The sequence below is a fragment of the Sphingobium sp. 22B genome (genome assembly GCF_001580035.1).
Lineage (GTDB): Bacteria > Pseudomonadota > Alphaproteobacteria > Sphingomonadales > Sphingomonadaceae > Sphingobium > Sphingobium fuliginis.
The window spans coordinates 1-56,606 of record NZ_LTAB01000016.1 but is presented as its reverse complement, the minus strand read 5'-3'; the positions used below and the strand labels follow the sequence as shown (position 1 = coordinate 56,606).

Below are 56,606 nucleotides of genomic sequence, written 5' to 3'. Positions count from 1 at the left end.
GTCGAACACATAGCAGGCGCCCTGCCAAAGGCTGTCCTTTTCGGGCATTTCCTCCAGATAGCGCAGGATGCCGCCGCGCAGATGATAGACCTCCTCAAAACCGCGGGCCCTGACCAGCGCGGTCGATTTCTCGCATCTTATGCCGCCGGTGCAGAACATGGCGATGCGCGGCGTGCGGCCCTCCTCGCGCAGCTTTTCGGCAAAATCGTCGAACCAGGCCGGGAAATCGCGGAAGGAGCGGGTGCCGGGATCGATCGCCCCTTCGAAGCTGCCCACCGACACTTCATAAGCGTTGCGCGTATCGATCACGACCGTGTCCGGATCGGCTATCAGGGCGTTCCATTCCACCGGATCGAGATGCGTGCCCGCCTGATGCGCCGGGTCGAGATCGCCCGCGCCCAGCGTCACGATCTCCGCCTTCACCTTCACCTTCATCCGGGCGAAGGGCGGACTCTCGCCATGGGCATATTTGACGTCGAGATCGGCGCAGCCCGGATATGCCCGGATATGCGAGACCAGCGCTGCAATCGCCCTCTCGCTCCCCGCGACCGTGCCGTTGATCCCCTCCCCGGCGACGATCAGCGTGCCGCAGGTGCCAAGATCGGCGCAGAGCAGGCGCAAATCGCGGGCAATCGCCTCCGGATCGGCGAAGGTCGCGAAACGGTAAAGCGCGGCAATGGTGAAAGCGGATTCCATGGCAGCGCCCATAGCCGCTTCGCTGCCCTCTTGAAAGCGGCGGGGCAAGGGGGCATAGGCAGGCCATGGTTCCCCTTTCGTTCGCGGGTCATGATTTTCTGGCGTTGGCGGAGGCTGCGCTGTTCTGGCCGGCGCGCTCCGCCCTGCTGGTGGCCGACCTGCATTTCGAAAAGGCAAGCTGGTTCGCCCGATCCGGGCAGTTCCTGCCGCCCCATGACAGCCTGGCGACGCTGGACATGATCGAGATGCTGGTGGAACGGACGGGCGCGCGGGCCGTCTGGTCGCTGGGCGACAGTTTTCACGATGCCGATGGCGCGGCCCGGCTCGATCCGGCGGCGCGGGCAAGACTGGCCGTGTTGACGGACAGGCTCGACTGGGTCTGGATCACCGGCAATCACGATGCCGGCATGGCGCGGACGCCCGGCGGCACGCGTCGCACGGACATGCAGGTGGACGGCATCTGGCTGCGGCATGAGGCGGACCCTGCCGACCCCCGGCCGGAAATATCAGGGCATTTCCACCCCAAGCTCCGCCTGTCCGTGCGCGGACGCCATGTGTCGCGGCGCTGCTTCGTCGGATCGCGGACCAAATTGATTCTGCCTGCCCTTGGCGCCCTGACGGGCGGCCTCGATGCCGGTCATGGCGAGATTCGCCGGGTGATGGGATCGGGTGCGGCCGCCCTGGTGCCGGTCGCCGGCCGGCTGCTGCGTTTTCCCATTGCTTAGGCGGACGTAACGGAAACCGGAATTTAAGCTGTCTCCTTTAGGTGACAGTGCATGAGAATCCGGTCACCATGGGGGATCAAAGCCTCTGAAAAGCAGGCATATCTTGCCTTCATCCTGCTGTGGCAGCATAGTTCGACAATAATTCGACGCGACGCAAAGCCGCGCGGATAAGGAGAGGGAGCATCATCATGAAGAAGAGCCTTTGGCTGATTTCTGTCGGTGCCGTTGCATTGGGCAGCAGCGTTCCGGTCGCATGGGCGCAGGACGGCGGAACCGCGGTCGATCCGGAAAGCGTCAACATCATCGTCACCGCCACCCGGCGCGCCAGCCCGCTGTCGGACGTGCCGATCGCCGTGTCCGCCGTGACGGCGCAGGCGATGCAGAATAGCGGCGCGACGGATATTCGCGCGCTCAACCAGCTCGCCCCTTCGCTGCTGCTGTCCTCCACGGGGACAGAGGCCAATGCCTCTGCCCGCATCCGCGGTATCGGCACGGTGGGCGACAATCCGGGGCTGGAAAGCTCGGTCGCGGTGTTCATCGACGGCGTCTATCGCTCGCGCACCGGCGCCGGCCTCAACGAACTGGGTGAGATCGAGCGGGTCGAGGTGCTGCGCGGTCCCCAGGGCACGCTGTTCGGGCGCAACGCCTCCGCCGGCCTCATCAACATCATCAGCAAGGCGCCGGAGTTCAAGCTCGCGGGCAAGGCGGAGATCACTTACGGCAATTATGATTATTGGCGCCTTGCCGGCCGCATCACCGGGCCGATCAGCGATCAGCTGGCGCTGAGCCTGGATGGCGTCTGGTCCAGGCGCGACGGCTTCTACGATCTGGTGAACGCCAGCGGCGCCAAGGTCGGGGAAACCAATGACCGCGACCGCTATTTCCTGCGCGGGCAGGCGTTGTTCGAGCCGAACGACGCGCTCTCCATCCGCCTCATCGGGGATTATACCCATCGCGACGAAAGCTGCTGCGGCGCCGCCTATATGGAGACGCGGGAACGCCGTCCGGTCGCCGGCGGGGGCTACAGCACGGCGCCCTTCAACCGGATCGCCGCCATTCTGGCGGGACAGGGCAGCGTCTTTGCCGCCGATCCCTATGACCGCGACCTCACCATCACGGCGGGCCGGAATTATGTGAGCAAGCTCAAGGATTGGGGCGTTTCAGGCGAGGTCAATTATGATCTGGGCGGCGCCAAGCTGACCAGCATAACCGCCTATCGCGATTACAAGAGCCAGGACTATGGCGATTACGACTATAGCGGGGCCGACCTGCTCTACCGCGATCCCAACACCTATCGCCAGTTCAGGACCTTCACCCAGGAACTCAGGGCGCAGGGATCGGCCTTCAACGATGTGCTCGACTGGCTGGTCGGCGGCTATTATGCGCATGAGAAGCTGACGCTGGAGGATAATATCGTCTTCGGCGCGGACTATGGCCGCTTTGCCGCCTGCCGCCTGATGGCGGGGGCAGGCGTCAACAGCAATTTGACGGCGGCGCAGCTTGCCGCTTGCGGCAGCGGGCTTGCGACGCAGGCGCTGATCGCCGGCACGCAGGCGCAGCTCAACGGCGGTCTCGTCCTTGCCGGCGTTCCAGCCTTGCAGGCCGGGGCGATTTCGACCGGCCTGGGCAATGGTCTCCGCGCGCTGGCGGCGATCCCGTCGGGCACCGGCGACATTGCCTCGCTCTACCATCAGAAGAGCGAGAATTGGGCGTTGTTCACCCATAATATCATCCATATCGCAAAGCAGCTCGATCTGACGCTGGGTCTTCGCTACACCCATGAGAGCAAACGTTTCTCGGCGGACCTCAACAATAACAACGCCACCTGCGCGGCCTTGCAGGCCTCCAGCCTGCCCGCCATCGCGACCAATGCGCAGCTCGGCAGCGCGGCGGCCCTGGCGGGCGGCATCCTGACCCTGGGCTGTCTCGGCAACGGATCGACCGGGCTGAACGCGCTCGACCTCAATGACAGGATCAGCGATGGGGAGTTTTCCGGCACCGCCGTCCTGTCATGGAAGCCGATCGACGAACTGCTGGTCTATGGCAGCTATTCGAAGGGCTATAAGGCGGGCGGCTACAATCTCGACCGCTTCCAGCTCGGATCGACGGGCCTGAACGCGGTGCCGGCCGTGTTCGCGCCGCGCACCAATGCCGACGTCACCAGCCTGCGCTTCGCCGCTGAAAAGGTCGATGCGTTCGAAGTGGGCCTGAAATATACCCAGCCCAAATGGAGCGCGAACATCGCCGCCTTCCGGCAGGAGTTCAAGAATTTCCAGTTGAACACCTTCAACGGCACCAGCTTCGTCGTCCAGAACATCAATGGCTGCGACGGCGCGCTGACGGCGGCGCGGACCTGCGCAGGCGGCGATGTGGGACCCGGCCTGATCAGCCAGGGCGTGGAACTGGAACTGTCGGCAACCCCGGTGCGGAACGTGCGCGTCGCGGGGGGCTTCACCTATGCCCGCGCCAAATTCGCCAACCGCCTGGTCGGCAGCGGCGACGGAACGGTGCCGCTCGATCCGGCGCTGTTCCTGCTGCCGGGTTCGATCAACTCCCAGGCGCCGGAAGTCGTGACAACGGTCAGCGCGTCGTGGACGCCTTCGCTCGGCTCCAACGGCCTGTCGGCGCTTTTCTATATCGACGGGCGCATGAGCAGCGACTTCAACACCGGTTCGGACCTGTTCCCCGAAAAGCGGCAGGACGGCTATGCGGTGTTCAATGCCCGTGTCGGCATTCGCGGGCCGCAGCAGCGTTGGGCGGTTGAATTCTGGGGCCAGAACATCTTCAACCAGGACTATAGCCAGGTCGCCTTCAGCAGCCCGCTACAGTCGAGCAGCCCGTCCACTTCGACCACCGGCCAGTTCGCCCTGGGCGCACCGATGGCGAACCAGTTGATCTCCGCCTATCTGGGCGATCCCCGCACCTACGGCGTCACCCTTCGCGGGAGTTTCTGATCATGCCCCTGCCGCTCCCCGGTGCCGGGCGAGCGGCAGGGCGCTCCCCGAACAGGGCCGTGCCGACGCGGATGTGCGTAGCGCCCAGCATGATCGCGGTTTCATAATCCCCCGACATGCCCATGGAGAGCTGTTCCATCCCCTCCTCCCGCGCCATCTTGGCGAGCAGCGCGAAGAAGGGCGCGGGTTCGATGTCGGCCGGCGGCACGCACATCAGGCCCAGCAGCGGAATATCCGCGTCCCGGGCCGATCGGATCAACGCGGGCACGTCGGCAATCGGACAACCGCCCTTTTGCGCTTCCGCACCGATATTGACCTGCACGAAGCAGGGCACCCGCCTGTCCGCCGCGTCCATGGCCTTGGCCAGCGCCGTCAGCATCGACGGCCGGTCGAGCGAATGGATGACATCGAACAGGGCGACCGCGTCGGCCGCCTTGTTCGACTGGAGCTGACCGACGAGGTGCAGTTGAAGGCCCTCATGCTCCTCCCGCAGGGCAGGCCACTTGCTTTCCGCTTCCTGCACGCGATTTTCCCCGAAGACCCCCTGGCCTGCCGCGATCAACGGGCGGATGGCGTCCGCCGCCTGCGTCTTCGACACGGCGATCAGGGTGATGTCGTCGGCGGTGCGGCCGGTAAGGCGGGCGGCGCGGCCCATGGTGTTGCGTATCTCGGCCAATCGGTTCGCGGCCAGCCGGTCTGCGGCTTCGATGCTGTCGGTCGTCATGGCGGCTGCTATAGGCGATGGCCATGCAACGCCGCCACCGCAAAAAATTGCCGACGATCTGGTTGATGACCGACGAACGCATCGGGGAGCCTGCCCTGCTGGCTGCTGTCGCCCGTCTGCCCAAGGGGAAGGCGGGAGTCATATTCCGGCACTATCGCACGGCCGCGGCGGAGCGGCACGCCCTGTTCGATCGGATCGCCCGGATTGCCCGAAGGCGGCGGCTGGTGCTGATGCTGGGCGGCACGGCGGCGCAGGCGCAGGCCTGGCGTGCCGATGGCTGGCACGGACGTGACCGGCGGCGGGCAGGAAAGGCGCTGCTCCACAGCAGGCCGGTGCATGATGGGCGGGAGATGGCGGAAGCCGTGCGCTGGGGGGCAAATATCGTCCTGCTCTCGCCACTCTTCCCGACGCGCTCGCATCCCGGTTCACCCCTATTGGGGCGAGCGGGCTTCGCCGCCCTGGCCCGGCTTGCCCCGATGCCGGTAATCGCCCTGGGCGGGGTGAACGCGGCGCATCGGCATATGCTGAAGGCAATCGGCGCTTCCGGCTGGGCCGCCATCGACGGCCTGTCGGGCCGGTGACGGCGGTAAGGGCGGGCCATCCAAAGGCCGCACCTTATTCTCGCGAGCCGCTTGTCTCCTGCGGATTCCTCCGCAGGAGCATGCCGCGCCGATGGCAGTTCATGACCGATATCCGCCAGCGCTCAGATCAACCGATCCGCCTCCAATGCCGCCGCCAGGGAATCGCGGCCGCGCGGCATGCGGGCGTGAAGCCGCGCATCGGCTTCCGCCAACCGCTCGACGCCAGCGGTCAGTTGCTCCTCCGATAAGGTGAAGGGCAGGCGGAGGAAGCGCTCGAATGCCCCGCTCACGCCGAAGCGCGGCCCAGGCGCGACACGCACGCCATGACTCTCGGCAATGGCGGCCAGCGCCGTCGCCTCGCCGCGCGGCAGTTCCGCCCAGAGCGACAGGCCGCCGGCAGGGGATTCGGCACGCCAGTGCGGCAGGTGTCGTTCGATCAGCCCCAGCAGATGATCGCGACGCCCCCGCAGGATCGCCGCCCGCGGGCCAAGCCCTTCGTCGCTATCGATCAGATGCGCGACGGCAAGCTGCTCCACTACCGGGCTCGCCATGTCCATCGTCGTGCGCAGCCGTCCCAGCGCCGCGACGGTCTGCGGATCGGCGCGAATCCAGCCGACGCGTAGCCCACCCCAGAAGATCTTGCTGGCCGAACCCAGGGTGATGACCTGCCGCCCGGAAGGATCATGCACCGCGACCGGCGGCGGCGGCATATTGTCTAGTCCCATCGCCGCCATGGTCTCGTCGATGATCAGCGGCATATGGCTGCGCGTCGCTGCGGCCACCAGCGCGCGGCGGGTGCCCGGGTCCATGCTGCGCCCCGTCGGATTGTGGAAATCCGCGATGATATAGGCGAAGCGCGGACTGGTCTGGCGGAAGGCCGCTTCCATCGCGTCGATGTCCCATCCCTGCGCGGGCAGGCCGACAGGCACCGGCACGACATGGGCGCGCTGCAAGGCCTGGATCGCATTGTGATAGGTGGGATGGTCGATCACCGCCCGGTCGCCCGGTCCCGCCAGCCAGTGCAGCAACAGCGAAAATCCCTGCTGCGCGCCGTTGGTGACGATGATCTGGTCCGGACTGGTGGGACATCCCCGCCGCTCATAATAGGCGGCGATCGCCCGGCGCAGCGGCGGCAGGCCCAAAGGATCGTACCCCAGCTCGCCCAGAAAGGCGGGCAGGGCCTCCACCGCGACCTGATAGGCGCGGCCCACGCCCGGCGCGGCCGGCAATGCGGCATGGGTCCAGTTCAGGATATTGCCGCCGTCGATCATGTCGATTTCCGGCAGGGCCTGTTCCATCCGGCCGGGCGGCAGGCGGGTGACGCTGCCCGATCCCTGCCGGCTTTCCAGAAAGCCTTCGTCGCGCAGCCGGTCGAAGGCGGCGGCGATGGTCGTGCGGCTGAGGCCCAGCGCGGCGGCCAGTTCCCGTTCCCCGGGCAGGCGGACGTTCAGGCCGACGCGCCCATCCAGCACCAGCATCCGCAGCGCCTGCGCCAATTGGCGATAGGCGGGCTCCGCGCTGTCTTCGGCGCGCCAGGCGCCCAGCAGGCGAAGCAGGGAAGGCGGCCGCAACAGGGAAGTGGACATGACCATAGGTTCCAATCCGGAAAGGGAGGAGGCCACTTACCCAATAATGGCCATTTTGTAAAAGGCCATTTCGGGTGATTTCAACCGCCATGATGATGCACCGCCGCCTTTTCCAGCTTTTCTGGGGCCTTGGCCTTTACGGCTTCTCCATGGCCCTGATGCTGCGCGCCGATCTGGGGCTCGATCCTTGGGACGTGCTGCATCAGGGATTGGCGCCGCGCCTGGGTCTGAGTTTCGGCATGACGGTCAATCTGGTCGGGGCGATCGTGCTGTTGCTCTGGTGGCCGCTGCGTCAGCGGCCCGGTATCGGCACGGTCTGCAACATTGCGGTGATCGGCACGGCGGTGGACCTCAGCCTGATGATCCTGCCCACGCCGGAGGGTTATGCCATGCGCTTCGCCTGGTTGGCGGCGGGGATCGTCCTCAACGGCATTGCGGGCGGCGCCTATATCGGCGCGGGATTGGGCCCGGGCCCGCGCGACGGGTTGATGACGGGCTTCTGCCGCCGGACCGGATTGCCGGTCAAATGGGTCCGCACCGGTATCGAGATCGGCGTGCTGGCGGTCGGCTGGCTGCTGGGCGGCACGGTGGGCCTCGGCACCCTGCTCTATGCGGCGACGATCGGCTGGATCGTGCACCATGCCTTGCCCTTCTTCACCATTGTCCCGCGCGAACGCCCCGCGCTTGGCTGATCCGGTTGCCCCCTGACCGGCCGGCATGGAGTCCGCCGGCCGGTCCTTTTATTTCGCGCGGGTATCGACTGTAGCGATCCACGCCATATCTAGGCGCCTCACGATCATGAGGAGAGCCTGGTGGCGACCGACCTGTACGACCTGACCGTTCCCGTCTTCATCCGCGGGCTGCGCAACCTTTCCGCCATTCTGGAGAAGGGCGCCGCCCATGCGGAAGAAAGGGGCATCGATCCACTGACGCTGACGCAGGCGCGCCTGATCGGGGACATGGCTCCGCTCACCGGACAGGTGCAATATGCCAGCGACAGCGCCAAGGGGGCGGTGACACGCATCGGTGGGCTCGATCCGGTTGCCATGCCCGATACGGAGCAGAGCTTTGCCGACCTGCAAGAACGGATCGGCAAGACCATCGCCTTCCTGGAATCCGTGCCTCGCGAGCGGATCGACGGGCGGGAGGATGCGGAAGTGATCCTCAAGGGCCCTCGCGGCGAATTCCGCTTTACCGGACGCAGCCATGCGCTGGGCTTTGCGCTGCCCAATTTCTATTTCCATGTTTCGACCGCCTATGCCCTGCTGCGGCAGGCGGGGGTGCCGCTGAGCAAGATCGATTATCTGGGTGGGATTTAGCGGCCGGGTGGCGATGGCCGTCATAAGGCATTCCCCTCCCGCCTGCGGGAGGGGTTAGGGGCGGGCGCAACCAGCCTCCAGCTTTGCCGTCAGCAAAACCACCGCCGATGTCGCGCCCGCCCGCTCCCGCCTGCGGAGGGACAAGGGCGGCGCACCCCCCTACCCCGCGATCAACCGGATGGCGGCGCTCGACACCCAGCCGCTGGGGCAGGGGCCGCCATAGGGCTGCTTGCGATCCACCGGTCCGGACACGCCGCAATCCACCGGGGCCGCGGCATTGTCGGCAGGAGGATCGGGGACCAGAACGACGCCCAGCCATTTCTGGTCGAGGCTGCGGGTGCAGACCCATGCGCGGCTGCCCTCCGCCATGCGGGCGACTTCTCCGGCGTCCGAAAAGGGCGCGGCCCGGACCGCCGCTCCTCCGGCGCCTACGCGCACCGCCTGGCCCATGGCGCCGCAGGCGTCGAGGCGCGGACCGTCCTCCCCAATGGTCACCGGGCGGACGAGGCGCGATTCCAGGCGGGTTTCCGGCACCTCCTCTCGCGGTGCGCCGGCAAGCGAACTGTTGGGCAGTTCCTCCAGCACGTCGCTGCTCTTGGAGCAGGCGGCAAGCATCAGGACCAGGGTCAGGATCATGCGCATAGCCGCCTGATAGACCCTGCCCGGCGCGGGCGATAGCCGCCATGTTTCGCTTTAGTTTGCTGGCCCTTTTCCCTATATGCTCGGATATGAGCGAGGAAAGTCAGAACAACCCCAACAGCAATGCCTATGGCGCCGACAGCATCAAGGTCCTGAAAGGGCTGGATGCCGTGCGGAAGCGGCCCGGCATGTATATCGGCGACACCGACGACGGTTCCGGCCTGCACCATATGGTGTTCGAGGTCAGCGACAATGCCATAGACGAGGCGCTGGCCGGCCATTGCGACCGCATCCTGATCACGCTCAATCCCGACGGATCGGTCAGCGTGGAGGATAATGGCCGCGGCATCCCCACCGACATCCACAAGGAAGAGGGCGTCTCAGCGGCCGAGGTCATCATGACCCAGCTCCACGCGGGCGGCAAGTTCGAGAACACGTCGGACGACAACGCCTATAAGGTGTCGGGCGGCCTGCACGGCGTGGGGGTCAGCGTGGTGAACGCGCTCAGCGAATATCTCGACCTCAACATCTGGCGCGACGGCAAGGAGCATTATATGCGCTTTGCCTATGGCGACGCCGTGGCGCCGCTCAAGGTGATCGGGGACGCGCCTGCGGGCAAGAAAGGGACGAAGGTCACTTTCCTCCCCTCGACCGAAAAAGTGCCCGGCGACGGCGGCACGTTCAAGAACCACACCGAATTCGATTTCGAGAAGCTGGAGCATCGCTATCGCGAACTCGCCTTCCTCAATTCCGGCGTGCGGCTGTTCCTGATCGATGCGCGGCATGAGGAGAAGAAGGAGATCGAGCTGTTCTACGAGGGCGGCATCGCGGCCTTCGTGAAGTGGCTGGACCGCAACAAGCAGCCGCTGATGCCCGATCCGATCGCGATTTCGGGCAGCCGCGACGATGTCACCATCGACGTCGCGCTGGAATGGAACGACAGCTATTATGAAAATGTCCTCTGTTTCACGAACAACATCCCGCAGCGTGACGGCGGCACCCACCTTGCCGCCTTCCGCGCTGCGCTGACCCGGACGCTCAACAATTATGCCGACAAGTCCGGCCTGCTGAAGAAGGAGAAGGTCTCGCTGACCGGCGAGGATATGCGCGAAGGCCTGACCGCCATCGTGTCGGTCAAGCTGCCCGATCCCAAATTCTCCTCGCAGACCAAGGACAAGCTGGTCAGTTCCGAAGTGCGTCAGCCGCTGGAAAGCCTGATGGCCGACAAGATGGCGGAATGGCTGGAGGAAAATCCCCAGCATGGCCGCATGATCGTGCAGAAGGTGATCGACGCCGCCGCCGCCCGCGAAGCCGCGAAGAAGGCGCGCGAACTCACCCGGCGCAAGGGGGTGATGGACATCGCCTCGCTGCCCGGCAAGCTGGCCGACTGTCAGGAACGCGATCCCGCCAAATCCGAACTCTTCCTGGTCGAGGGTGACTCGGCCGGCGGTTCGGCCAAGCAGGGGCGCAACCGGCATAATCAGGCGATCCTGCCGCTGAAGGGCAAGATTTTGAACGTCGAGCGCGCCCGTTTCGACCGGATGCTCTCGTCCAAGGAAGTCGGCACGCTGATCCAGGCGATGGGCACCGGCATCCGCGACGATTTCAACCTGGAAAAGCTGCGCTACCACAAGATCGTCATCATGACCGACGCCGACGTCGACGGCGCGCATATCCGCACGCTGCTGCTGACCTTCTTCTACCGCCAGATGCCGCAGATCATCGAGGCGGGGCATCTCTTTATCGCCCAGCCGCCGCTCTACAAGGCGACGCGCGGCCGGTCGGAGGTGTACCTCAAGAACGAAGCCGCGCTGGAGCAGTATCTGGTCGACAATGGCGTCGAATCCATGGCGCTGGAAACGACCGGCGGCATGCGGTCTGGCGAAGACCTGCGCCACCTGATCGAACATGGCCGGCGGATGCGCGCGGTGATGCGCTATGTGCCGCGCCGCTACAATCCCGCGATCATCGAAGCGCTGGCGATCAACGGCGCGCTCGATCCGGAACTCAGCCATGACGCGCAGGCCGAACGGTTGACGAACACCGTCCGCTGGATGGATGCGCAGGACGAAGAGGGCAGGTGGACCGGCCGGATCGCGGAGGAGGGCGGCTTCCATTTCGAGCGGCTGTGGCGCGGCGTCACCGACCATCACATGATCGAGGCGGGCTTCATCGGGTCGGCCGAAGCGCGCAAGCTGCACGCCATCGCAACCGAGGAGGCGGACAGCTATCGCACCGCCAGCCGTCTGGTCACGGCCAAGGCGGCCGCCGCCGCCGAGGAGGCGGGGGATGACGATCTGCCGGTCGCGACCAAGGGTTCGACGGCGGTCACGCGGCCCAGCGAATTGCTGGAGGCGATCCTCGCTGCCGGGCGCAAGGGGCTGGCGATCCAGCGGTACAAGGGCCTTGGCGAGATGAATGCGGAACAGCTTTGGGAAACCACGCTGGACCCCGATAATCGCTCCATGCTGCGGGTGGAGGTCGAGCAGGCGGACGTCGCCGACGAGATTTTCACGCGGCTGATGGGCGATGTGGTCGAACCGCGGCGCGAGTTCATCCAGGACAATGCGCTGAACGTCGCCAATCTGGACGTCTGATCCGATGGAGCGGGTCCGTTGCGGTTGGGCTGGATCGGACCCGCTTTATTGCGCCTATCATGACAGCGAATGGGGCGTTCCGGAACGCGATCCGCGGATGCTCTGGGAAACGCTGATGCTGGAGGGCTTTCAGGCGGGCCTCAGCTGGATCACCATATTGCGCAAGCGGGAGACGTTCCGCGCCGCCTTTGCGGGGTTCGATCCGGACAAGGTTGCGCGCTTCGACGGGGCCGATGTCGAACGTTTGATGGGCGACCCCGGCATCATCCGGGCGCGGGCGAAGATCGAAGCGACGATCGCGGGCGCGCGGATTTTCTGCGATATGCGGGAACGGGGCGAGGATTTCTCCGCCTATGTCTGGAATTTCGTCGGGGGCGAGCCGATCCGGAACGATGGCCTGACCTTCCCGGCCAGAACCGACCTTTCGGAAGAGATTTCCCGAGATCTCAAGAAGCGCGGCTTCAAATTTGTGGGCCCCACCATCGTCTATGCATGGATGCAGGCGATCGGGATGGTGAACGATCATGCGTTGGATTGCTTCCGGCGGGATGAGGTCGGCAAGGCGTGAGACGATTCCTGCCGCTGGTCCTGTGTGCGCTGGCGGGGTGTGGCGGCGACGAAATGCCCACGGCCAACGGCGCGCAGCCTCACGCCTCCGCACCGATCGGGACGCCGGACCCAGCGCCAGGCCAAGGCCCTGAAAATATTTCGAAACTGGTTCCACGTGGAACAGAGGCACGTGGGACGAAGGAGAGCCCGCCGGTCAGCTCTCCCGGCGTTAAGCATGCTGTGGACGATGGTTATCGGGCGATCGGGACCGAGCCTTTCTGGGCCGTGACGGTAAAGGGATCGACCGCCGTGCTGGAGCGTCCGGACAGGGCGCCCGTCCGCTACGCCATATCCCGGAACGACGACCGGCGGGCTGTCCGTTTCCTGGGGGAGGGCTTTTCAATGATCGTAACCGAAGGGCCATGCAGCGACGGCATGAGCGATGCGGTCTGGTCCGACCGCGTGGCGGTGGCCTTTGGCGAGGGAACGCTGAACGGCTGCGGCGGCTTGCGGGACGATCAGGGCGAACCGTAGAGCCAATCGACATTCAGAAGATGACGAGCCGAGCCGAAGGCCACCGAAGGTAAAATGGTGGTTTTTCGTGACCCGGAGCGCAGCCTACTCAAAGTAGGTGAGCACCGGAAGCACGGAAGAGCGTCATTCGCAGGCCGTCAGGGCTGAATGTCGATTGGCTCTAAAGCCCCCGGTTGCCGGGCGACACAGGGCGCTCAGGTCTTTCTGCCGGATGGAAGCGGGACATGCTCCTGCCCCAAACCATGGTTCGGCCTGGACGGGACAAACGCTGGACAAGACCGAAGCCGAGGCAGGCATGATGCCGCTCAACCTCGTCCCTCAAGCCGTTTTAGAATTTGAAGATCGTGCCCAGATAGACGGCCTGCGCATCCTGCCGGTCGTCGGTCATCGGCGTCAGGCGTCCGGCAAAGCTGTTATTATAGCGAATGCCCGCGGTGACGTTCAGATTGCGCGTCAGCGAATAGGAACTGGCCAGATCCAGCGAATAATCCTTGTCCGCGCTGGGGTTGCGGATCGTCGCGGCCGGCTCGCGGCGGCTCTCGATCAGCACCTTGGTGCTGAAACGGTCCTTGCGGCCCTGATCCAGCGAGAAATTCCTGGCCCCCGCCATCGGCTCGACGGCGACCGGGTCCAGTTCCTTGCGGCCCACCGCTTCGGGCAGGGCGAACTTGCGCCAGTTATGCGCGCTGTTCAGGCTGAAGGCGACGGGCGCGATGCTCACCGGGTCCAGCGTCCGGCTGATCGCGACGCGATCGTTCAGGTCGGCGGCGCGCACCATGACGGTGACCGAGCGCTGACCGCTCAGCGACCCGCTGGTGGGGGTGAAGCGGAAATTCTGGCGACTCGCGGACGCGGCGATCTTCGCATAGGCTGCCGCCAGGCGCGGGTCCTTGGTCGTCGGCGTGAAGGAGGAGATGCTGCCCAGCGCGCCCAGCGAAACCGGCGTTTCGGCGCGCATGCGGACAAGGTCGGTCGCCGCCCCGATGGCAGGGGACAGCATGAAGCCGGCCACGGCGACCGCCGAGCCTGCCAACGCTATATGTCCCCTTTTCAGGCGCATGTTCCGAATCTCTTCCCCGCCGACTACTTTTCTATGGTCCTTCATATACGCAAGGCTCTGGAATTGGTAGAGCGCCACCGGTTTTTTGTCGGAGCTGTTGCACGGAACACACAGGACTCGCCCCGGTTGCACGGCGGGTCGTCGTCGCGCCGTCCCGGAGTCCCCCTTGCCCATTGCCGCCGGTCCTCTATAGAAGCGGGGCGTTTACTCGTTTGATGGGACAATAATGATGGTCCGCCGCCTTTCTTCGCGCCTTTCCGCCGGTCTGCTGCTGGCTGCACTTCTGCCGCTCGCCGCCTGCGGGGGCGGCGCCAAGGACCGCCCGAAGGCGGATCTCGCCGCATCGAAGGTGACGACCATCGGCGTCAACGCCTATCTGTGGCGCGCCAGCCTCGACACCCTGTCCTTCATGCCCATGGTCCAGACGGATTCGAACGGCGGCGTGATCGTCACCGACTGGTACGCCAATCCGAACAGCCCCAATGAGCGGATGAAGCTGACCGTATCGATCCTGGACCAGGATCTGCGCGCCGATGCGCTGCGCGTCGCCGCCAGCCGCCAGGTCAGCCAGGGCGGCCAGTGGGTCGACGTGCCGGTGCAGGCCGCGACCGTGCAGAAGCTGGAAGAGATCATCCTGACCAAGGCCCGCGACCTGCGCCGCATGGCGATTGCGGGCTGATCGCGGCGTCGATTTCCGTTCGCCCTGAGCCTGTCGAAGGGCCATATGTTCTTGAAGAGTAGTGCAGGGCTTCGACAGGCTCGGCCCGAACGGCACTTGAGTTAAGGATTATCCATGCAAAGGCGCTTCAACCCGCTTGAGGCCGATGCCCGCTGGCAGGCCGTCTGGGACGAGAAGCAGACGTTCAAGGCGTCCGACAGCAGCGACAAGCCGCGCAGCTATGTGCTGGAGATGTTTCCCTATCCTTCCGGGCGCATCCATATCGGCCATGTCCGCAACTATTCGATGGGCGACGTGCTGGCCCGCTTCCGCCGGATGACCGGGCATGAGGTGCTGCACCCGATGGGCTGGGACGCATTCGGCATGCCCGCCGAAAACGCCGCGATGGAGAAGAAGGTGCATCCCGGCGCCTGGACCCGCTCCAACATCGCGACGATGCGCGCGCAACTCAAGAAGCTGGGCTTCGCGCTGGACTGGAGCCGGGAACTGGCGACCTGCGAGCCGGACTATTACGGCCATGAACAGGCGCTGTTCCTGGACATGCTGGAAGCGGGCCTGGTCTATCGCAAGGAATCGGCGGTCAACTGGGACCCGGTCGACATGACCGTGCTGGCGAACGAGCAGGTGATCGACGGCAGGGGCTGGCGATCCGGCGCGCCGGTCGAAAAGCGCAAGCTGTCCCAGTGGTTCCTCAAGATCACCCAGTTCGCGGACGATCTGCTGGCGGGCCTGAAGACGCTCGACCAGTGGCCGGACAAGGTGAAGCTGATGCAGGAAAACTGGATCGGCAAGTCGGTCGGCCTGCAATTCCGCTTCAGGCTGGACGCGCCGGTCGGCGGAATCGGTGAGCTGGAGGTCTTCTCCACCCGTCCCGACACGATTTTCGGCGCCAGCTTCGCGGCCGTCGCCGCCGATCATCCGATTGCGCTCGCCCTGGCGGAAAAGGATGCGGCGCTCGCCGCCTTCGCGGAGGAATGCCGCCAGACCGGCACCGCCGCCGCCGAGATCGAGACCCAGGAAAAGAAGGGCTATGACACCGGCCGGTCGGTGATCCACCCCTTCACCGGTCGCAAGCTGCCCTTGTTCGTCGCGAACTTCGTGCTGATGGACTATGGCACCGGCGCCGTCATGGCGGTTCCGGGCCATGACCAGCGCGACCTCGACTTCGCGCGCAAATATATGCTGCCGGTCGAGCGCGTCGTCGCCGCCGAAGGCGACGAAGCCAAGGGCATTGGCGACGAGGCCTATGTCGGCCCCGGCAGGCTGGTGAATTCCGACTTCCTCAATGGCCTTGGCGTCGAGGAGGCGAAGGCGCAAGTCATCCGCCGCGCCGAAGAGGGCGGCTGGGGCACCGGCACCACCGTCTTCCGCCTGCGCGACTGGGGCGTCTCGCGCCAGCGCTATTGGGGCACGCCGATCCCCGTCATCCATTGCGAGGATTGCGGCCCCGTGGGCGTGCCCAAGGACCAGCTTCCCGTGGTCCTGCCCGAAGACGTCAGCTTCGACATTCCCGGCAATCCGCTGGACCGGCATCCGACCTGGAAGCATGTCGACTGCCCGAAATGCGGCAAGGCGGCGCGGCGCGAGACCGACACGCTGGACACCTTCGCGGATTCAAGCTGGTATTTCATCCGCTTCGCCAGCCAGCCCAAGGACAGGCCGTTCGACCGGGAAACCGTCGAGAAATGGCTGCCGGTCGGCCAATATATCGGCGGCGTGGAACATGCGATCCTGCACCTGCTCTACGCCCGTTTCTGGACCCGCGCGCTCCGGCATATGGGACAGATCGGCTTTGCCGAACCGTTCACCGGCCTCTTCACCCAGGGCATGGTGACGCATGAGACCTACAAGGCGGCTGTCCCTCTCCCGGTTCCTGCCGATTATGATGGCTCGCAGCCGGAAATGCATGCTGCAGAGGTTTGGGTTTCGCCCGCTGAGGTCGAACGCCGGGATGGCAAATGCTTCCTTGTCGGGACCGACAGTGAAGTCACCGTCGGCCGCGTCGAGAAAATGTCCAAGTCCAAGAAGAATGTCGTCGATCCGGACGACATCATCGCCCAATATGGCGCGGACGCGGTGCGCTGGTTCATGCTGTCCGACAGCCCGCCGGAGCGCGACCTGCCCTGGACCGAGGCGGGCATCGAAGGCTCCTGGCGCTTCGTCAACCGCCTGTGGCGGCTGTTCGGGGAAGCCGACAAGGCGGCAGAGGGGCAGGACAAGACGCTCGACCGCAAGCTGCACCAGACCATCGACGGCGTGGCGAAGGACATTGAGGCGCTGTCCTTCAACAAGGCAGTGGCGAAGATCTACGAACTCACCAATGCAGTCGAAAAGGCCAAGCCCTCGGCCAGCCGCAGCGCGGCGATCCGGGCGCTGGCTTTGCTGGTCGCGCCCATGACCCCCCATCTGGCCGAAGAGGCATGGGCCGACATGGGTGAGGAAGGTCTGATCGCGGACGCGGCCTGGCCGGCGGTCGATCCGGCATTGCTGGTCGAGGATGAAGTCACCATCGCCTGCCAGGTGATGGGCAAGCTGCGCGACACCATCACCGTTCCCAAGGGCACTTCCAGGGACGAGCTGGAACGTCTGGCGCTCGCCGCGCCCAATGTCGTGCGGACGCTGGACGGCGCGACGCCCAGGAAGGTGATCGTGGTGCCGGATCGTCTGGTCAATTTGGTTATCTGACAACATCCGTTCGGCTGAGCCTCTCGAAGCCCTTTACTTCTCTTCGGGGAAGAACGGCCCTTCGACAAGCTCAGGGCGAACGGTTAAGGGTAGGTCTTATGAAGCTCTGGCCATTGCTCTTCGTCGCCCTGTCCCTCTCCGCCTGCGGCCTGCGCCCGGTCTATGGCGGGGGCGGCCACGGCCCGGTCGCGCAGGCGCTGGGCAATGTCGAGGTGCAGCCGATAGAGGGCAAGGGCGGCTGGCTGGTGCGCAATGCGCTGAACGACCGGCTGGCGGCGATGAGCGGCACCGGACCCGGTTACAAGCTGGTGGTGAAGCTGGACGACAATATCAGCGGCTTCGGTCTGCGCTCCGACGCCGCCGTCACGCGCGAGCGGCGGACCCTGCGGGCGCGCTATCAGCTTATCGACGGCGCAACCGGCGCGCAGATTCTGGACGATACCGCCGGATCGGACGTCGGCATCGACGTGGTCTCCAGCGAATATGCGACCATCGCGGCGGAAGACACCGCCCTGGAACGCCTGTCGCAGACCATTGCCGACCAGATCGTCGCGCGGCTCGCCCGTTTCGCGGCGCGGGACAAATCCCGTTGAAGGCCAATCGCGGCCAGATCGAAAAGGCGCTCGACGCGCCGCCTGCCGACTGCCGCTTCTTCCTGCTCTATGGACCCGACGAAGCGGGCAGCACGGCGCTCGCCAAGCGGCTGGAGCGCGCCATGGGGCCGGAAGCGGAGCGGGTCGACCTGGACGGACCGACTCTGCGCGACGATCCGGCGCGGCTGGCGGATGAAGCGGCGTCCTTCTCCATGTTCGGGGACAAGCGCTGGATCCGCGTCACCGGCATGGGGGAGGAATCGCTGCCCGCCCTCAACGCCCTGCTGGAGGCGGAGGCGGCGGGCAATCCCGTCATCGCCATAGCGGGCGCGCTCAAGGGCACGTCGAAGCTGCTCAAGCTCGCGCTCGACCACAAGCAGACCATGGCCTTCATATCCTACCAGCCCGACGCGCGGGAGGCGGAGCAGATCGCCATCGCCATCGCGCGGGAAGGGGGGCTGCGCCTTTCGCCCGAACTGGGCCGCCGCATCGCCGATCTTGCCAATGGCGACCGCACGCTGATGGCCGGGGAGGTGGAGAAGCTGATCCTCTATCTCGACGCCGCGCCGGACCGCCCGCGCGAAGCGACGGAGGAGGCGCTGGACGCCCTTTCCGCCGACAATCCCGACAGCGACGCCGCGCCGCTGGTGAATGCCGTGCTGGGCGGCGACCTGCGCGGCATGCACCGCGAACTGGGGCGGCTGGCGGAGGCGGGAACGGCGATGGCGGCGGTGCTGCGCCCGCTGCTGGCCCGCGCCATGCTGCTCGCCAATATCCGCACCGATTTCGATGACAGCGGCCGGCTGGAAGGCGCGGTCGAGGCGGCGGGCAAGCAGGTCTTCTGGAAGGAAAAGGGCATCGTCACCCGGCAGGTCCGCATCTGGGACGCGCCCGGCATCGCCCGCGTCATCCACAGGCTCGCCCAGGCGGAGCGCGCCAGCCGGTCGGGCAGGGGCCTGGGCGACCTGATGGTCCGGCACGAACTGCTCGCCATCGCCCGCCAGGCGGCGCGGGAGCGATAGAGGTTTCTCCCGGGCGCCGCCGCCTGCCGCGGGAGCGCCGTTACCCGGATCATGCTAACCGCTTGATCGCGCGCCCGCCCACCGCCATATTGCCGGGCATGGACAAGCTCAACCTGACCGACGCCGAATGGCGCGAGCGCCTTTCCCCCGAACAATATCATATTCTGCGGGAGGGCGGCACGGAACGGGCCTTCACCGGCAAATATAACAGCAACAAGGCCGATGGCCGCTATTTCTGCGCGGGCTGCGGCGCCGAACTGTTCGATGCGGACGAAAAATATGACAGCGGATCGGGCTGGCCCAGCTTCACCGCGCCGGTCGACATCGATGCGGTCGATGAAATCCGCGACACCAGCCATGGCATGATCCGCACCGAAGTCCGCTGTTCGAATTGCGGCGGGCATCTGGGCCATGTCTTCCCCGACGGTCCGGGCGTCAACGGCCTGCGCTATTGCATGAACAGCGCGTCGCTCGATTTCAAGCCGCGCGACGAAGGCGAATGATCGTTCATCGCCGGTAAAGCGTCGCTTCCCTTGAGGATGACGGGCGATTTCGGCAGAGGCGAAATCGCGCATGACGGAGAAACTCCGGCTTTTTTGCGCGGCCTGCACGGCTTTTCCACTGGCCGCCTTTTCGTTTAGCGCATATCCGGGCGAACCATGGCACGATCAGGCAAGAGCAGCGAACCGCGGGGCAAAGTGAAGACATGGCTGGTGCGGGGCCTGAAGATCGGCCTCGTCGGCGGCCTCAGCGCGCTTGTCGCGATCGTCGTGGCGGTGGTGATCGCCTATCAGTCTCTGCCCGACTATGAATCGCTGAAATCCTCGCCCAACGGCCAGATGATCCGCGTCCATGCCGCCGACGGCAGCGTCATCGTGTCGCTGGGCCCCAGCTTCGGCCGCTGGCTGAGCTACGACCAGATTCCGACCGTGATGGTCGATGCGATGGTTTCGACCGAGGACAAGCGTTACTATCTGCACCCCGGCGTCGATCCCATCGGCATGGCGCGCGCCGCCTGGGTGGCGCTGGAGCGGCGCGGCAGCGGCCGCCGCTGGCAGGGCGCGTCCACCATCACCCAGCAGGTGACGCGCAACATCTTCCTCAACAACAGCTACAGCTGGGGCCGCAAGGTGCGCGAAATGGTGCTGGCCCTCGCGCTGGAGCGCAAATTCTCCAAGCGGCAGATCCTGGAGCTTTATCTCAACAAGGTCTATTTCGGCGGCGGCGCCTATGGCATCGACGCGGCTAGCCGCAAATTCTTCGGCCACCCGGCCACCAGCCTGGACCTGCCCGAAGCGGCGATCGTCGCCGGTCTGGTGAAGGCGCCCTCCAGCTATTCCCCGACCGCCGACGCCGATGCCGCCATCGGCCGCGCGGGCGTGGTGCTGGAACTGATGGAGGAAAATGGCAAGATCAGCGCGGCGGAACGCGCCTCGGCCGGTCTCCAGAATGTAAGGATGGCGCCCGAACCGCCGCAGAACAGCGTCCGCTACTTCACCGACTGGGCGCTGCCGCAGCTCGACACGCTGATCGATGAGCCCAATGAGCCGCTGGAGGTCTATACCACCATCGACCTCAACATGCAGAAGGCGGCCACCGCGGCGATCCAGGCCAATGTGCCCAGCGGCACGCAGGGCGCGCTGGTTTCGCTCGACCGCGACGGCGCGGTGCGGGCGATGGTCGGCGGGCTGGACTATGTGAGCTCCAACTATAATCGCGCGACGACCGCGACGCGGCAGCCGGGTTCCGCCTGGAAGATCTTCGTCTACATGGCGGCGCTGGAGGCGGGCTATACGCCCGACACCGGCGTCACCGACAGTCCGGTCGACATCAACGGGTGGAAGCCGCGCAACAGCAATGGCCGCTTTTCCGGCGACATCGATATCCGCACCGCCTTCGCCTATTCGGTCAACACCGTGGCGGCGAAGCTGGGCGTGGAGGTCGGCTTCCCCACCGTGGCGGACATGGCGCGCCGCTTCGGCATCACCACGCCGATCAACACCCATCCCTCGATGGTGCTGGGCACGTCCGACGTGCGCCTGATCGACATGACGCGCGCCTTCGCCTCCATCGCGCGCAAGGGCGTGGCCGTGACTCCCTATGGCATCACCCGGGTGACGACCGCCGAAGGCCGCCTGCTCTACGAACATCAGGACGACACCAGCCGGGTGCTGGTCGCCCCCTGGGTCGCGGCGGGGATGACCGACCTGATGCAGACCGCCGTCAGCACCGGCACCGGCAGGGCCGCGCAGATCGGCCGCCCCGTCGCCGGCAAGACCGGCACCACCAGCAGCAACAAGGACGGCTGGTTCCTGGGCTTTTCCAGCGGCATCACCACCGGCGTCTGGATGGGCCGCGACGACGCCCGCGCCGTGGGCGTCCTCCAGGGCGGCCGGGCGCCGGCCCATGCCTTTGCCGACTATATGAAGGTCGCCGTCGCGAAACGCCCGGTCGAACAGTTCGAAACGCAGGTGACGCTGCCCGAATGGCAGCTCGAACCGGATGAGGAGGCCTATTATGGCCAGCCCGACAGCGGCACGGACAGCGGCATGATGGTCGATGAAAACGGCCTTCCCATAGAACGGGCGCAGCAGCCGCCGGAGGATGAGGAACAGCCGGACGATAGCGGGCAGGCGGCGCCCAATCCCGCCGACCGGCCGCAGCCACCGCGTCTGGACCAGCAATGGATCGACAATGTGCTGGGCCGCAATCGGCAGCAGCCGGCGCCACATTAGGGCATGGTGCGGAAAGTCTCGCCCTGAGCCTGTCGAAGGGGGCAACCGGTTTTCCGCTTAGACCATGCCTAGAGCGTTTTCCAAGCAGATTAAATCATCTGCTGACCCGGAAAACGCGACAAAACAAAAACTTAGAGCAGTCGAGCCGATGCAATCGGATCGGAATCTGCTCTAGCCCGCCGCTCTCCGCGCCGTCGCGAAGCGTTTCCGGTCGAGCAGCCCCGTATCCGGCAGCAGGAAGTCGACCTTCCCCCGCCCGAAGTCGATCGCCACCCGGTCGAACAGCTTGAGCGCGTCGATGCCGAGCAGCAGCGCGGGCTTGTCCTGAAGCTCCAGTTCCGCGAAGGGCTGGGCATCCGCGAACATCACCGGCATCTCGTTCAGCGTGACCTGCCCCATGCGCACCCGGTCGATCAGGCCCGCCTGGCCCGACAGCGTCTCTCCCGTCACGCTGGTCAGCGTCACCAGCTTCATCGCGGGCGCCTTCTTCTTGCGCACCAGCTTGTTCATCAGCGCCATATTGCCGACACTGACCGAAGTGCCGGTGTCCAGGATGATGCTGACCTGCATCCCGTTCACGTCGGAATCGAGCAGGATCAGCTGCCCCTGGCGCCTGCGCGCTTCGACGACGATGACATTGGGGTCGCGCCAGCTCCGCTTGCTGTTGCTGATCTCCATCTGGCCCGTGCGGAAATTCAGCAGCAGCCGCTTGGCGTGCAGGCCGTCCAGTCCCAACAGCCCCGGCGCGCCGATATGCTCGCCTTCCAGCACCGGCGCCTCTATGTCGTCCACCACCGTCTTGCCGAAGCCCAGGCGCTGGACGGCCACCGTGTCCACCTCCGCCCGGCCGGTCATGCTGATCACCGTCACCCGATCCCGCAGCGGCAGCGCAAGCCGTTCGGCCAGGGCGCGGGAAATGACGGTGCGCTGCGATCCGGTGTCGACCACGAAATTCCATGGCCCCCTGCCGTCGATCTGGATGGGGATGGTGATGCGGGCGTCGTCGCTGGCAATGGTGCGGATCACCGCCGGCGGCTCTTCGGGGTCCAGCGCCGGCCGATCCTGCGCCGCAAGGGGAGGACTGGCGATCGCGATCGCGATGCCCAGAGCGGCGCGCCAGCGTCCCATCTCCCGTTCCTCCTAATTTTATTCCTGTATAGCATGAGCGCCCCGGTTCCGCCCATCCCATTTCATTCGCGGCAGGGCGCATATCGGCAATTTCCGTTCAACTGAACGGCTCAGCCACCTTGACTTGGCCTATGGCAGATCGCTAAACGCCAGACATTCTATCCCGCCCGTCCGGCGCGGGTTTCCCCGAGTCATTGCCGGGCAGACCTTCCCCATTTCTCCTTCCTCGTCTCTCATTCCATCGGACTTCACGCGAATGCACCTTAAGGATCTCAAGAAAAAAGCGCCCGCCGAACTCGTGACCATGGCGGAGGAACTGGGCGTCGAAGGCGCGTCGACCCTGCGCAAGCAGGACCTGATGTTCGCGATCCTCAAGGTCGAGGCCGACAATGGCGAGCAGATCATGGGCGAGGGCACGATAGAGGTGCTGCCCGACGGCTTCGGCTTCCTGCGCTCCCCCGAAGCGAACTTCCTCGCCGGTCCCGACGACATCTATGTTTCGCCCAACCAGGTCCGCAAATTCGGCCTGCGCACCGGCGACACGGTGGAGGGCGAAATCCGCGCGCCCAAGGATGGCGAGCGTTATTTCGCGCTGACCAAGCTCATCTCGGTCAATTTCGACGATCCCGAAGTCGTCCGCCATCGCGTCAATTTCGACAATCTGACGCCGCTCTACCCGACGCAGAAGCTGACGCTCGACGCGACCGACCCGACCGTCAAGGACAAGTCGGCCCGCGTCATCGACATCGTCTCGCCGCAGGGCAAGGGCCAGCGCGCCCTGATCGTCGCGCCGCCCCGCACCGGCAAGACCGTGCTGCTCCAGAATATCGCCAAGGCGATCACCGACAATCACCCCGAAGTCTTCCTGATCGTCCTGCTGATCGACGAGCGTCCGGAAGAAGTCACCGACATGCAGCGCAGCGTGAAGGGGGAGGTCGTCTCCTCGACCTTCGACGAACCGGCGCAACGCCACGTCCAGGTCGCTGAAATGGTGATCGAAAAGGCCAAGCGCCTCGTGGAACACAAGAAGGACGTGGTGATCCTGCTCGACTCGATCACCCGCCTCGGCCGCGCCTACAACACGGTGGTGCCGTCCTCGGGCAAGGTGCTGACCGGCGGCGTCGACGCGAACGCGCTCCAGCGGCCGAAGCGCTTTTTCGGCGCGGCGCGCAATATCGAGGAAGGCGGTTCGCTCTCGATCATCGCCACCGCGCTGATCGACACCGGCAGCCGCATGGACGAAGTCATCTTCGAAGAGTTCAAGGGCACCGGCAACTCGGAAATCGTGCTGGACCGCAAGGTGGCGGACAAGCGCATCTTCCCGGCGCTGGACGTCGGCAAGTCCGGCACCCGCAAGGAAGAACTGCTGGTCGACAAGGCCAAGCTTTCCAAGATGTGGGTGCTGCGCCGTATCCTGATGCAGATGGGCACGGTCGACGCGATGGAATTCCTGCTCGACAAGATGAAGGATTCCAAGACCAACGAGGATTTCTTCGATTCGATGAACCAGTAAGCCGCGGCATGGGTTGTGCTTCTGCCGGAGGCGCGCATCCATTCCATCGCGCCGCCGCGATTTTTCGGGCCGTCGGACTCCGGTCTGGCGGCCCCTTTGTTTTGGGCCATATTTTCAGGGGATAGCAGGCCGTCATGATCGACCTACTCGCAACCGCCGCCGCTGCGGCTCAGGGGATCGGCTCACCCGCCGACATCTGGGCGCACATCGTCAATGATTTCAGCAATATCGGCTCGCCCGCCGCGCTGGCTGCCTTCGGCCAGGTGTTGATGATCGACGTTCTGCTGGCGGGGGACAATGCGATCGTCGTCGGCGCCTTGGCGGCGGGCCTGCCTGCGGAACAGCGCAAGAAGGTGATCCTGATCGGCATCATCGCCGCGCTGGTGCTGCGCATCGGCTTCGCGCTGGTAGTGACGCAGCTAATGCAGATCGTCGGGCTGATCCTGGCGGGCGGGCTGCTGCTGCTCTGGGTCGCGTTCAAGATGTGGCGCGAACTCCACCCGAAGCGGGGCGGGGACACGCCCGACACCAGCGACGACGACATATCCGGCCTGCGTCCGGCCAAGAGCTTCGCGGGCGCGGCCTGGGCGGTGGCGGTCGCTGACGTTTCGATGAGCCTCGACAATGTGCTGGCGGTGGCGGGCGCGGCGCGCGATCATCCCGGCATCCTGATCATCGGGCTGATTCTGTCCGTGGCGCTGATGGGCATCGCCGCGAACATCATCGCCAAATATATCGAGCGCTTCCGCTGGATCGCCTATCTGGGCCTGGCGGTCATCATCTATGTCGCGATCAAGATGATCTATGACGGCATCGTCGACCATCAGGTGGGCATATTGACGCTCTTCGTCTAGAGGTGGCATCCACACGGCGGGTTATGGCAGGAGGGCTCCATGCGCCCTTCAGCGCACCGATCATCCGTCCGCCGCGCCCTTGATGCCCACCGGCCGCCATGGCTGCCTGATCAGGCCGGCAGCCTTGTCGCCCAGCCACCAGCGCAGCGGAATCCGGCGCTCGGCAATGCCGGGCAGGCTCCAGACATCCCATCCCCTGGCCGGCCGGAACGGGTTGCGACGGCCATAGGCCCAAATCTCGACCCGCGTCGCGGGGGTGCTGGCCGGGCTGCGCGCATGAAAGCCGAATGTGTCGGCGATCAGCAGGGTGTTGGCGGGCACTGAATAGATGCTGGGCTGCGGCAGGCCCAAGGCCGCCAGTTCGCTGACATCGATGCGCAGCGATCCTCGGGCGGAAAGACGGCAATCGCCATCGCGCGCGCTCAGGCTGCGCTGCTTTTCCCAGGCCAGCCGCTGCGGCGTCAACCGGTGCGACCCTTTCACATAGGCGAAGGGACCGGTTTCGACCGGCACGTCCTCCAGGAACAGCCATGCCTTCATCGCCGGATAGAAGGTATCGGCATGGAAAGCGAGCTGCGGATCGGTCGCGGCGTCGCGCCGCTGCGGCAGGATGGACTGGACGTAGAGCAGCGGCTCTATGTCGAAGCCGGCGACATAGCGGGACAGCGCCCGCCAGCGATCATCCCGGCGGAAGGCTTCGAAGGCCGGAATGGCGCGCCGGGCGGCGGGGTCCAGCGCCAGCCGCCGCGTGATCGTGTCGCCCTGAACCATCTCCCGCGCCGGTCCGCGGTAGGAAAAGAGCTGTTCCTGGAGGGCGCGGAAGGTTTCTGTGGGCAGGAAATCCCGGATTTCCACGACACCGTCCCGGTCGAAAGTCGTCCGATGCTCCGGATCGACGGCATTGGCCAATCGTTTGCGCCGCCGGGCCGTCATGGCCTGCGCCGCCCGCACGCGCGCCGCGTGCAGCCCCAGCGCATTGAGCCGCGTCGAACCGATCAGCGGATTGTCGACGAAGGATTTGGCGCCGGTGAAAAGCTGGGCGAACCAGAGCGGCGCGAGCAGGGGCGCAAAGGCATTCATCGACCGCGCCTTGCCATTCCGGTGGGGTCCGGTCGAGCGGAATATGCCGCCCGCCTTGAAAAACAATGCGTTTCCAATGATGTGACGTGCACTGTCATCCGACCGATACCGACGCAAACCGCTTCCAGCCCTGCCTGCGGCAGTCAGGGGATCAGGAGCGTGCTTCCCGTGGTTTGCCGCGCCTCCAGCGCGCGGTGCGCGTCGGCGGCATCCGCCAGGGCAAAGCGCTGGCCGACGACGGTCCTTACCACGCCCCGCGCCATGCGGTCGAACAGCCTTTCGGCCGTCCGCGCCAACTCTTCGGGAGTAGCGATATAGTCGAACAGGGTCGGGCGGGTGACATAAAGCGACCCACCCCGGCTGAGTTCGAGCAGGCTGATCGGCGGCACCGCGCCGGACGCATTGCCGTAGCTCACCATCAGGCCGCGCCGCTTGAGCAACGCCAGCGACGCGCTCCAGCTATCCTTGCCCACGCCGTCATAGACGACATCCACTCCACGCCCGCCGGTGATCTCCCGCACGGCGGAGGCCAGGCTGTCGAAGCCTCCATAAAGGCTATGTTCGGCATCCACCTTCGCCGCCTTCTCCGCCGATCCGCAATGGGCGATCACCACCACGCCCTTGTCCCGCAGCCACGGCACCAGCACGGAACCGACACCGCCGGCGGCGGCATGGACCAGCGCGAACTGCCCCGCCTCCAGGGTGACGATGTCCTCCGCCAGATAGCAGGCGGTCATGCCCTTCAGCATCATCGCCGCCGCATCCTGCGTGGTGACGGCATCCGGAATCCTCACCGTCTGGTCGGCGCGCACCATCCGATGCGTGGCATAGGCGCCCAGTCCGACCGCACAGCCCACCTTGTCGCCCACGGCAAAGCCGGTGACGCCCGGACCGACGGCGGCGACATGGCCGGCGCCTTCCGCGCCGATCGGCGTGGGCAACGGCGCGGGATAAAGGCCGCTGCGAAAATAGGTGTCGATGAAATTCAACCCGACGGCATCCTGCGCGATCAGCAATTCGCCTTCACCGGGCAGGCCGGGGTCGAACTCTTCCCGCGCGATCACCTCCGGCCCGCCATGCGTGCGTGCCACCATCCGCCATGCCTGCGTCATGCCTTTGCCTCCCGGTCAGAGATGGGCCGCGAAGAAATCCGCGGTCCGGCCATCGGCAAGCTGCGCCGCCGCCTCGTTGCGGCGCGCGCCCATCTCGGCGGCAAAGCCGTGATCCAGCCCCTCATAATCATGCAGGGTGACATGACGATTGTCCTTCAGCCCTTCATGCATCTTCTGCTGCACCTCGGGCGGAACGAAGCCGTCGGCGGTGGGAACATGCAGCAGCACCGGCTTGCCGATGGCGTGCTGTTCCTTCAGCAGGCCGTCGATGCCGACGCCATAATAGGCCACGAACGCATCGCCATCGGTCCGGCAAGCCGACATGAACACCAGCCGCCCGCCCAGGCAATATCCAACCAGCCCGACCTTGCCCCCTTGCCCCAGTTCCTCCCGCGCGGCCTTGATCGTCGCCTCTATGTCGCGAATGCCCTGATCCTGGTTGAATTTCTGCATATGGCCGATGGCCGCCTGAAAATCCTCCGCTATGTCGGCATCCAGCTCGACATGCGGCTTCTCGCGCCAGAAGAGATCGGGCGAAAGGGCCAGATAGCCGGCCGCCGCCCAGCCATCGCATTTGCGTCGAATCCCCTCGTTCACGCCAAAGATTTCCTGGATCACCACGATCGCGGCCTTGGGCGTTCCCTGCGGCCGGGCAACATAGACATCGAACCGGGCATCGCCCTCCAGCGTGGGGATGGATGTGAATGCTGCCATGGGAAATCCTTTCCTTTTTCCTGACATTGTCGATGGCCGGCATAATGGCGGTTGCGGGGCGGAGTGCAACCATGCTTGCCGTCAAAAAATTTGCCTTGCGCGCCCTTGTTGCGGCATGAGGCGTTGTAAAGGGTGGCTGCAGCAAAGGGTAGCGGGATATGAAGGTAAGCGTGGACGTCGACTGCACTCCTGCGGAGGCCCGGGCTTTCCTGGGGCTGCCGGATGTCACCCCCATTCACGACAAATATGTGAAGACGATGCTCGACGGCTTCGACGGCGTCGCCAATGTCGAGCAGATGGAGACCCTGTTCAAGAGCTTCTCGCCCTTGGGCGATGCCGGAATGCGCCTGTTCAAGCAGATGATGGACATCGGCCTGGCCGGAATGCCGGGCAAGAATGGCGACAAGAATCCGGGCTGATCCTGCCAGGGACGGCGCGCCGTGACGGACACCATCTTTGCCCTGTCGAGCGGCGCGCCCCCTGCCGGCATTGCTGTCATCCGGATCAGCGGACCAGCGGCAGGCCGGGCGCTTCTCGCGCTGGCCGGGCAATTGCCACCACCCCGGCGGGCCCGGCTGGCGTCGCTGCACGACCCCCGCGACGGCGCCTTATTGGATCGGGCCCTGATCCTGTGGTTTCCCGGACCGGATACGGCGACCGGCGAAGACCTGGCCGAACTGCATTGCCATGGCGGGCGGGCGGTCATCGCCGCGGTCGAGCAGGCGCTGGGCACGCTCGAAGGGTTGCGCCGGGCCGAAGCGGGTGAGTTCACACGCCGCGCCTTCGCCAATGGCCGCATGGACCTGAACGCGGTGGAGGGGCTGTCCGATCTGCTCGCTGCCGAGACACAGCAGCAGCGGCGCGCCGCTTTGTTGATGGCGGAAGGCCATTTTTCACGACGGGTGGAGGGATGGCGCCGAACATTGCTCGATCTTTCCGCCATGACGGAAGCGGCGCTTGATTTCTCCGATGAGGATGATGTGCCCGATCAGGGAATGGAGGCGCGGATCGGCCAGGGCGTCCATGGACTGGCAGGGGAAGTCGAAGCCATGCTCGCCGCGCCATCGGCCGAGCGGTTGCGCGACGGCGTTCGCGTGGTTCTGGCAGGCCCGCCCAATGCGGGGAAGTCGACGTTGCTCAACCGGCTTGTCGGGCGGGAGGCGGCGATTGTATCGGACATAGCCGGGACGACCCGCGACCGGATAGAAGTACCGGCCGCGCTGCATGGCACCGCCTTTCTTTTCACGGACACTGCCGGCCTGCGCGCCGAAACGGACGATGCCATCGAAGCCATCGGCATGGACAGGGCGCGGGGCGCGCTGGACGCGGCGGACATCATCCTCTGGTTGGGTCCGGCGGAGGAGGCTCCCCGTGCGGACGCCCTATTGGTTGCCGCCCAATGCGACCGGCACATGGCTACGGACCGCCCCGGTATTCGGCTTTCGGCCGTCACAGGAGAGGGGATGGATCGCCTGACATCCATTCTGCTCGAACGCGCCGCCGCTCTCCTGCCGGGTGAGGGCGATTATGCCCTGCACCGGCGGCAGCGGGAAGCCGGGGCGCAATTGCACGGGCATCTGAGCGCCGCGCAGGCATCGGACGATCTGCTGATCGTAGCGGAGGAGTTGCGACAGGCCCGCCAGGCCATAGACCTGCTGACAGGACGAGCCGGTACGGAGGACATGCTCGACCGCCTGTTTGCCGGATTTTGCATCGGTAAATAGCGATGTTCCACGTGGAACAGTTTTGACCGGGGCGCCCCACTTCTGTTAAGGGGGCGCGCATGCGAACAAGCTATGATGTGATCGTGGTCGGCGGCGGCCATGCAGGCTGCGAAGCGGCGGGCGCAGCGGCGCGCAAAGGGGCCTCGGTTGCGCTATTGACCTTCGACAGAGCGACGGTGGGCGCCATGTCCTGCAATCCGGCCATAGGCGGTCTGGGCAAAGGCCATCTGGTGCGGGAGGTCGACGCACTGGACGGCTTGATCGCTCGTGCTGCCGACGCCGCTGCCATTCACTACCGCATGCTCAACAGCAGCAAGGGCGCAGCGGTTCAGGGCCCGCGCATTCAGGCGGATCGCAAACGCTATCGCGCCGAGATTCACCGTCTCCTCGACGCCCAGCCCGGGCTGGAGATCGTGGAGGGAGAAGCCAGTGGATTGATCCTGACGGGCGGAGCCATCGCCGGATTGTCCCTCGCCGATGGTCGGATGCTCAAGGCGCCCGCCGTGGTGCTCGCGACGGGAACATTTCTGGGCGGCAAGCTCTTCCGGGGGGAAGAGACGCAGGCGGGCGGCCGTACCGGAGAGCGGGCTGCGACGGCTTTGGGGGTTCAGCTTCGCGCGCTGGACCTGCCGGTTGGAAGGCTCAAGACCGGAACCCCTCCCAGAATCGATGGCCGCACCATCGATTGGGCGCGGCTTGAGGCGCAGCCTTCCGATGGGTCGGCATGGACCATGTCCGCCATGTCGCCGGGGCGACCGCTGCCGCAATTGAGCTGCGCCATTACGCGCACCAATGAACGCACGCATGCGATCATCCGGGAAGGGCTGGGCCGTTCGCCGTTGTTCAGCGGCGCCATCGAGGGCAGGGGGCCGCGTTACTGCCCATCGATCGAGGACAAGGTGATCCGCTTCGGCGATCGCGACGGGCATCAGATATTTTTGGAGCCGGAGGGGTTGGACGACCATCTGGTCTATCCCAACGGGATCAGCACTTCGCTTCCCGCCGATGTGCAACTGTCTATGGTGCGGTCGATGGCGGGTCTGGAAAAGGCCGAAATCGTCGTGCCCGGCTATGCCGTGGAATATGACCATATCGATCCCCGCGCCCTGGATGCGACCTTGGAAGTGCGCGCCATCCCCGGTCTTTTCTGCGCGGGGCAGATCAACGGCACGACCGGTTATGAAGAGGCGGCGGCTCAAGGCCTGATCGCCGGAATCAATGCCGCAGCAAAGGCCAAGGCGGAGGAGCCGCTCATTCTGGATCGGGCCAGCAGTTATATCGGCGTGATGATCGACGATCTGGTCCTGCAGGGCGTGACCGAGCCCTATCGCATGCTCACTGCCCGCGCCGAATATCGGTTGCGGCTGCGCGCCGATAATGCGGGCACCCGATTGGCCCCGCTCGGCATCTATCATGGGGTGCTCGGCAAAGAGCGGGCCGCCTATTATGCGGAACGCGCCCATCAGCGCTCGCTTGTGGAAGAAGAATTGGGCCGTTCCTTCTCGGCTACTGAAATGGCGAGATCGGGCGCATCAGTCCGGCAGGATGGCGCGCGCCGCACCTTGTTCGAATGGGCGAGATTTCCGGAGGTGGGGCAGGATCTGCTCTTCGCACTCGCGCCGGCATTGGCCCGAACATCCGCCGACCTGCGCGACGAAATTCTGGAAGATGCGCATTATGCGCCCTATCTGGAGAGGCAGGAGGCGGAGATTGCGGAGATGCGCCGCAACGAACGTGTCGCCATTCCGGCCGATTTCGACTTCGCTTCTATCGGCGGGCTCTCGACGGAAATGATCGAGCGGCTGGATCTGGCGCGGCCGGACACGCTTGCGGCGGCGGGACGCATTCGCGGCATAACGCCCGCGGCACTGGCGGCCCTTCTCGTTCACATCAGGCGGCGCGCCGCGTGACGGAAGAAGAAGCACGGCAATGGTTGCAGTCCCGCTTCGATGTTTCACGTGGAACATGGGAGCGGCTGGAGAGCTATGTTGCGATCCTTCTGAGGGAGATGGAGCAGCAGAACCTGATCGCTGAATCGACCCGTGCCCATATATGGGCGCGGCACATTGTGGATTCCGCGCAGCTCCTGCCTTTGGCGGCGAAGGCCGGGCAGGGCAGGTGGGTCGACCTGGGTTCGGGCGCCGGCTTGCCGGCCATAGTCATCGCGATCCTCCATGAACGCCCCATCCAACTGGTGGAGTCACGGCGCAAGCGGATCGACTTTCTGAACGACGTCATCGCAGAGCTTGGCCTCTCCCATGCCCAGGTCTTTGGCGGTCGAGTAGAGACCGTTCCCGCTTCGGCGGCAGCCATCATCAGCGCCCGCGCCTATGCGCCTCTGCCCCGGCTGCTCGAATCCGCGCATCATCTGGCCGATGAAAAAACCATTTGGGTGCTTCCAAAAGGACGAAATGCGCAGAATGAACTGGAGGCGGCCACTCGATCATGGCAAGGTGCGTTCCACGTGGAACGCAGCGTGACCGATGCCGACAGCGCCATCATCGTCGCGGAGGCGGTCCGATCCGTCAGGAGGAAAGCCCGAGGATGATCCGTATTGCCATTGCCAATCAGAAGGGCGGCGTCGGAAAAACCACGACCGCCATCAATCTGGCCACAGGTCTGGCGGCCACTGGTCTTCGCGTGCTGCTGGTCGATCTCGATCCTCAGGGCAATGCGTCCACCGGACTCGGCGTCAACCAATCGGATCGCGTCCAGTCGAGCTATGATCTGCTTCTTGGCAATTGCGCGCTTGAGGATGCGGTTCTCGGCACGCGGGTTCCCAAGCTCGACATCGTTCCCGCGACACAGGATCTGTCGGGGGCGGAGATCGAACTGATCGAATATGAGGAAAGGACCCATCGGCTGGAAAGGGTCCTCGCCGAAGCCCAGCCGGGCCGTTGGGACATCTGCCTTATCGACTGCCCGCCCTCGCTCGGCCTTCTCACGATCAACGCCATGGTCGCGGCGCAGTCGCTGCTCGTGCCGCTGCAATGTGAATTTTTTGCGTTGGAAGGGCTCTCGCAACTGCTCCAGACAGTGGAACGGATTCGTGGCCGCTTCAATCCCGGCCTGTCGATCATGGGTGTGGCGCTCACCATGTACGACCGCCGCAATCGCCTGACGGATCAAGTTGCGGACGATGTGCGGGCCTGTCTGGGCGATCTCGTCTTTTCCACGGTCATCCCGCGCAATGTCCGCCTGTCGGAAGCGCCCAGCCACGGCGTGCCGGCCCTGATCTACGATTTCCGCTGCTCGGGATCGGAAGCCTATATGCGTCTGGCGCGTGAGTTGATCGCGCGTCTGCCCCGGCAGGAGGTTGCTGCTTGAATAACGAAAATGCCATGAAGTCGGTGAAGCGCCCCCACGGCCTTGGCCGGGGGCTGTCGGCACTGTTGGGAGACGTGGCGCGGGAAGAACCCGTCGCGCCGACGGCGGCCACGCCGCCGTCCACTAAGGCGATCCAGAGCATCGAAGTCGCGCTGATCCAGCCCCATCCGGAACAGCCGCGCCGCCATTTCGATGAGGGCGCGTTGCAGGAACTGGCGGACAGCATCGGCAAGCGGGGCGTCATCCAGCCGATCATCGTCCGGCCCCATGGCGGCGGTTTCCAGATCGTCGCGGGCGAGCGCCGCTGGCGCGCGGCCCAGCGCGCCCAGCTTCACCGCATCCCTGCCATCGTGCGCGATTTCGATGAGGCGGAAACGCTGGAAATCGCCCTTATCGAAAATATCCAGCGCGAAGACCTCAACCCGATCGAAGAAGCGGAAGCCTATCGCAAGTTGATCGCGGAGTTCCAGCACAGCCAGGAGGCGCTGGGCCGTCTGGTCGGCAAGTCGCGCAGCCATGTCGCGAACTTGATGCGCCTTCTCGATCTGCCCGCGCCCGTTCAGCAGCAGGTGATCGAACAAAAGCTCAGCATGGGCCATGCCCGTGCGCTGATCGGCGCGCCGGACTGCGAAAATCTGGCCCGCACCGTCGAAGCCAAGGGCCTGTCGGTGCGCGATACGGAACAACTGGTGCGCCGTGCGAAGAAGGGCGATGACGCGCCCGGCCGCAGACGGGCGGCCGTCCCGAAGGAAAACGATCCCGACATCGCGGCTCTGGAGCAGCATCTTGCCGACATATTGGGGGTAAAGGTCGACATTGACTATATGCAAGGCGGCAACGGCACGCTTTCGCTGCATTATTCGACGCTCGACCAACTGGACATGCTGTGCCAGCGCCTCTCGGGCGAGCGTATCTGAAGCTTCGCCAAAGGACCGGCGGCCGACGCATTTAGGCGCGGCGGCCACTGGCCTTTTCCGCCTCAACTGCCTAGCCTGCACGCATGGCAGACAATTCCTCCTCCCTCACCGTGCCTCATATCGTCCGTCGCGAGGACTATCGGCCGCCGGACTGGCTTGTTCCCGACATCGCGCTGGATTTCGATCTCGACGCCGCTGCAACGCGCGTCCATGCGACCTTGTCGGTCACGCGAAATGGCGATCATGACCGGCCGCTGAAACTGGATGGCGACGGCCTCCTGCCGCTGGAGATCAGGGTCGATGGCAACCCGATCGCCGCGGACCAATGGTCGATGGACAGCGGCGCGCTGGTCATCGCGCTTCCCGACGCCGTTCATATAGTTGAAACGCTCGTGGAGATCGCGCCTCAGGACAACAGCAAACTGATGGGGCTTTATGCCAGCGGCGGCCTCCTCTGCACACAATGCGAGGCGGAGGGTTTCCGGCGCATCACCTTCTTCCCCGACCGGCCCGATGTGCTGTCGCGCTATTCGGTGCGCATGGCGGCGGACAAGGCGCTCTACCCGGTGCTGCTCGCCAATGGCGATCCTGTCGAGCAGGGAGAGTTGCCCGGCGGCCGCCACTGGGCGCGCTGGAACGATCCCTTTCCCAAGCCCTGCTATCTGTTCGCGCTGGTCGCCGGCGACCTTGCCTGCAATGCCGACCGCTTCGTCACGATGAGCGGGCGGGAGGTGCAACTGGGCATATGGGTCAGGGAAGCGGATCTGCCCCGCACCGCCCATGCGATGCAGGCGCTCAGGAACAGCATGGCCTGGGACGAGCGCGTCTATGGCCGTGAATATGATCTGGACGTGTTCAACATCGTCGCCGTTGCCGATTTCAACTTCGGGGCGATGGAGAACAAGGGCCTCAACATCTTCAATTCACGCTACATATTGGCCGATCCGGAAACCGCGACGGACATCGACTATGACGGCGTCGAGGGGGTGGTGGCGCATGAATATTTCCACAACTGGTCGGGCAATCGCGTCACCTGCCGCGACTGGTTCCAACTCAGCCTGAAAGAAGGCTTCACCGTCTTCCGCGACCAGAATTTCTCCGCCGACATGGGATCGCACGCGGTCAAGCGGATCGAGGACGTCCGCATCCTTCGCGCGGCGCAGTTCCAGGAGGACCGCGGACCGCTCGCCCATCCGGTTCGTCCGGAATCCTATATGGAAATCAGCAACTTCTACACCGCGACCATCTACAATAAAGGCGCGGAGCTGATCCGCATGATGGCGCTGATGCTGGGTCCGGAGCGCTTCCGTGCCGGAACGGACCTCTATTTCGACCGGCATGATGGCGAGGCAGCGACCTGCGAGGATTTCGTGCGGGCGATGGAGGAGGGGGGAGAGATCGACCTCGGCCAGTTCCGCCTCTGGTACGAGCAGGCCGGCACGCCCCATGTCCGCGCCCTGCTGACCCACGACCCGGTTGCGCGCAGCGTGACATTGCTGCTGGAGCAGACGGTCCCGCCGACGCCGGGCCAGCCCGAAAAACGGCCCATGGCCATCCCGCTGCGCACGGCTCTGTTCGATCCGGAAACGGGTGAGAACCGGGGCGATGAGCTGCTGATGCTGACCGAAGCGCGGCAGAGCTTCACCTTCCAGGGCTGGACGACCGCGCCCATCCTTTCGATCAATCGCGGCTTTTCCGCCCCGGTCATTGTCGAAACCAATCGCAGCCAGGCCGATCTTGCCTTCCTCTCGGCCCATGACGACGATCCCTTCGCCCGTTATGAGGCGATGCAGCAACTCATGGTCAATGTGCTGGTCGGCCGGATCGGCGGGCAGGCGGTCGATGAGGATGCGGTGATCGCCGCGATCCGCAACGCCGCCACCGATCCGCTGCTAGATCCCGCCTTCGTCGCGGAGGCGATCCGCCTGCCAAGCGAAGCCTATCTGGGCGATCAGATGGCGGTGGTCGATCCCGACGCGATCCACGCGGCGCGGGATGCGCTGCAACGGCGCATCGGCGCCGAACTGGAGCCGCTCTGGCGCGATATTCACGCCCGGACCAGGGCCAATGCCTTCGCCCTGTCGTCAGCCGCCAAGGGCGCCAGGAAGCTGCGCAACACGGCGCTGCTCTATCTTGCAGCTTCCGGCGCGGTGGATGGTCCGGCCGTCGCCTTCGGCCAGTTCAGCGAGGCCGACAATATGACCGAGCGGCAGGCAGCGCTCGCCACATTGGCGAACGGCACCAGCGCGGAACGGGAAGCGGCGCTCGACATCTTCTACAACCGCTATCGCGACGATGCGCTGACGCTGGACAAATGGTTCCAGACCCAGGCCTTCGCCTTCCATCCCGATACGGTCGATCTGGTCGAGGAACTGGGCAGGCACAAGGATTTCACCCTGACTAACCCCAACCGGGTGCGCGCGCTCTATGGCGCCTTCGCAGGCAATCAATGGGCGTTCCATCACCCGTCGGGCAAGGGCTATCGTCTGGTGGCGGATTGCATCATCGCGCTCGACAAGCTGAACCCCCAGACCGCCGCCCGGCTGGTGCCGCCGCTCGGCCGCTGGAAACGGTTCGATGAACCACGCGCTGCGCTGATGCGGGCGGAATTGCAGCGCATCCTGCTTGAGCCGGGACTGTCGAAGGATGTGACGGAGCAGGTAAGCAAGAGTTTGGAGTAAAGACGTCCTTCCACCCAGCGGGTCACCCCAGCGAAAGCTGGGATGACGGTCAGGAACGGCGCCTTACCTTCCCGAAGTCGCCAGCCAGGCGGCCACATCCGCCGCCACCTTGTTCGCAGCGGCATTGAGCGGAGCGCCCACGCTGCTGGCGTCGATCTTGCCCCCGATCGGCGCGCTGGCGGTGAAGCGCTGCTTGGCGATGGCCGTGCCGCCCGGCCCGGTGAGCATCGCGTCATAGGTCACGACCGCGCTGTTGCTCGCCTCATCCACGCCGAAATCGACCAGCTCGCCCATCAGCCGCTGCCCGGCGTCGGCGGAATATTGGCCGGGGTCGAGCACGATGCGGTTGCTGGTGGCGGCGATGGTTTCGCCCAGCAGCTTCTGGAACAGGTGGCGCGGCGTGTCCGCCCATTGCACCTTCGTCACATAGGCGACCGACGTGGGGGAGGTAATCACCGGCACCCGCACCGTATCCAGCATCTTGGGCGCTTCGGGATCGGCCACCGTGATGGATGCGCCCGCCGATGCGCTGCGCAACGTGCCCGGGGCGACCTTCTGCGCGGCGTTGAGCGACAGCAGCCGTTCGGGCGGCTTGCCGCCAAAGGACACGCAGCCCGCCAGCATCGATGCGCCGAGGGCCACGGGCATCAGGCCAAGTTTCCTGTGAAACATCATCATGTCCCTCTTATCGCTTGTAATCAGGCAATTTGGGCGATCCGACGATCGATCCCGCGCCCTGCTGATCCAGTTTTTCCGCCACGCCGCGGAAGGAGCGCGACATTTCGCGCAGGTCGCGGACCAACTGGTTCACCTCCGGCATGGTCTGGTTGCTGAAGGCGTGGACGCCCGGCTGCGCCTCCGCGATGGTCTTGTCGAGCGTGTCGATGCTGCGCGTGGCCGACTGGATGCTCTTGCGCAGGTCGGCCAGCAGCGGACGGCCCTCATCATTCACCATGGCGTCGGTGGACGCGGCCAGCTTGCCGATCTGTTCGGCGGCGATGCCGGTGCGCTGCACGGCGATGCGCGCCTCGGCCAGCGTTGCCGCGATTTCGGGGCTGCGGTCGGCCAGCGAGCCGGAAATCCGCTCCACATTGGCCAATATGCCGGCGATGGACTGCTGATTCTTGTCGTTCAGCAATTCCGTCAGCCGCTCGGTCAGCGTCGACAGCCGCTCCAGCAATTGCGGGGCGTTGTTGAGCAGCTCGCCCAGCGCGCCCGGCTTGGTCGGGATCACCGGTACGCCATCGGGGCAGGAGGCGAGGGGGTTTTCCGCCGGGCAGGTGATCGGCGGCGCGCCCTTGACCGCGCCGTCCAGCACGATTTCCGACACGCCGGTAAAGCCCACCCCGGCAATGGTCGCGGTGGTCCCTTGCAGGATCGGCGTCCCTTCCTTCACCGAAATGCGCACCTTCACGAAGCTGGGATCGCGCTTCCACAGCTCGATCTTCTCGACCTGACCGGACGGGACGCCGGAATAGTTGACGCTCGATCCCTTGGCGAGGCCGTTGACCGACTGTTTGAAGAAGATGTCATATTCCATATTGTCGCCCTGGGAGAGGCGCGAGAACCAGAAAGCCGCGATCATGATCGCCGCCAGCAGCAGCAGCGTGACCGTGCCCACCAGCACATGGTTGGAGCGGGTTTCCATATCCTATCGCCTCTTGTCCTTTTCGCGAGCGACCGCCGCCGTCGCGGCGCGCCCGCGCGGGCCGTTGAAATATTCCTGAATCCAGGGATGGTCGGTCGCCAGCAGCTCATCGATGGTGCCGACCGCCGTCACCTTCCTGTCCGCCAGCACCGCCACCCGGTCGCAGATCGAATAGAGCGTGTCGAGATCATGGGTGATGAGGAAGACGGTCAGCCCCAGCGTCTGCTGCAATTTGCGCGTCTGATCGTCGAAGGCGGCCGCGCCGATGGGATCAAGCCCGGCCGTGGGTTCGTCGAGGAACAGCAGGTCGGGATCAAGCGCCAGCGCCCGCGCCAACCCAGCGCGCTTCTTCATCCCGCCCGACAGTTCGGCGGGATATTTGGGACCCGCCTCGGCGGGCAGGCCGGTCATGCGGATCTTGTAGGCGGCAATCTCGTCGCGCAGCTTGGGGCCGATGTTCGGATAATATTCGCGGATCGGCACCTCGACATTCTCCGCGACCGTCAGCGTCGAGAACAGCGCGCCGCCCTGGAACAGCACGCCCCAGCGCTTGCGGATCGCCAGCGCCTCATCGTCCAGCCGGCCGATCATCGATTCCCCGAAGACGTGGACCTCGCCCTCATCGGGGGTCTGGAGGCCGATGATGGAGCGCATCAGCACCGACTTGCCTGTCCCCGACCCGCCGACCACGCCCAATATCTCGCCCTTGCGCACGTCGAGGTTCAATCCCTCATGCACGACCTGGTCGCCGAAGCTGTTGCGCAGGTTGCGGACCGATATGGCGACATCATCGCGCTCCAGCGCCTTTTCGACCCGCTCTTCCTCCGCGCTCATCGCTTCTTCGGGCGTCATCAGTTCCAGCCCACCCAGGTGAAGAAGACGGCGAAGAAGGCGTCGAGCACGATGACGAGGAAGATCGCCTGCACCACCGCCGACGTCGTGCGCAGCCCCACTTCCTCGGCATTGGCCTTGACCTGCATGCCCTGGAAACAGCCGGCGAGCGCGATAATGACGCCGAAGACGGGCGCCTTGATCAGCCCCACCCACAGGTCGTGGATCGGCACCACCTCCCGCAGCCGCTGGACGAAGGTGATCGGCGGAATGTCGAGCGATACGGCGCAGAGGAACCCGCCGCCGACGATCGCGACGATGGAGGAATAAAAGCCGAGCAGCGGCATCATCACGACGACGGCCAGCGTGCGCGGCAGCACCAGCGCCTCCATGGGCGACACGCCGATGGTGCGCATGGCGTCGACCTCCTCGGTCAGCTTCATCGTCCCCAGTTGCGCGGCGAAGGCGGAACCGGACCGGCCCGCGACCATGATCGCCGTCATCAGCACGCCGAGTTCACGGAAGGTGAGGCGCCCGACCAGGTTGATCGTCAGCATCTCCATGCCGAACTGGCGGAGCTGCACCGAACCCTGCTGGGCGATGACGATGCCGATCAGGAAGCTCATCAGGCCGATGATGCCGAGCGCCGAGACGCCCACCACCTCGAACCGCTGGACCACCGCATTGATGCGGAACCGGCTGGGATGGCGGATGACGTTCCACGTGGCCACCAGCGTTCCGCCGAAAAAGCCGAGCAGGCCCAGCATGGTGCTGCCCGCATTGACCACCGCTTCCCCGATCTGGCCGACGACGCGCTGCCAGGGCGGCACATAGTCGGGGCGGATGTTGACCGGTTCATCGACGCGGCCGACCGCCGCGATCAGCCGTTCCGCATCGCATTTGTCGCCCGTGATCTTGCAGTTCCAGCGCTTGATCGTGCGGTGCAGCACCCAGGCGCCGATCGTGTCCATATGTTCCACGCCCGACAGGTCGATGGTGTCGACCGGACCCTCTATCGCGTCCAGCCGGTCGGGCAGATGGTTGAGGCAAGCGATGGACATATTGCCCGAAAGCCGAATGACCGTCTCGCCGTCGCGGACTTCCTGAGCAAGATCAGCGGCTTTGTTCATCAAGGCGGTGGTGTGGTCCATTATCGGTTGCACGGCAAGCCGAAACGGCCCATCCGCACGATCAAACGAAGGGGCACCGCAAAAAGTTTCGGACATGGCATGACGCACAGGCTCGCAATCTACGATATGGACCGCACGGTCACCTTCAGCGGCACCTATACCGGCTTTCTGGTGCATGTCGCGAAACGCATGGCGCCGTGGCGTCTGGCGCTGTTTCCCGGCGTCGTCCTGCTGATGCTGGCCTATGTGCTGAAGCTGATCAGCCGGCAGCGGCTGAAGGAAATGAACCAGGCGCTGATGATCGGCCATAATGTCGAGCGTGCCCGGCTGATGCCGCATGTGGAAAGCTATGCGGCGAAGGTGGTGGCCCATAATGTCCGTGCGGGCGCGTTGGCGCAGATCGCGAAGGACAGGGCGGACGGCTATCGGCTGGTTCTCGCTACCGCCTCCTACCGCCTTTATGTCGAGCCGATTGCCCGGCGGCTGGGCTTCGATGCGGTGATCGCGACCGATCATCTCTCGCAGGATCTGCGCTATGTCCGCGCCAGGATCGCGGGCGAGAACTGCTACGACACCGGCAAGCTGCGCATGATCAAGGCGTGGATGGCGGCCGAGGCAATCGACCGCGGCCAAGCGCATATCCGCGCCTATTCCGACCATGTGTCCGACGCGCCCATGCTGGAGTTCGCGGATATTCCCTTCGCGTCCAATCCGCACAAGCCGCTGGCGAAGCTGGCGGCGGAACGGGGATGGAAACGGGTGGACTGGGCGTAAGGCTCGAGGGCGGCATAGGCGGTACGGGATGACGTGCTCCTGCCTTTGCAGGAGCATGATGCGCCGTTAAATCACCGGAGAAACCAGCGCCTCCCCGGCAAAATGCGCGGCGAGATTCGCCAACAGCATGTCCCGCATCCGCCCGACCGCCTCATAGGTCGCGCCGCCTGTATGCGGGGTCAGCACGATATTCGGCACATCGGCCCAGCGCGCCGCGGGCGTAGGCTCGCTCTCGAACACGTCCAGCGCCGCTCCGCCCAGCCGTCCCTCGCGCAGAGCCGCGATCAGTGCATGCTCATCCACCAATTGCCCCCGCGCGACATTCACCAGCAGCCCTTGTGGCCCCAGCGCGTCCATCACGGACGCATCGATCATCCCGCGATTCTCCTCGGTCGCCCTGGCCGCCACCACCATGACGTCACTGTCCCGCGCCAGCGCCGCCAGACTTTGCGCCCGTGGCCAGCGCAGTTCCGGCTTGTCTCGTGGCCCCCACCATCCGACCCGCATCCGCATCGCCCCGGCCCGTTCGGCCAAGGCGACCCCGATGCTCCCCATGCCGACGATCCCGATCGCCGCGCCCGCCATGGATCGGGTGAGCATCTTCGCGCCCGCGCTCCATTCACCCGACCGCACCTGCCGATCGCCCAGCACGATCTGCCGCCGGTGCGCGAGGATCAGCCCCAGGGCATGATCCGCGACATCCGCCGCATTCGCGTCCCCCGCATGGGTCACGGCCACGCCGCGCGCCCGTGCCCAGTCGAGGTCCACCCCGTCATAGCCCACGGTGAAACAGGCGATCAGCCGCAGCGCCGCCATCCGCTCCAGCATCGCCGGGTCGAGCCGGAACTCGCCCGCCGTCACCAGCGCTTCGGCCTCCGCCAGCTGCGCCTGCCCGCTCTCCTCCCACAAGGCCATGACGTCATAATGGGGGGCCAGCACGTCCAGCAGCGGCGCCAGATGCGGCTGCGCCACCAGGATCAGGGGGCGCGCTTTCCTCATCCCACCGCCCGCAAGGCCTGGGCGAAATCCGCGATCAGATCTTCCGCATCCTCGCAGCCGATGGAGATGCGCACCATATTGTCGCTGATCGCCAGCGCCTTCTTGCGTTCGACGGGGACGGACAGATGCGTCATCGCCGCCGGATGGCTCGCCAGCGTCTCTGTCCCGCCCAGGCTGACGGCCAGCTTGGCGATCTTCAGCGCGTCCAGAAAGGCGAAGGCCTCCGCCTCGCCGCCCTTCAGGTAAAGCGAGAAGGTCGATCCCGCGCCCGTGCAATGCCGGCGGTAGATGTCCGCCTGCCGCTCGGTCTCCGGAAAGCCGAGATAGACGACCTTCTCCACCTGCGGCTGGTCCTTCAGCCAGGCGCAGACCCTGGCCGCATTCTCGCCCGCGCGGCTCATCCGCAGCTCCAGCGTCTCCAGCGACCGCAGCAGCATCCAGGCGGAATGCGGGTCCAGGATCGTGCCGATGGTGTTCCGCATCAGCCGGATGGTGTTGATCAGCGCATTGGACCCCAGCACCCCGCCCGCGACCAGATCGCTGTGCCCGCCCGCATATTTGGTGAGGCTGTAGATGACGAGATCCGCCCCATGGCTCAGCGGATGCAGCCAGAGCGGCCCCAGGAAAGTATTGTCGATGGCGATGGGCGGTCGATATTCTTCGCCTGCGAAGGAAAAGTCGCGCCGCGCAACTACCGCCTCCAGATCGACGAGGACATTGGTCGGATTGGCCGGGCTTTCCAGATAGATCAGCGCCACGCGGCCCAGCGCCTTGGCCCGGTCGATCACCGCGCCGATCTCCTCCTCGCTCGCGCCTGCGGGGAAATCCAGCCACTGCACGCCGAACTTGCCGAGGATGCGTCCGATCAACGATTCGGTTGCGGCATAGAGCGGCGCCGAATGGACGATCACGTCGCCCGGCTGCACCAAAGCCAGCAAGGTCGTCGCAATGGCGGACATGCCGCTGGAAAAGAGCAGGGCGTCCTCCGCCTCTTCCCAGACCGACAGCCGGTCCTCCGCAATCTCCTGATTCGGCCCATTGAAGCGCGAATAGACGAGGCCTTCGGCGCCGCCGGGGCGGATGCCGGTCACCCCCTCGAAATGCCGCTTGCCCGCTGCGGCGCTTTCGAAGGCGAAGGTGGAGGTGAGGAAGATCGGCGGCTTCAGCGATCCCTCGGACAGAGTGGGGTCATAGCCATGGCCCATCATCAACGTCGCGGGCTTCAGCTTGCGGCCTTCGATTTCCATGATCGGTTGCTTGGGGCGGCGGCGGTTGCGCGTGGGTTCCGCGCCCGTGAGGTCGGCTTCGGTTTCGCCGGTCATCGATGATCTCCTGCATGTTTGCGGCGTCTGTTGCGCCGCTGCGATGGCAGGGAGTGTAACGCTTTCGGGGGGGAAGGAGCCAGAGCGGATTGTTAGATTATTTCATGAAACCAAAGTTAAATTACTATGCGCTCCAGTTCCTGCTCAGGAGCGCGGAGCGTTTTGAGGCGAGGCAGCGTTGAACAGGATGACGTTTATGTCTTCCCATCCTACATCCTCCCCATGAACCAACGCCTACCCGAACCGCTGGAGCAATGGTTCACCTCACGCGGCTGGACGCCCCGCCGCCACCAGATCGACATGCTGAGCGCTGCCCGATCCGGCGACCACGCGCTGCTCGTCGCGCCCACCGGCGCGGGCAAGACGCTCGCCGGCTTCCTGCCGACCCTGGCCGACCTCATCGAAAATCCCGGTGAGGGCCTCCACACCCTCTATGTCTCGCCCCTCAAGGCGCTCGCCGTCGACGTACGGCGCAACCTTCTGACGCCGATCGAGGAAATGGGCCTGCCGATCCGGGTGGAAACCCGCACCGGCGACACCCCTTCCGACCGCAAGGCGCGCCAGCGCGCCCGCCCGCCGCAAATCCTGCTCACCACGCCCGAATCGCTGTCGCTGCTGCTGAGCTATCCCGACAGCTTCCTGATGTTCCCAGGCCTGAAGACGGTCATCATCGATGAAGTCCACGCCTTCGCCACGCAAAAGCGCGGCGACATCCTCAACCTTTCCCTGTCCCGCCTCCAGAGCATCAATCCGGGCCTTCGCCGCGTGGCGCTGTCGGCGACCGTCGCCGATGTCGATGCCTATCGGGCCTGGCTGGCCCCGGACGGGGACATCGGCGCCGTCACTCCGGTCTTGGGAGAGGCGGGCGCCGATCCCCATGTCGCCATCCTCATCCCCGAAGGGCGCATTCCCTGGTCCGGGCACTCCGGCAAATATGCCGCCCGGCAGGTGATGGAGGAGATCGAGCGCCGCGCCACGACATTGGTCTTCTGCAACACGCGCGGCCTGGCGGAACTGATCTTCCAGGAACTCTGGTCGGTGAACGAGGCGAACCTGCCCATCGCCATCCATCATGGCAGCCTTTCCATCGAAGCGCGAAGGAAGGTGGAGGCGGCGATGGCGGCCGGCAGGTTGCGCGCGCTGGTCGCCACCGCCTCGCTCGATCTCGGCGTCGACTGGGGCAATGTGGACTGCGTGATCCAGATGGGCGCCCCCAAGGGCAGTTCGCGCCTGCTCCAGCGCATCGGGCGGGCCAATCACCGCCTCGACATGGCGTCCGAGGCGATCCTTATCCCCGGCAACCGTTTCGAATATCTCGAAGCCCGCGCCGCGCTGGACGCGGTGGAGGCGGGCGAGCGCGACACCGACGATTTCCGTCCGGGCAGCCTGGACGTCCTTGCCCAGCATGTCATGGGCCTCGCCTGCGCAGCGCCCTTTCGGGCGGAAGATCTGCTGGCGGAAGTCCGGTCGGCCACCCCCTATGGCGCGTTGACGGAGGAAGCCTTTGCCAATGTCCTCCATTTCATCGAAGGCGGCGGCTATGCCCTGCGCGCCTATGACCGCTTCAAGCGGCTGACGCTTGGACCTGACGGTCTATGGCGCGTCTCCCATCCGCGCTTCATCCAGCAGCATCGCCTCAACGCCGGCATCATCGTCGACCAGCCCGCGCTCGCCGTCCGCTTCGCCAATGGGCGCAAGCTCGGCACGGTGGAGGAGGGCTTCGCCGCCACCTTGAGTCCCGGCGACTGCTTCTTCTTTTCCGGCACCGCATTGGAAGTGGTCCGTATGGACAGCACCGACCTCATCGTCCGCGCGACGTCCAGACAGGCACGCATCCCCAGCTGGGGCGGCACGCGCATGGCCATGTCCACGCGGCTGGCCGACCGCGTCCGCCACTTCCTGGCCGAACCGGAGCAATGGTCCCGCTTTCCCGACGATGTGCGCGAATGGCTGGAGGTGCAGAAATATCGCTCGGCCCTGCCCGAACCGGGGCAATTGCTGATCGAGACATTCCCGCATGAGGGGCGGCACTATCTCGTCTGCTACAGTTTCGAAGGCTGGAACGCGCATCAGTCGCTGGGCATGCTGCTGACCCGCCGCATGGATGCGCAGGGCCTGATGCCGATGGGCTTCGTTTCCAACGACTATGCGCTGGCCGTTTATGGGCTGAAGCCGATCACGGACCCGCAGAGCCTCTTTTCGGCCGACATATTGGATCATGAATTCATCGAATGGGTCGAACAGTCGAGCCTGCTCAAGCGCGCCTTTCGCGACGTGGCCGTCATTTCCGGCCTGATAGAGCGCCAGCATCCCGGTAAGCGCAAGACGGGTCGGCAGGTCACTTTCTCGACTGACCTCATCTACGACGTGCTGCGCAAATATCAGCCCGATCATCTGCTGCTGAAGGCGGCCTGGGCCGACGCCCGCGCACGGATGACCGACGTGGGACGGTTGGGCGACCTGATCGACCGCGCGTCGGCCACCATGCTGCATGTCGATCTCGACCGGGTGAGCCCGCTCGCCGTCCCCGTGCTGATCCTCATCGGACGCGAGCAGGTCGCCCAGCATGAGGTGGAGGATGCCCTGCTCATCGAGGCCGAAGCCCTGGTTGCGGAAGCCATGCGCCCGGATTGAATGGGTGGCGGAGGCAGCCGGTCATTACGGCATTCATCGCCTCTGTCTTTGGGGAGTGGCGCAGCGGACGGCCATCTTCACCGATTCCAACGCACGGCGCTTCATGGATCAGACAAAATGAAGAGGGGCCGCGCAGATAAGCTACGCGGCCCCTCTTTCGTTCAGTATTTCGCAGCGCTTCAGGCGGCCTGCTTCTCAGCCTTGTAGCGTTCGATCGCTTCCAGGGTGATGCGCTTGGCGTCTTCCGCGCCGCCCCAGGTGCCGATGCGCACCCACTTCTTCTTTTCCAGATCCTTATAGTGGGTGAAGAAATGCTCGATCTGCTCCATGACGATGCCGGGCAGGTCGTCCTTCTCACCAACGTTCGAATAATAGGGGAAGACCGAATCCGCCGGCACGCAGACCAGCTTTTCGTCGCCGCCCGCTTCATCCTCCAGGTTCAGCACGGCGATCGGGCGGGCCGCGACCACGGCGCCGGGAATGAAGGGCGAGCGGGCGATGACCAGCGCGTCCAGCGGATCGCCATCGGGCGACAGCGTGTGCGGCACAAAGCCGTAATTGGCCGGATAGCGCATCGGCGTATGCAGGATGCGGTCCACGAACAGCGCGCCCGACGCCTTGTCGAACTCATATTTGACGGGCTCGCCACCGACCGGAACCTCGATGATGACATTCAGGCTGTTGGGCGGATCGTCGCCCACCGGGATCAGTTCGATATTCATGGGACTTCAAGCCTTTTTCGATACGCGTTGGCGCTACGGGTGATTATGTTTTCGGTTTCAGCAGCCGGTCCAGGCTGCCTTCACCCTCTCCTGTCTTTTCGAGGCGCGGATAGCGCAGGCCGCCGGAATATGCGAGGGTCAAAGTGCGATAATATTTGTCCTGCTTCACTATGATCTGGAGCGGCTTTCCGGACTTGATCGCCGCCTTGAACACATCGCCCGAATATTCATCGCCATTGATCGCGAGGATCTTCGATCCGGTCGCCAGGCCAGCCTTGAAGGCTGGACTGTCCCAGACGACGTTGCTGATCTCGCCGTCATTCTTGACGATCATGCCGATGCCGAAGCTCTGGTCGGTGAACTTGCCCGATCCTTCGGCCGCCTTGGTGATGGCTCCCGGCGTGTCGCCGTAGACCAGCCTGTAGCCGCCCAGCGTGAAGCCGCCCTTGGGTGTCTCCCTGGTCGTGCTGTCGACATATTTCTGGAAGAAGCCCGCCCAGTCATAGGGCGCGACTGCGTTGAGCGTCTTGATGACGTCGCCGCGATTATAGACGACCTGTCCCCAATCGCCCGGATTGATGCCGAAAAAGGCCCTGGCGAAATCGTCCAGGCCCTTTGCGCCCCTGGTCTGCTGGCGGATGATCGCATCCGCTTCCAGCCAGATCATCAGGCCTTCATTGTAATAATCCTCCGACCGCTGCCAGCTCGACCAGCCCTTGGGACGGCGGGCGGAGATGATCGGGTCGTGGGTGGTGTCCTCCATCGGCCGCCACTCGCGGCCCCGCGCCGTATCCAGCTTGGCCGCGATATGGGCATAGGCGTCCAGCGTTTCCTGCTTGGAGAACAGCCCGGACCGCGCCCCCAGCACATAGCCCCAGAACTGCGTCTGCCCTTCATAGACCCACAGCAGATTATCCTGCATCGGCACGTTGAAATCGGGTGTCCACAGCAGGTCCGGACGGCGGAACTTGCCGTCCCAGCTATGGGTGAATTCATGCGGCAAGAGGTTGCGGTCCAGCAGCGCATCGCCGTCGCCCCATTTCTTGAAATAGCCCGGCTCGACCTGATTCTCCGACGACCGGTGATGCTCCAGCCCGATGCCGCCCATCTCGTCGGTAATGGCGAACAGGAAGTCATAATGGTCGAAATGATAGGTGCCGAACAGCGCGCCCGCTTCATCGACCAGCTTCTTGTGCCTGGCGATCTGGTCGGGTTTGGCGTCCAGTTCGTCGGCATCGTCCGCGACGATGTTGAGCGTCACATTATGGCCGAGGTCCACGGGCTTGAAATGAAGGCCCGCGAACACCGGCGAATCCTGCAAGGCTTCATAATCGATCGTCTCATAGGCGACGGTCGATCCGGTCTTCTTGCCCCGCAAGGCTGTCGCGGCCTGCCAGCCGTCGGGATAGGTGACGGTCGCCTGGATCGGAATCTGCCGCGTATAATAGCCTGCCGGATAGAGCGACACCGACTCCCACTGGATATTGAGCATCTTGGGCGTGACGACGACGCGGCCCTGATTGGGCTGGGTGGCGGACAGGAACTGAAAGGATGCGACGACCTGTTTCGTCCCCTGCGGCACGTCGATCACAAAGCCATAGACGTTGAGCGGATCGCGCTTCCACGCCAGCGGCTTGCCGTCGGCCGTGAAGCTGAGGCCGGTCAGCTTCTCGATCTGTCCGCGCGGCGCATGGTTGCCCGGCAGCCATTGCGGCATCAGCAGCGTCATCGGACCGGCTGCGGCGACGGGGATGGTTTCCTTCACCCGGAAGATGCGCTGCACCGTATCGGTGGCGTCGACCTCCAGCCTGATCGTGCCGCCGGGATAGGGCGCATCCTTGGGCGCCGGCGCGGCATAGTCGACCGGCAGCGCCGTAGGTTTGGAGCGGATCGCATCCTGCGCGATCAGCGGGGTTGCGATCGCCGTGGAAAGGAAAAGGGCGGCAGCAAGGCTGCGGATCATGAACATCTCCGAAAAAGCGTGCGGTCGAACGACCGTATAACAACAGCATGGCGAGCCATTCCGCTCTCGTCCACCCCCAACTCTTCTTGGCATATTTTACGACAAAAAAGCGCGTTTCCTTGAGCCGTCTTTATCGTTAAAGGCGCTGCCCCATGGCGAAGATCGAAACCCCGCGCCCGGTGCGCGGCACGCAGGACATGCTGGGCGGCACGAGCGAAGCGTTTCAGGAACGTTTCGCCCATGTGGTCGCGACCTTCGACCGGGTGCGCAGGCTCTACGGATTCCAGCGGGTGGAAGTGCCGGTGTTCGAATCGACGGCGGTGTTCGCCCGCTCGCTGGGCGAGAGCACGGACGTCGTCTCGAAGGAAATGTACACGTTCGAGGATCGCGGCGGCGACAGCATCACCCTGCGCCCGGAATTCACGGCAGGCATTTCCCGCGCCTATATCACTGAGGGTTGGCAGCAATATGCGCCGCTGAAGGTTGCGACCCACGGCCCGCTGTTCCGCTACGAGCGCCCGCAAAAGGGCCGCTTCCGGCAGTTCCATCAACTCGACGCGGAGATCATCGGCGCGGGGGAGCCGGGCGCGGACGTGGAACTGCTGGTGCTGGCCGACCAGTTGCTGAGGGAACTGGGCATATCGGACGGCGTGACGCTCAACCTCAACACCTTGGGCGACGGCCCGAGCCGCGAAGCGTGGCGCGCCGCGCTGATCGCGCATTTCGAGGCGCATCGGGATCAGCTTTCGGAAGAGAGCCTCGATCGCCTGCACCGCAATCCGCTGCGCATCCTCGACAGCAAGGATCCCCGCGACCGCCCGGTGGCGGACAGCGCGCCGGACATCGACGCCTATCTGACCGACGAAGCGCGCAGCTTCTTCGAAAAGGTGACGGCGGGCCTCGACGCGGCGGGCGTGGCGTGGGAGCGCAACGCCCGGCTGGTGCGCGGCCTCGATTATTACCGTCACACCGCGTTCGAATTCATCACCGACCGCCTCGGCGCGCAGGGCACGGTGCTGGGCGGCGGGCGCTATGACGGGCTGATCGAGAATCTCGGCGGCCCCTCGACCCCGGCGGTCGGCTGGGCGGCGGGGATCGAGCGGCTGGCGATGCTGGTGGATATGCCGGAGATTGCCGGCCCGACCGTCGCCGTCATACCCATGGGCGAAGCCGCCGAAGTCAGGGCCACCGGCATCATCGCCGACCTGCGCCGCGCGGGCATTGCCTGCGACATGGGCTATCGCGGCAACATGAAGAAGCGGATGCAGCGGGCCAATGCTTCGGGCGCGGCCTGGGCGGTGATCCTGGGGGACGACGAACTGGCGCGGGGGGAGGCGGCCGTCCGCAATCTCGGCACGGGCGAACAGGAAGCCGTCGCCCTAGATGCGCTGATCGGGAAACTGGCAACGCGCTGATGCATATCTCCGCCGAACGCATCGCGCAGATCGAAGCGCGCCGGGACGAGGTGCAGGCGTCGATGACGCGTGCCGACCTCGCGCCGGAGGAGTTCGTGCGGCTGTCCAAGGAATATGCGGAGATCGAGCCGGTGGCCAGGGCCGCCCACGAAGTCCGCCGCCTGCGCCAGGAACTGAGCGCCCTCGAATATATGGCGGGCGGCGAGGATGCGGATTCCGATCCGCTGATGCGCGAAATGGCGCAGGAAGAGATGCAACTGATCAAGAGTCGGTTGCCTGACGCCGAACGCGCCCTCGCGCTGCAATTGCTGCCGAAGGATGCCGCCGACGCCCGCCCGGCCATGCTGGAAATCCGCGCAGGCACCGGCGGCGACGAAGCCGCGCTGTTCGCGGGCGACCTGTTCCGCATGTACCAGCGCTATGCCGACGCGCAGGGCTGGAAGATGGAATTGATCTCCGCCAACGCCTCCGAAGTCGGTGGTTATAAGGAGGTCGTCGCCAGCGTCACCGGCACCGGCGTCTTCGCCAAGCTGAAGTTCGAGAGCGGCGTCCACCGTGTCCAGCGCGTTCCGGTCACGGAAAGCGGAGGACGCATCCACACCTCCGCCGCCACCGTCGCGGTGCTGCCGGAGCCGGAGGAGGTCGACGTCCAGATCGCGGACAGTGACCTCAAGATCGACATCTACCGGGCGTCCGGCGCGGGCGGCCAGCATGTCAACACCACCGATTCCGCCGTTCGCATCACCCACTTGCCCTCCGGCATCGTGGTGACGCAGCAGGACGAGCGATCCCAGCACAAGAACAAGGCGAAGGCGATGCAGGTGCTGCGCGCCCGCCTGTATGAGATGGAACGCGAGCGCGCCCAGAGCGAACAGGCCGGCGCGCGCAAGGCGATGGTGGGCTCCGGCGACCGGTCCGAACGCATCCGCACCTATAATTTCCCGCAAGGGCGGGTGACGGACCATCGCATCAACCTGACCCTCCACCGCCTGCCGGAAATATTGGAGGGGCCGGGCCTGTCCGAAGTCATCGACGCGCTGGTGGCGGAGGACGAAGCCGCCCGCCTCGCCCAACTGGATGGCGTGGCGTGATGCCGTCGCCCTCTCAACACCATCCGTCATTCCCGCGTAGGCGGGAATCCATCTCCCATAAGTTGCGACTTGGTGCAGCGTCTGGAGATGGGTTCCCGCTTTCGCGGGAATGACAAATATGGGGGTCGCTCCAGCCTTGCGTCAGGCAACCGAGCGCCTCACGTCCATCAGCGCGACCCCGCGCCTCGACGCGGAACTGCTCCTCGCCCATGCGCTGGAGATCGACCGCAACGAGCTGCTGATGCGCCAGCGCGACCTCAGCGTCCCGCCCGGCTTCGAAACGCTGCTCCAACGCCGCCTGACCGGCGAACCCATCGCCTATATAACCGGCGTGCGCGATTTCTGGACGATCAGCCTGCGCGTCACGCCCGATGTCCTCATTCCCCGTCCTGACAGCGAGACGCTGATCGAGGCGGCTCTCGACCATTTCGGCGCGCGGAGTCCCTCCCGCATCCTTGACCTCGGCACCGGTTCCGGCGCGCTGCTGCTCGCGGCGCTCAGCCAATGGCCGCAGGCAAGCGGGGTGGGCGTTGATATTTCCCCGGCGGCGCTGGCGGTCGCCCAGGGCAATGCCGATCGGCTGGATCTCAGCGAACGCGCCGATTTCCGGATGGGCGACTGGGCGGAGGGAATGGACGGCTCCTTCGACCTGATCCTGATCAATCCACCCTATATCGCCCGCGACGTTGCGTTGGCGGGCGACGTCCTCCATGAGCCCGAAAGCGCCCTTTTCGCAGGCGCGGACGGGCTGGATGACTATCGCCGGATCGCGCCGATGCTGCCCCGGCTGCTGGCGCCGGACGGGATGGCCGCCATCGAGATCGGCTACGACCAACGGCTCAGCGTCTCCACCCTGCTTGCCGATCAAGGACTTAGCGTCGCGGTCCGCCACGATCTCGCCGGTCATGACCGCTGCCTGATCGCAACCCTGGCTCCATCCGTCTGACCCGGCGAAGGATTTGCGCCGGCACAAGCTAAAATTGCTTGGTTTATGGCCGGGAAGCCACTACATGGAGCTTAGGGACGGCACTATCCTGAGGATCTGCCCTGTGGGGCCGCGACAAGAAAAGGCCGTTTTCCCGCTCCTTCAAAGTCACGACGGCGCTGCTGCGCAGGCGCCTCTGGCAGGTCAAGGGCATAGGCCGATCGCTCGGCCCCTGCCTGGCGGAGCCTTATCCGGCCTGATGGTCAGGCCGTGCTGAAGGATGGCGACTGAACAGTGTTTTTCCGTGAATGATGGCAAAGTGAACGCAAGGATCAGCTCTTGATCAACAACAGGCAGGCCGGTCGCCGGAATCGCGGCCGGAACAACAATAATGGCCGGCCCAACGGTGGCAATCGGGGCGGCGGTGACAATGGCAACCGGATCGACAGCCGCGCGCGCGGCAATGCGGCCCAGCTTCTTGAAAAATACAAGAATATGGCGCGCGATGCCCAGATGGCGGGCGATCGGGTGAATGCGGAATATTATCTGCAGTTTGCCGACCATTATTTCCGCGTGCTGGCCGACAATCGCGCCCGTCAGGAGGAGCAGCAGCAACGCTTCCGCCCGCGCGACGAAAGCTTCGACGAGAATTTCGACGATTTCGATGCCGGGGACGAAGCGGGCGAGGACGGGCGCGCCGATCAGGCGAGCGACCGCGGGCAGGACTTCGATCGCCGTCGGGACGAGCAGCGCGATTATCGCGAAGGCCGGAACGACCGCAATCGGCGCGATCGCAATGACCGGAACGACCGCAACGATCGTAACGAACGGCGCCGGGAACGCCCGCCGGTAGAGGAAGTGGCCATCGAGGAAGCCGTGGAACAGCGGCAGCCCGAAACCGCGCCTCAGCCGTCGGCCCCCATGCAGGCCGCTCCGGAATCGCAGCCCGAGGCTGAGGCTCCCCGCGCCCGTCGCGGACGTCCGCGCAAGGCGGCGGCCGCGCAGGAGGAAGGCCAGGGCGGTCTGGATCTGGCGGTGCTGCCGCCCTCGATCGCGCGCGCCGACAATGATGCGGAACCTGCCGCTGAAGCCCCGCGCAAGCGCACCCGCCGGGCCCGGCCTGCTGCTGAAGCCGCCGAATAGGCGCCGGTTCCGCCCGGATGGGCGGGGACGAGCGTCAAGAAAAGGGGACAGTGCCGCTGCGCTGTCCCCTTTTTCATGCTTCCGGCGCGGCCTCGACGGGATCAGGCAATGGGCAGCGGACGCGGCCGGTGATTTTCATCCAAAGCGACGAAGGTGAACAGGCCGCTGGTCAGTTCGACCTTCGTCTCCTGCGGTCCCCGCGTCGCGACGACATCGATCCGGATGGCGACCGATGTCCGTCCCCGCCTTTCCTCATGGGCATAGACCGACACGATGTCGCCCAGCAGGATCGGGGCAATGAACGTCATGCCCTCTATCGCGACGGTCGCTACGGCGCCCCGGGCGATCCGGGCGGCGATGATGCCGCCGGCAATGTCCATCTGGCTCAACACCCAGCCGCCGAAAATATGCCCATTGGCGTTGATGTCCGTGATGTGCGGCACCACGCGCAACACCACTTCGCCCTTTTCGTCAGTCATCACTGGAAACCTCATCCTTCATCCGGTCGATGACCTGTTCGTCATGTCCCGTTCCGCTCGACAGAAATGCCAGCGCCATCAGACCCGTCCCCAACATGAACGTCAACCAGACGCCCAATATGGTGGCGATGACCATATGGATCGGCATGGGGCCCGCCCACCAGCGCAGGAAGAGCAGCGCCGCCCCGACGCACAATGCGCCGCCCAGCGCCATCCATCCCATGATGCGGCGGAACCGCCGCCATGCGACCTGCGCGACCTGAGGGTCATCAAGTCCTTGTCTGTGCGTCATCCCTTTCCTTTGGAGTGTGAAAGTGGGATCATCAAGGGACTGAGGCATTTAGCCGGCAGGCAGGGAGACGGACCATGACGATCGCGGCGATTCTGCAACGCAAGGGACAGGATGTCGTCCAGGTGCAATCGGGCGACACGGTCCTGTCGGTGGTGCAATTGCTGGCCGAGCGGCGGATCGGCTGCGTCCCGGTGGTGGATGACGGCAAGGTGGTCGGCATCTTTTCCGAACGCGACCTGGTCTATCGCGTGGCGCAGGAGGGGGCAGGGGTTCTGGAGCGCCCGGTGGGGGAGATCATGACGGCCCCGGCGATCACCACGGACGAGCGGACGCCCGTCATCCACTGCCTGTCGCTGATGACGAAGCGGCGCATCCGGCATCTGCCCGTCGTGGTCGACGGCGCGCTGGTCGGGCTGGTGTCGATAGGCGATCTGGTGAAGTTCCGGATCGATTCGATCGAATCGGAAGCGGCCGCCCTGCGCGACTATATCCAGACCGCCTGATCCGTTTCACGCGGGCGCCTCGACCGGCGGGGCCCGCCGAACGACCAGCGCGACCAGCTCCATCAGCGTCCCCCGCGCGCACAGCATCAGCGCGGCCAGAAAGGCCAGGCCCCCCGCCGGAACCAATATCCCCAGCCGGATCGGTGCGGCGAGGGGCGGCAGCAACCGGTCGACCGCCATCACCGCCGCAGCCATCAACAGCGAGCAGCCAAGCCCCGGTGCGGTCGCCCGCATCAGGTCGATCAGCCGCAACCCCATCGGCGCGCCCGCCAGCCGGACGGTGAAGAGCGTGAGTATCGGAAAGGCGCACAGCCAGGCCCAGGCCAGTCCGATCGCCCCGAAACGAATCCCGATCAAGAAGGCCGCCGGCATCAGCACCGCGCCCACCGCCGCCACCCGCGCCGTCGTCCCCGGCCGGCCCAGCGCATTGCTGACCGGCGCGAACATCACCTGCAACGTCATGAACGGCATGGCGAGCGCCAGAATCGCGACGAAAGGCGCCATGTCCCGCCACTTCGCGCCGAACAGCGTCTCGACCAAAGGCCCCGCTGTCGCCGCCATGCCCAGATAGACCGGGCAGCTAATCAGCAGCAGCAGCCGCACCGCCTTGCAGAAGGACCATGCGATTCGCGACGGGTCCTTCTGCATCCGCGCATAGGCAGGAAAGGCCACGTCATTGAGCGGCGGGATGAATTTACTGACGAAGATCTGCGTCAGGAACAGCGCTTCGGCATAAAGGCCCAGTTGATGCGGTTCCAGCACCCGCCCGCCGATGAAGATGTCGGCCTGACTCTGCACGATCCAGAAAAGCTGCCCCCCCAGCAGCGACGCGCCATAGGCCACCATCGCCCCGGTTCCGCGAAAATCGAAACTGGGAATCGGCATGAACCCGGTCGCCAGCACATAGCCTATGCCCTTGACCCAGAATCCCGCAATCGGCGCGAACACCAATGTCCAGACGCCCCAGCCCGACAGCGCCCCGGTCAGCGCCACCGCCGCCGACGCGATGGCCGCGATCAGGTTGACCAGCGCGGGCCGCCGGAAATCCATCGCCCGGCCCATGATCGCCTCGGGAATCGAGATGAAGGGCGTCGACAGATAGAGCAGCGCCTGCACCCGCAGCAGATCCGCAACCATGGGCTGCTCATAATAGGCAGCTGCCAGCGGAGCGACCGCAAGCTGGGCCAGGGCAAGTCCGCCGTTCAGCAACAGCATGATGCCGAAGGCCTGCCTCAATTTGTGCGTCTCGACGGTTTCGGACTGCACCAGTGCGCTCACCAGCCCATAGCCGTTGAGGAAGGTCGCGAAGTTCAGGATCACCTGCGTCATTGCGAACAGACCGTAATCGGCGGGATCGAGCATTCGAATCACGGCCAATGTCACGACCCAGCTCAGCATCTGCGCCACGATCTGGCTGCCCGACCGCCAGAGGATCGCGCTTCTTATCTTCGAGCCAAAACCGGCGTCGCTTGCGTCGGCGTCCTGCAAACCCATCTTCATTCCTGTTTTCCGGACCGTTCATGGCCGCGGGGTCCTTCTATCCGGCAAGTCCCAAAAAATTCTGAAATAAAATTGCAAAAAGGGTTTGACGGTTCGGGAAGCCCTCCATATATGCCCCTTCACCGACGCGGCGCTGCCCCACAGGGACGGCGGAAACGACGGTCGCCAACAGGTACGGACGCTGGTCTCCCGGAACGCAAGGAACGGGGTAGGATAGCTGTCCGGTATGGTTGTCGGCTCTTTGACATTGTTGATTGATGAAGGGACATGTGGGCGGCGGCTCCGGGTTCCTGCGGCTTCTAGGCGCAGGATACTCGGTTAAAATAGCCATCCTCACAATGTCCTTACACACCATGTAAGATTTGTGCAGGAATGGCTCCTAGGAATGAGCGGTTTCGGTTTGGGATTATTCCTCCTGGATCGAGATCGGACATCAAACTTGAGAGTTTGATCCTGGCTCAGAACGAACGCTGGCGGCATGCCTAATACATGCAAGTCGAACGAGCC

51 protein-coding genes and 1 rRNA gene (1 of these 52 running past the window's edge) are annotated in these 56,606 nt (G+C 65.1%); 32 read left to right on the top strand and 20 right to left on the bottom strand.

All coding sequences use genetic code 11. The annotated features are described in order from the left end of the window. Window positions 1-708, bottom strand: partial view of a rhodanese-related sulfurtransferase gene (locus tag A0J57_RS14915; RefSeq protein WP_061934381.1) — the 5' portion only. Its footprint begins 141 nt before the window's first position; 708 of the gene's 849 nt are visible here — the first part of the coding sequence; it begins with the start codon at window positions 706-708; its stop codon lies beyond the left edge, outside the window. A gap of 53 nt (window positions 709-761) precedes the next feature. Between A0J57_RS14915 and pdeM the strand changes: the two genes are divergently transcribed. After that, window positions 762-1,421, top strand: a complete 660-nt coding sequence (pdeM, locus tag A0J57_RS14910) for a ligase-associated DNA damage response endonuclease PdeM (RefSeq protein ID WP_061934379.1) — start codon at window positions 762-764, stop codon at window positions 1,419-1,421. Window positions 1,422-1,609: 188 nt separating this feature from the next. After that, window positions 1,610-4,375, top strand: a complete 2,766-nt coding sequence (locus A0J57_RS14905) for a TonB-dependent receptor (protein ID WP_061934377.1) — start codon at window positions 1,610-1,612, stop codon at window positions 4,373-4,375. Here the strand turns inward: A0J57_RS14905 and A0J57_RS14900 are convergent. Further along, window positions 4,353-5,099 carry a YggS family pyridoxal phosphate-dependent enzyme gene (locus tag A0J57_RS14900; RefSeq protein WP_061934375.1) on the bottom strand — a complete coding sequence of 249 codons (747 nt, stop codon included), beginning with the start codon at window positions 5,097-5,099 and terminating at the stop codon, window positions 4,353-4,355. The genes A0J57_RS14905 and A0J57_RS14900 overlap by 23 nt on opposite strands. Window positions 5,100-5,116: 17 nt before the next feature. Here A0J57_RS14900 and A0J57_RS14895 point away from each other — a divergent pair, with 17 nt between their 5' ends. Then, window positions 5,117-5,680, top strand: a complete 564-nt coding sequence (locus tag A0J57_RS14895; protein WP_061934373.1) for a thiamine phosphate synthase — start codon at window positions 5,117-5,119, stop codon at window positions 5,678-5,680. Window positions 5,681-5,802: 122 nt separating this feature from the next. Here A0J57_RS14895 and A0J57_RS14890 read toward each other — a convergent pair whose 3' ends face one another. Further along, on the bottom strand, window positions 5,803-7,266 hold the full coding sequence (locus A0J57_RS14890; RefSeq protein WP_044662856.1) for a PLP-dependent aminotransferase family protein: 1,464 nt from the start codon (window positions 7,264-7,266) through the stop codon (window positions 5,803-5,805). 89 nt (window positions 7,267-7,355) lie between these two features. Here A0J57_RS14890 and A0J57_RS14885 point away from each other — a divergent pair, with 89 nt between their 5' ends. Continuing rightward, window positions 7,356-7,958 (top strand): YitT family protein, encoded by a 603-nt coding sequence (locus A0J57_RS14885; RefSeq protein ID WP_025549635.1) that lies wholly within the window; start codon window positions 7,356-7,358, stop codon window positions 7,956-7,958. Window positions 7,959-8,078: 120 nt separating this feature from the next. After that, window positions 8,079-8,585, top strand: a complete 507-nt coding sequence (locus A0J57_RS14880) for a DUF1993 family protein (protein ID WP_044660592.1) — start codon at window positions 8,079-8,081, stop codon at window positions 8,583-8,585. 159 nt (window positions 8,586-8,744) lie between these two features. Here the strand turns inward: A0J57_RS14880 and A0J57_RS14875 are convergent, their stop codons facing one another. After that, on the bottom strand, window positions 8,745-9,227 hold the full coding sequence (locus tag A0J57_RS14875) for a hypothetical protein (RefSeq protein WP_061934371.1): 483 nt from the start codon (window positions 9,225-9,227) through the stop codon (window positions 8,745-8,747). 86 nt (window positions 9,228-9,313) lie between these two features. Here A0J57_RS14875 and gyrB point away from each other — a divergent pair, with 86 nt between their 5' ends. From gyrB to A0J57_RS14860, 3 genes are read left to right on the top strand one after another with little or no spacing between them, the layout of a single operon-like run. Beyond that, window positions 9,314-11,821, top strand: coding sequence for a DNA topoisomerase (ATP-hydrolyzing) subunit B (gene gyrB / locus A0J57_RS14870; protein WP_061934369.1), 2,508 nt, complete (start codon window positions 9,314-9,316; stop codon window positions 11,819-11,821). Window positions 11,822-11,825: 4 nt separating this feature from the next. Continuing rightward, window positions 11,826-12,389: a DNA-3-methyladenine glycosylase I gene (locus A0J57_RS14865; protein WP_061934367.1), complete on the top strand. Its 564-nt coding sequence runs from the start codon at window positions 11,826-11,828 to the stop codon at window positions 12,387-12,389. Between the two features lie 8 nt (window positions 12,390-12,397). Continuing rightward, on the top strand, window positions 12,398-12,904 hold the full coding sequence (locus A0J57_RS14860) for a COG3650 family protein (protein WP_061934550.1): 507 nt from the start codon (window positions 12,398-12,400) through the stop codon (window positions 12,902-12,904). A 328-nt stretch (window positions 12,905-13,232) separates the two neighbouring features. Here A0J57_RS14860 and A0J57_RS14855 read toward each other — a convergent pair whose 3' ends face one another. Beyond that, window positions 13,233-13,964 carry a hypothetical protein gene (locus A0J57_RS14855; RefSeq protein ID WP_025551889.1) on the bottom strand — a complete coding sequence of 244 codons (732 nt, stop codon included), beginning with the start codon at window positions 13,962-13,964 and terminating at the stop codon, window positions 13,233-13,235. A gap of 229 nt (window positions 13,965-14,193) precedes the next feature. On the opposite strand from A0J57_RS14855, the gene A0J57_RS14850 reads away from it, so the two are divergent. The 6 genes from A0J57_RS14850 to A0J57_RS14825 all read left to right on the top strand — a co-directional run bounded on the left by A0J57_RS14850 (window position 14,194) and on the right by A0J57_RS14825 (window position 21,678). Beyond that, window positions 14,194-14,643, top strand: coding sequence for a DUF3576 domain-containing protein (locus A0J57_RS14850; RefSeq protein ID WP_025160613.1), 450 nt, complete (start codon window positions 14,194-14,196; stop codon window positions 14,641-14,643). A 114-nt stretch (window positions 14,644-14,757) separates the two neighbouring features. Continuing rightward, the gene (gene leuS / locus A0J57_RS14845) at window positions 14,758-17,328 is read left to right on the top strand and encodes a leucine--tRNA ligase (protein ID WP_061934365.1); all 2,571 of its coding nucleotides are present in this window, start codon (window positions 14,758-14,760) and stop codon (window positions 17,326-17,328) included. Window positions 17,329-17,426: 98 nt separating this feature from the next. Beyond that, window positions 17,427-17,921: an LPS assembly lipoprotein LptE gene (lptE, locus tag A0J57_RS14840; RefSeq protein WP_025551884.1), complete on the top strand. Its 495-nt coding sequence runs from the start codon at window positions 17,427-17,429 to the stop codon at window positions 17,919-17,921. Then, window positions 17,918-18,943 (top strand): DNA polymerase III subunit delta, encoded by a 1,026-nt coding sequence (gene holA, locus A0J57_RS14835; protein ID WP_048577327.1) that lies wholly within the window; start codon window positions 17,918-17,920, stop codon window positions 18,941-18,943. Before lptE ends, holA begins: the two co-directional genes overlap by 4 nt. Before the next feature lie 98 nt (window positions 18,944-19,041). Next, complete coding sequence (gene msrB, locus A0J57_RS14830) at window positions 19,042-19,446, top strand: peptide-methionine (R)-S-oxide reductase MsrB (protein WP_044662858.1); 405 nt, start codon at window positions 19,042-19,044, stop codon at window positions 19,444-19,446. Window positions 19,447-19,602: 156 nt separating this feature from the next. Then, the gene (locus A0J57_RS14825; RefSeq protein ID WP_061934363.1) at window positions 19,603-21,678 is read left to right on the top strand and encodes a transglycosylase domain-containing protein; all 2,076 of its coding nucleotides are present in this window, start codon (window positions 19,603-19,605) and stop codon (window positions 21,676-21,678) included. Between the two features lie 171 nt (window positions 21,679-21,849). Here the strand turns inward: A0J57_RS14825 and A0J57_RS14820 are convergent, their stop codons facing one another. Continuing rightward, entirely contained in the window at window positions 21,850-22,806 is a 957-nt protein-coding gene (locus A0J57_RS14820) for an aspartyl protease family protein (RefSeq protein ID WP_061934361.1), read from the bottom strand. Between the two features lie 256 nt (window positions 22,807-23,062). On the opposite strand from A0J57_RS14820, the gene rho reads away from it, so the two are divergent. Together rho and A0J57_RS14810 are read left to right on the top strand one after the other, a co-directional pair. Further along, window positions 23,063-24,319 (top strand): transcription termination factor Rho, encoded by a 1,257-nt coding sequence (rho, locus tag A0J57_RS14815; protein WP_007689303.1) that lies wholly within the window; start codon window positions 23,063-23,065, stop codon window positions 24,317-24,319. 134 nt (window positions 24,320-24,453) lie between these two features. Then, window positions 24,454-25,173, top strand: coding sequence for a YjbE family putative metal transport protein (locus A0J57_RS14810; RefSeq protein WP_061934359.1), 720 nt, complete (start codon window positions 24,454-24,456; stop codon window positions 25,171-25,173). Between the two features lie 60 nt (window positions 25,174-25,233). Here A0J57_RS14810 and A0J57_RS14805 read toward each other — a convergent pair whose 3' ends face one another. The 3 genes from A0J57_RS14805 to A0J57_RS14795 all read right to left on the bottom strand — a co-directional run bounded on the left by A0J57_RS14805 (window position 25,234) and on the right by A0J57_RS14795 (window position 28,079). Beyond that, on the bottom strand, window positions 25,234-26,253 hold the full coding sequence (locus A0J57_RS14805; RefSeq protein WP_173664364.1) for a phytanoyl-CoA dioxygenase family protein: 1,020 nt from the start codon (window positions 26,251-26,253) through the stop codon (window positions 25,234-25,236). A 143-nt stretch (window positions 26,254-26,396) separates the two neighbouring features. Continuing rightward, window positions 26,397-27,365: a quinone oxidoreductase gene (locus A0J57_RS14800; protein WP_201030943.1), complete on the bottom strand. Its 969-nt coding sequence runs from the start codon at window positions 27,363-27,365 to the stop codon at window positions 26,397-26,399. Window positions 27,366-27,380: 15 nt separating this feature from the next. Further along, entirely contained in the window at window positions 27,381-28,079 is a 699-nt protein-coding gene (locus A0J57_RS14795) for a dienelactone hydrolase family protein (protein ID WP_048577324.1), read from the bottom strand. On the opposite strand from A0J57_RS14795, the gene A0J57_RS27200 reads away from it, so the two are divergent. The 8 genes from A0J57_RS27200 (at window position 28,070) to pepN (ending at window position 36,728) form a co-directional block, all read left to right on the top strand. Then, window positions 28,070-28,198 (top strand): hypothetical protein, encoded by a 129-nt coding sequence (locus A0J57_RS27200; RefSeq protein WP_257554871.1) that lies wholly within the window; start codon window positions 28,070-28,072, stop codon window positions 28,196-28,198. The genes A0J57_RS14795 and A0J57_RS27200 overlap by 10 nt on opposite strands. Window positions 28,199-28,237: 39 nt before the next feature. After that, on the top strand, window positions 28,238-28,498 hold the full coding sequence (locus tag A0J57_RS14790) for a DUF6489 family protein (RefSeq protein ID WP_061934353.1): 261 nt from the start codon (window positions 28,238-28,240) through the stop codon (window positions 28,496-28,498). A 21-nt stretch (window positions 28,499-28,519) separates the two neighbouring features. Beyond that, a complete protein-coding gene (gene mnmE / locus A0J57_RS14785; RefSeq protein WP_061934351.1) occupies window positions 28,520-29,803 on the top strand; it encodes a tRNA uridine-5-carboxymethylaminomethyl(34) synthesis GTPase MnmE in 1,284 nt (427 codons plus the stop codon). 59 nt (window positions 29,804-29,862) lie between these two features. Then, the gene (gene mnmG / locus A0J57_RS14780) at window positions 29,863-31,713 is read left to right on the top strand and encodes a tRNA uridine-5-carboxymethylaminomethyl(34) synthesis enzyme MnmG (protein WP_061934349.1); all 1,851 of its coding nucleotides are present in this window, start codon (window positions 29,863-29,865) and stop codon (window positions 31,711-31,713) included. Next, window positions 31,710-32,351, top strand: a complete 642-nt coding sequence (gene rsmG / locus A0J57_RS14775; RefSeq protein ID WP_044660602.1) for a 16S rRNA (guanine(527)-N(7))-methyltransferase RsmG — start codon at window positions 31,710-31,712, stop codon at window positions 32,349-32,351. Before mnmG ends, rsmG begins: the two co-directional genes overlap by 4 nt. Then, window positions 32,348-33,130: a ParA family protein gene (locus A0J57_RS14770; RefSeq protein WP_025551164.1), complete on the top strand. Its 783-nt coding sequence runs from the start codon at window positions 32,348-32,350 to the stop codon at window positions 33,128-33,130. The genes rsmG and A0J57_RS14770 overlap by 4 nt, the downstream gene beginning before the upstream one ends. Further along, complete coding sequence (locus A0J57_RS14765) at window positions 33,127-34,047, top strand: ParB/RepB/Spo0J family partition protein (protein WP_061934346.1); 921 nt, start codon at window positions 33,127-33,129, stop codon at window positions 34,045-34,047. The genes A0J57_RS14770 and A0J57_RS14765 overlap by 4 nt, the downstream gene beginning before the upstream one ends. A gap of 83 nt (window positions 34,048-34,130) precedes the next feature. Then, window positions 34,131-36,728, top strand: a complete 2,598-nt coding sequence (pepN, locus tag A0J57_RS14760) for an aminopeptidase N (RefSeq protein WP_061934345.1) — start codon at window positions 34,131-34,133, stop codon at window positions 36,726-36,728. A 63-nt stretch (window positions 36,729-36,791) separates the two neighbouring features. Here pepN and A0J57_RS14755 read toward each other — a convergent pair whose 3' ends face one another. The 4 genes from A0J57_RS14755 to A0J57_RS14740 are packed head-to-tail and all read right to left on the bottom strand — an operon-like array spanning window position 36,792 to window position 40,337. Next, the gene (locus tag A0J57_RS14755; RefSeq protein ID WP_082166215.1) at window positions 36,792-37,406 is read right to left on the bottom strand and encodes an ABC-type transport auxiliary lipoprotein family protein; all 615 of its coding nucleotides are present in this window, start codon (window positions 37,404-37,406) and stop codon (window positions 36,792-36,794) included. A 7-nt stretch (window positions 37,407-37,413) separates the two neighbouring features. Beyond that, the gene (locus tag A0J57_RS14750; protein WP_044660606.1) at window positions 37,414-38,376 is read right to left on the bottom strand and encodes an MlaD family protein; all 963 of its coding nucleotides are present in this window, start codon (window positions 38,374-38,376) and stop codon (window positions 37,414-37,416) included. 3 nt (window positions 38,377-38,379) lie between these two features. Further along, window positions 38,380-39,228, bottom strand: coding sequence for an ABC transporter ATP-binding protein (locus A0J57_RS14745; RefSeq protein WP_044660607.1), 849 nt, complete (start codon window positions 39,226-39,228; stop codon window positions 38,380-38,382). Next, window positions 39,228-40,337, bottom strand: a complete 1,110-nt coding sequence (locus A0J57_RS14740) for an ABC transporter permease (RefSeq protein ID WP_044662860.1) — start codon at window positions 40,335-40,337, stop codon at window positions 39,228-39,230. The genes A0J57_RS14745 and A0J57_RS14740 overlap by 1 nt, the downstream gene beginning before the upstream one ends. A gap of 99 nt (window positions 40,338-40,436) precedes the next feature. On the opposite strand from A0J57_RS14740, the gene A0J57_RS14735 reads away from it, so the two are divergent. Further along, window positions 40,437-41,111 (top strand): HAD family phosphatase, encoded by a 675-nt coding sequence (locus A0J57_RS14735; RefSeq protein ID WP_048577331.1) that lies wholly within the window; start codon window positions 40,437-40,439, stop codon window positions 41,109-41,111. Between the two features lie 66 nt (window positions 41,112-41,177). Here the strand turns inward: A0J57_RS14735 and A0J57_RS14730 are convergent, their stop codons facing one another. Continuing rightward, window positions 41,178-42,110: a 2-hydroxyacid dehydrogenase gene (locus A0J57_RS14730; RefSeq protein WP_061934343.1), complete on the bottom strand. Its 933-nt coding sequence runs from the start codon at window positions 42,108-42,110 to the stop codon at window positions 41,178-41,180. Continuing rightward, on the bottom strand, window positions 42,107-43,432 hold the full coding sequence (locus A0J57_RS14725) for a cystathionine gamma-synthase family protein (RefSeq protein ID WP_061934341.1): 1,326 nt from the start codon (window positions 43,430-43,432) through the stop codon (window positions 42,107-42,109). The genes A0J57_RS14730 and A0J57_RS14725 overlap by 4 nt, the downstream gene beginning before the upstream one ends. 222 nt (window positions 43,433-43,654) lie before the next feature. Between A0J57_RS14725 and A0J57_RS14720 the strand changes: the two genes are divergently transcribed. Then, window positions 43,655-46,066, top strand: a complete 2,412-nt coding sequence (locus A0J57_RS14720) for a ligase-associated DNA damage response DEXH box helicase (protein WP_044660610.1) — start codon at window positions 43,655-43,657, stop codon at window positions 46,064-46,066. A gap of 179 nt (window positions 46,067-46,245) precedes the next feature. Here A0J57_RS14720 and ppa read toward each other — a convergent pair whose 3' ends face one another. Further along, window positions 46,246-46,788, bottom strand: coding sequence for an inorganic diphosphatase (gene ppa, locus A0J57_RS14715; RefSeq protein WP_025550754.1), 543 nt, complete (start codon window positions 46,786-46,788; stop codon window positions 46,246-46,248). A 43-nt stretch (window positions 46,789-46,831) separates the two neighbouring features. Then, window positions 46,832-48,751: a M61 family metallopeptidase gene (locus A0J57_RS14710; protein ID WP_044662861.1), complete on the bottom strand. Its 1,920-nt coding sequence runs from the start codon at window positions 48,749-48,751 to the stop codon at window positions 46,832-46,834. A 152-nt stretch (window positions 48,752-48,903) separates the two neighbouring features. Here A0J57_RS14710 and hisS point away from each other — a divergent pair, with 152 nt between their 5' ends. From hisS to A0J57_RS14690, 4 genes are all read left to right on the top strand, one after another. After that, window positions 48,904-50,166 carry a histidine--tRNA ligase gene (gene hisS, locus A0J57_RS14705; protein ID WP_061934339.1) on the top strand — a complete coding sequence of 421 codons (1,263 nt, stop codon included), beginning with the start codon at window positions 48,904-48,906 and terminating at the stop codon, window positions 50,164-50,166. Beyond that, a complete protein-coding gene (gene prfA / locus A0J57_RS14700; RefSeq protein ID WP_173664366.1) occupies window positions 50,163-51,257 on the top strand; it encodes a peptide chain release factor 1 in 1,095 nt (364 codons plus the stop codon). Before hisS ends, prfA begins: the two co-directional genes overlap by 4 nt. Before the next feature lie 118 nt (window positions 51,258-51,375). Further along, the gene (gene prmC, locus A0J57_RS14695) at window positions 51,376-52,203 is read left to right on the top strand and encodes a peptide chain release factor N(5)-glutamine methyltransferase (RefSeq protein ID WP_061934335.1); all 828 of its coding nucleotides are present in this window, start codon (window positions 51,376-51,378) and stop codon (window positions 52,201-52,203) included. Window positions 52,204-52,521: 318 nt separating this feature from the next. Next, window positions 52,522-53,325 (top strand): DUF4167 domain-containing protein, encoded by an 804-nt coding sequence (locus A0J57_RS14690; protein WP_061934333.1) that lies wholly within the window; start codon window positions 52,522-52,524, stop codon window positions 53,323-53,325. A 101-nt stretch (window positions 53,326-53,426) separates the two neighbouring features. Here the strand turns inward: A0J57_RS14690 and A0J57_RS14685 are convergent, their stop codons facing one another. Then, window positions 53,427-53,804, bottom strand: coding sequence for an acyl-CoA thioesterase (locus tag A0J57_RS14685; protein ID WP_048577312.1), 378 nt, complete (start codon window positions 53,802-53,804; stop codon window positions 53,427-53,429). Further along, the gene (locus A0J57_RS14680; protein WP_048577311.1) at window positions 53,797-54,096 is read right to left on the bottom strand and encodes a hypothetical protein; all 300 of its coding nucleotides are present in this window, start codon (window positions 54,094-54,096) and stop codon (window positions 53,797-53,799) included. The genes A0J57_RS14685 and A0J57_RS14680 overlap by 8 nt, the downstream gene beginning before the upstream one ends. A gap of 74 nt (window positions 54,097-54,170) precedes the next feature. On the opposite strand from A0J57_RS14680, the gene A0J57_RS14675 reads away from it, so the two are divergent. Then, window positions 54,171-54,599, top strand: coding sequence for a CBS domain-containing protein (locus tag A0J57_RS14675; RefSeq protein ID WP_044660616.1), 429 nt, complete (start codon window positions 54,171-54,173; stop codon window positions 54,597-54,599). Between the two features lie 6 nt (window positions 54,600-54,605). Here the strand turns inward: A0J57_RS14675 and A0J57_RS14670 are convergent, their stop codons facing one another. Next, on the bottom strand, window positions 54,606-56,093 hold the full coding sequence (locus A0J57_RS14670) for a lipopolysaccharide biosynthesis protein (RefSeq protein ID WP_173664363.1): 1,488 nt from the start codon (window positions 56,091-56,093) through the stop codon (window positions 54,606-54,608). 441 nt (window positions 56,094-56,534) lie between these two features. Here A0J57_RS14670 and A0J57_RS14665 point away from each other — a divergent pair. Continuing rightward, window positions 56,535-56,606: ribosomal RNA gene (locus A0J57_RS14665) — 16S ribosomal RNA — on the top strand; the annotation flags it as partial.

What these genes read in the sequence shown, in the direction of transcription:
- pdeM (WP_061934379.1), top strand. Translation starts at nt 762, where the DNA reads ATGGTTCCCCTTTCGTTCGCGGGTCATGATTTTCTGGCGTTGGCGGAG.
- A0J57_RS14905 (WP_061934377.1), top strand. Translation starts at nt 1,610, where the DNA reads ATGAAGAAGAGCCTTTGGCTGATTTCTGTCGGTGCCGTTGCATTGGGC.
- A0J57_RS14900 (WP_061934375.1), bottom strand. Translation starts at nt 5,099, where the DNA reads ATGACGACCGACAGCATCGAAGCCGCAGACCGGCTGGCCGCGAACCGA.
- A0J57_RS14895 (WP_061934373.1), top strand. Translation starts at nt 5,117, where the DNA reads ATGGCCATGCAACGCCGCCACCGCAAAAAATTGCCGACGATCTGGTTG.
- A0J57_RS14890 (WP_044662856.1), bottom strand. Translation starts at nt 7,266, where the DNA reads ATGTCCACTTCCCTGTTGCGGCCGCCTTCCCTGCTTCGCCTGCTGGGC.
- A0J57_RS14885 (WP_025549635.1), top strand. Translation starts at nt 7,356, where the DNA reads ATGATGATGCACCGCCGCCTTTTCCAGCTTTTCTGGGGCCTTGGCCTT.
- A0J57_RS14875 (WP_061934371.1), bottom strand. Translation starts at nt 9,227, where the DNA reads ATGCGCATGATCCTGACCCTGGTCCTGATGCTTGCCGCCTGCTCCAAG.
- gyrB (WP_061934369.1), top strand. Translation starts at nt 9,314, where the DNA reads ATGAGCGAGGAAAGTCAGAACAACCCCAACAGCAATGCCTATGGCGCC.
- A0J57_RS14865 (WP_061934367.1), top strand. Translation starts at nt 11,826, where the DNA reads ATGGAGCGGGTCCGTTGCGGTTGGGCTGGATCGGACCCGCTTTATTGC.
- A0J57_RS14855 (WP_025551889.1), bottom strand. Translation starts at nt 13,964, where the DNA reads ATGCGCCTGAAAAGGGGACATATAGCGTTGGCAGGCTCGGCGGTCGCC.
- A0J57_RS14850 (WP_025160613.1), top strand. Translation starts at nt 14,194, where the DNA reads ATGGTCCGCCGCCTTTCTTCGCGCCTTTCCGCCGGTCTGCTGCTGGCT.
- leuS (WP_061934365.1), top strand. Translation starts at nt 14,758, where the DNA reads ATGCAAAGGCGCTTCAACCCGCTTGAGGCCGATGCCCGCTGGCAGGCC.
- lptE (WP_025551884.1), top strand. Translation starts at nt 17,427, where the DNA reads ATGAAGCTCTGGCCATTGCTCTTCGTCGCCCTGTCCCTCTCCGCCTGC.
- msrB (WP_044662858.1), top strand. Translation starts at nt 19,042, where the DNA reads ATGGACAAGCTCAACCTGACCGACGCCGAATGGCGCGAGCGCCTTTCC.
- A0J57_RS14825 (WP_061934363.1), top strand. Translation starts at nt 19,603, where the DNA reads ATGGCACGATCAGGCAAGAGCAGCGAACCGCGGGGCAAAGTGAAGACA.
- A0J57_RS14820 (WP_061934361.1), bottom strand. Translation starts at nt 22,806, where the DNA reads ATGGGACGCTGGCGCGCCGCTCTGGGCATCGCGATCGCGATCGCCAGT.
- rho (WP_007689303.1), top strand. Translation starts at nt 23,063, where the DNA reads ATGCACCTTAAGGATCTCAAGAAAAAAGCGCCCGCCGAACTCGTGACC.
- A0J57_RS14810 (WP_061934359.1), top strand. Translation starts at nt 24,454, where the DNA reads ATGATCGACCTACTCGCAACCGCCGCCGCTGCGGCTCAGGGGATCGGC.
- A0J57_RS14805 (WP_173664364.1), bottom strand. Translation starts at nt 26,253, where the DNA reads ATGAATGCCTTTGCGCCCCTGCTCGCGCCGCTCTGGTTCGCCCAGCTT.
- A0J57_RS14800 (WP_201030943.1), bottom strand. Translation starts at nt 27,365, where the DNA reads ATGACGCAGGCATGGCGGATGGTGGCACGCACGCATGGCGGGCCGGAG.
- A0J57_RS27200 (WP_257554871.1), top strand. Translation starts at nt 28,070, where the DNA reads ATGCTGCCATGGGAAATCCTTTCCTTTTTCCTGACATTGTCGATGGCC.
- A0J57_RS14795 (WP_048577324.1), bottom strand. Translation starts at nt 28,079, where the DNA reads ATGGCAGCATTCACATCCATCCCCACGCTGGAGGGCGATGCCCGGTTC.
- A0J57_RS14790 (WP_061934353.1), top strand. Translation starts at nt 28,238, where the DNA reads ATGAAGGTAAGCGTGGACGTCGACTGCACTCCTGCGGAGGCCCGGGCT.
- mnmG (WP_061934349.1), top strand. Translation starts at nt 29,863, where the DNA reads ATGCGAACAAGCTATGATGTGATCGTGGTCGGCGGCGGCCATGCAGGC.
- A0J57_RS14770 (WP_025551164.1), top strand. Translation starts at nt 32,348, where the DNA reads ATGATCCGTATTGCCATTGCCAATCAGAAGGGCGGCGTCGGAAAAACC.
- pepN (WP_061934345.1), top strand. Translation starts at nt 34,131, where the DNA reads ATGGCAGACAATTCCTCCTCCCTCACCGTGCCTCATATCGTCCGTCGC.
- A0J57_RS14755 (WP_082166215.1), bottom strand. Translation starts at nt 37,406, where the DNA reads ATGATGATGTTTCACAGGAAACTTGGCCTGATGCCCGTGGCCCTCGGC.
- A0J57_RS14750 (WP_044660606.1), bottom strand. Translation starts at nt 38,376, where the DNA reads ATGGAAACCCGCTCCAACCATGTGCTGGTGGGCACGGTCACGCTGCTG.
- A0J57_RS14745 (WP_044660607.1), bottom strand. Translation starts at nt 39,228, where the DNA reads ATGACGCCCGAAGAAGCGATGAGCGCGGAGGAAGAGCGGGTCGAAAAG.
- A0J57_RS14740 (WP_044662860.1), bottom strand. Translation starts at nt 40,337, where the DNA reads ATGAACAAAGCCGCTGATCTTGCTCAGGAAGTCCGCGACGGCGAGACG.
- A0J57_RS14735 (WP_048577331.1), top strand. Translation starts at nt 40,437, where the DNA reads ATGACGCACAGGCTCGCAATCTACGATATGGACCGCACGGTCACCTTC.
- A0J57_RS14730 (WP_061934343.1), bottom strand. Translation starts at nt 42,110, where the DNA reads ATGAGGAAAGCGCGCCCCCTGATCCTGGTGGCGCAGCCGCATCTGGCG.
- A0J57_RS14725 (WP_061934341.1), bottom strand. Translation starts at nt 43,432, where the DNA reads ATGACCGGCGAAACCGAAGCCGACCTCACGGGCGCGGAACCCACGCGC.
- A0J57_RS14720 (WP_044660610.1), top strand. Translation starts at nt 43,655, where the DNA reads ATGAACCAACGCCTACCCGAACCGCTGGAGCAATGGTTCACCTCACGC.
- ppa (WP_025550754.1), bottom strand. Translation starts at nt 46,788, where the DNA reads ATGAATATCGAACTGATCCCGGTGGGCGACGATCCGCCCAACAGCCTG.
- A0J57_RS14710 (WP_044662861.1), bottom strand. Translation starts at nt 48,751, where the DNA reads ATGATCCGCAGCCTTGCTGCCGCCCTTTTCCTTTCCACGGCGATCGCA.
- hisS (WP_061934339.1), top strand. Translation starts at nt 48,904, where the DNA reads ATGGCGAAGATCGAAACCCCGCGCCCGGTGCGCGGCACGCAGGACATG.
- prmC (WP_061934335.1), top strand. Translation starts at nt 51,376, where the DNA reads ATGGGGGTCGCTCCAGCCTTGCGTCAGGCAACCGAGCGCCTCACGTCC.
- A0J57_RS14685 (WP_048577312.1), bottom strand. Translation starts at nt 53,804, where the DNA reads ATGACTGACGAAAAGGGCGAAGTGGTGTTGCGCGTGGTGCCGCACATC.
- A0J57_RS14680 (WP_048577311.1), bottom strand. Translation starts at nt 54,096, where the DNA reads ATGACGCACAGACAAGGACTTGATGACCCTCAGGTCGCGCAGGTCGCA.
- A0J57_RS14675 (WP_044660616.1), top strand. Translation starts at nt 54,171, where the DNA reads ATGACGATCGCGGCGATTCTGCAACGCAAGGGACAGGATGTCGTCCAG.
- A0J57_RS14670 (WP_173664363.1), bottom strand. Translation starts at nt 56,093, where the DNA reads ATGGGTTTGCAGGACGCCGACGCAAGCGACGCCGGTTTTGGCTCGAAG.